We start from the raw sequence: 57671 nt of genomic DNA on the forward strand, positions 1-57671 counted from the left end.
CTTCACCCCGCTGCCGCTCCGCACGGCAGCCTAACCCCGGCAGAGCCTCCACTTATCGATGCGGAGATGCTGTTCAGACAACCGGGACCAGCTCACTTCGCGAGATCATGATAAGACCGCGACCTTAAAACTAGGAACAGAGGTTACATTGGCAAAGAAAAAGGCAAGTGCGGCTCGCAGGGAATATACAGCTGCTGATACGAAGCTGCTCACGGCGCACTCCAAAGCGAAAACGCCCGTCGCGAAGATTGCAAAGGAGATGAAGCGAACAGAAGGATCGCTGAGGCAAAAAGCCCGAACCCTGGGGATCGCACTCGGTCATCGGCGCTAAGACAAAAGCCCGGGGTATCACCCGGGCTTTTCCAATAACGGCGGCCTCGCCATTGATCATGAATGCGGCCACGCGCCGCCCACGGACGATTCAGTACGACGCAACATGCCAGGCCCGACCTTGACGCGTTCCAAGTACGTCGCTGGACGAGAGCGGAGTGGGACGCTTGAGCCGGGCATGCGGCGCGCACCCTCTTCGAGCGCGCCAAGCATCGCTGCCTTTGCTACCAGCACACGTTTACGGGCGCGAGGCGCCAACCCCAGCCGGTCCAAACCCGGCGCCAACGGGTGCAGCCGCCATAGCTGGCGTAGCTCCATCCGGGTCCACCCCAGCCCGGAGCGCCCCAGCCCCAACCAGGTCCCCATGCTGCGGCGCTAGCTAATCCCAAGCCGACGCCGAGGCCGATCGCAGGACCGCGCCAGCCCCAGCCTCCGCCGCCCCATCCCGGCCCGCGCCAACCGCCACCACGCCATCCGCCACCGGCCCAGCCACCGCCGTGCCAACTACCGCCGTGGAACCGTTGTGCAGATGCGACGGTCGGGGCCGTCGCGAGAGCGATAGTCAAACCGAGTCCAATGAGTGCTTTCTTGAACATGGAACAACTCCGAAGTTTAGCGAGGGTCATGCTACTTGAACGCCCCTAGCACGGGGCATCAGCAACAGCCCTGATCGGAAGCGATAGGATCCTAAGGTCTAACGCTCGCATCGCCATTCTTTCGATCGCGCCCGCCTTCTGCCATTAAGCTTTTATCGAATTGGGTGCGCACCGGCGCAAAGCGCTGGCTCTTTGTTCGCGCGACATGACCACCCGGCCGCGATCGTCCGGCTCGCGCCGCTACGCAGCCCGTGTCCGCGCCCATGGTGGTTGCGGCCCATCGAGCGCAGGCCGATGCTCTGGAGATCGAAGCACTCGCCAAGCGCGCCTCGCGGACGAATACGACGGGGCGCAGAATAGAGGGGAAGTGGCGACCCGCCAGAACAATCCGGGTTCGGCTAGGCATGTTCCGAGCAAGAACATGCCCGTAACTGCCGCCGACATGGGACTAACCCGGCGCGGGCGTCTACCGTTCCGCCACCGTGCAAATGGAGCTTCCGGCAGGCGGTCGATCCTAGTAGCGAACGCCAGGTCTCAGGCCTCGACGAGCACTCAAAGATATGTCGAGAAACAAAAAGGTCCGGTCAAATAGCCTGGGCCAGTAGAGGCAAAACCGGAATCTGATCCTAGTCGGCAGCATCACCTTCGGGCCAATAAGTTTCCGTCGTGGGCGTAAATTGTCGCCGCCAATATTCCTTCAGTTCCTCGTCTTTCGGTAAATCCTCTCTCGGATCTACCAACTCACCATCTGGCAATACATACGAGTAAGTCGGTGCGGGTATGATACAGGGACATGGAATAGACTCACCGACAGTCGGATACGGCGTCGGTGTAATCGCCTCAACGGCGCTTGGCGGCGGCACGATTCGCGGGTCCGCATAGACAAAGTCGGCACTTGAAGTCGGCACACCACTGCCGCTCCCATAGACAGGACGGGTTGTGCCGATTCCTACTCCCGCAGGAGGCGAGTAGGGCGTACCGCGATAGTTCGACGGCGAACGACTGAAGTTTCCTTCCCGCATCGCAGTCGAGCCCGCGAAAGCCGGCAAGCCCATCGAGATAAGAAAAGCAACTGCAAGCAATTGGGTGTGCCTGATGCGCATGGTTTTCCTCGACGTTTTGTCTACGCAGCAACCATGCGCCGAACCGGCTTCTACCGTATTTCGCTAAGCCCGGAAAATGGCTTCGTGGCGGATACAGCCCGTTTCGTCGGCTGTCCGGGAAAGAAATAAAGCCGGACTGGCCCTTTATCCCGCCAGCGACGACATGTCCGTCAATAACTCCCCTCTCTCACGTGCCTCTGCGGCAGTAGCTCAGCATTGAGCATGTTAACCAGCCGCGCCAGGTCTCATCCTGCAAGTCAAAAAGATCGGCGTGCGGTTTGTAAAGCCGATCGGCCCATAGGTGTTGGCGGTTTCAGCATCGACAGGTTGCACATTCACCCTAAACCGCTTGCCGCTGCGTTGAACTGAACCTTCGAGCACGTTGCGCACATTCAACCCGCGCCCGATCTTTTTGATGTCGAGCGCCATGCCTTGTAGGTGAATGCGGTTTGGCGGCCAATCACGAACGAACCCCCGATGCGCGGCAAGTCTGCGGTCAAGCTCTCTGTGACACCATTCACGAAGTAGTCTTTCTCGGCGTTACCACTTAGGTTAGCGAAGGGCAGCACAACAATGGAACGAGGGGAGTGGTAGGATCGCGAGGTATCCGGACGAGGCCTGTTCGGAAGCGTGGCATAGACCCGGACAACCGCAAACGACTCGACTGTTGCTACGGCCGTTCAAAACGGATGGGTTCACCAGGAAAAGAGAGCCTCACGCCCATGTTCATGCCACGTTTCGAGCTGATGCTTGAGGTACGGGCAGAATACGAACCAATAAGCAAAAGCGTCGGAGGAAACCGTCATGACCTCGAAATTGGCAAGTGCCGTCTGTGTTCTCTCGGTCGTATTCTGTGGCTCTGCAGCAACCGTTCATACCGCATCGGCGCAAGCGCAGTCCATCCCCGCGCCTCCGCTCGCGGGTCCTCCATCGCCGGAGCAAGTGCAGCCGTGGGGCTTGCCGCCGCCGCCGCCGGGCATCGGACCGGTCACTTTGTTTGCGGATATCCATGATCAACCGCAGGGCAAGTTTCTTGAGGGTGGGGCCTTCGACAAAGCAGGCAACTTCTGGTTTGTCGCCATTGGCAGTGGTTGGGTGTCCTACCTCACTCCAGACGCCAAGCTAGTTCCCGTATTCAACTGCAACCCGAAAGGAGACCTCGGTCCCGCTTGCGAGCCGCAGGGCACGCGCTGGCATGACGGCAAGCTTTACGTCACGACGCGCCACCTCGGCGTCCTAATCTATGATCCTGAGACGAAGAAACTAAGCTCGCTCGTTTCGACGTTCCACAACGAACTCTTCAAGGGTCCAAATGATCTCGACTTCGACGCCGAGGGCAATCTGTATTTCACCGATCCTTGGGGAACAGGACCCGGACCCGACGCGGCGGATAGGACCGGCGCGGTCTATCAATATTCCAAAGACGGGATTCTCCGGCGCATCATCACCACCGGCAGCTTTCCCAACGGCATAGCCGTTTCGCCGGATGACGGCACGCTGGCTGTTGCCGATTATGCGAGCAATCGGATGCTGTACTATTCGTTCCTGCGAGGGCCGAATCCCGCCTGCGCCGACTGCGCTAACGATCCGTCGCACACGACATTCTTCTTCGCCACAGCCGGGAGCTACAATCCCGGCAACGGCGGACCTGACGGCATCCACTATGACGTGCATGGGAATCTCTGGGCGGCGTGCGGCATCGGTGGAGTCATCGAGTACGATCCGCGTGGCTTCATTATCGGCTACGTACCGTTGCCAAATGGTGATTCCTCGGCCACGAACTTTGCCTTTGGCGGTGAGAACAACCAGTATATTTACATGGAAGGTGCCGTCAGCGGAACCGTCTACAAGTTCAAGGCACCCTACGCTGGGCTGATTGGGCCAGATGGCGTGCGGTTGGCAGCGCAACCCTGACTTCGCCGTGAGGAGGTGCGCGCACCTTTTCGGAGATGCCGCTGATCGACTTCGGATCGAACGGCAGCGGTTTGGTTTCGTAGGGCATTAGGCGACTCCTTCGCTCAATCTGTGGCTCAACTCTTCGTACTGGCCGTCTTGTCCAGCGCTGCGCGCAGACCCTCGGCGAGCTTCACGGCGTCGTCGTTCGCCCAGAAGTGCATGAAGAACAGGCGCGGCTGCTCGTCGAGCATATGGCTGTGCAGTGCGGTCACCTCGATGCCGTGTGCCCGCAACGCTAGGATGACCGGGTTGACCTCGTCGCCGGTCAGCACGAAATCGCCCGTGATGGCGGCTTTCCCGCCTCCGGTCGGCTGGAAATTGATCCCGATCGCGACGCCCATCGGTCCGACGGGCGTTAACGGCATGCCATCCTGCGTGATCGGGTCTCGCCGCCTGACGTTGAACTGGTAGACGCCGCCGTTGGCTTGGCCCTTCACGCCGATGATCTGGTCGAGCTTCGCGGTGTCGAGATCGACGGCCGGCGGCAGGCTCGCCGGCGCGGCGACCGTCAGCGGCGTCTTGCTCTCGGCCAGTGCATCGTGGATAGCCGAAGCCAGCTTGATGGCATCGCCGTGGCCGGCGACGTGCATGTAGAAGGTCGCCGGGCTTGCCCGCAGCAGGTGGTTGTGCACGGCGGTGATCTCGAGACCGCTCGCGATCATCTTCGCCATCACGGGGTTGATCTCGGTCTCGAGCAGCACGAGGTCGCCCATGACCATGGCGCCGCCGTGGCCTGGCTTGAACGCGACCCAGCCGCCGAGCGCCAGCGCCGGCTTGATCGCCACGCCGTCCAGCGTCACGGAAAGATCGGTGCGTGGGAAGCCGTAGCGGTGGACGTCGTCCGAGACGGCGGGCTTGCGCCCCAGCGTCTCGTCGACCTTCTGCCAGTCGACGCTCTGCGCATGTGCCGCCGAAACGAAGCAACCGGAAGCAGGTGCCAGGATGCATACGCCGAGCGCGAACAGCGCGTGAATTGTCCGTTTCATCGTACTGCTCCTCGAACTCAGTTGCGTTCTTTGATCTGGCCGCTGCTGTCGACGACAAGCGTCACCGGCTTACCGTCCTTCACCGCTTTGGCGGTGGTGCCTTCGGCCGTCGACTTGACGTCTCTCACCTGCGAGTAGCCGGCCGCCTGAATCTTGGCGACCAGCTCTTCCTGGGTCAGGGCGTGGGCGGGCGCCAAGCCAGCCGCCAGCGCTACGAAGAGCGCTGCCCGATAGATCGTCGATGTTCGCATTGCTGATCTCCTGGTTGTCCCTGCCCCAGAAGTCATCAGGCCTTCGGCCTCACTTGCCCTTGTTGGTCGGCCAGTTGTGCAACTCCTTGGTCGCATCGCGGCACCATCGGTAGAACGCGTCGTAGAGCTGGAGACCGGCGTTCAACTGCTCGAGGTCGTCGTCGAACATGCGCGACAGGCCGAGCGACGCCGCGAGCAGGCCGGGCGCCTCCGGAGACAGATCGAGGCGTCCCGTATCGGCGGCGCGGACCATCGTCGCCAACCGCTCCAAGGCAGGTGACGAGAGGCCGAACTCCTTGACCATGACGTCGAAGGTGCAGAGCTCGCCGCGATGGCTCCAAAACGTGTTCTCGATGTCGAATGGCGTGGCCTCGAAACGCTCGGCAACTTCCTCGACCTCAGACGGCGCGACGAACAGGAAGATCGCAGTGGTGTCGACGAAACGGCGGATCAGCCATGGGCAGACGATACGATCGATCTTGGGACGCGCTCGCGTGACCCACACCGTACGACCACCCCCATCGCGCTTGGGAATCTTGCCGTCCGGCACCGTCGGATGGTTGGCTTCCTTCCAGGCGACATGGCCACCTTCGAGGCTTTCGGCAGCGACGTTGCAACAACCGAGCCAGGCCGCGGTGCCTTCGCTGAGTTTCTTGCCCTTGTGGCAGACCACGACGACGGATTGGCCCGTCAGGCGGGAAGCCCAGTCCTGGACATCGAGATGCGAGCGCCGCACGGCGCCGGGGATCAGGCGAGGATCGGCCGAAAAATCCTCGTCGATGCGTACATCGATGAGCGTCGGCGCGGCCGCCGTGCCTACCAGTCGAGACAGTTTATCGGGGGAAATAGAGGTATACGATGCTGACATGCTGCGCCCTTGGTGATTAGGACGCGATTCTTGGGCATGACGCCTCGCGGGGAGATCGCACATCCCCGTAACGCAAATAAAAACCACGAGTGACTTGGTGTCAACCTGCGTCCTACCGCGCGACGTGGGAATATCGGGCGACCGTCACAAAGAATTCAAAACGAGATCGGAACCACGCGAGGCCTTTATGCAACTCGCTCGCCACCGAAGGTAGACCTGCCGGCCCGTGTCGTGATGCGGATGAGTGTGATACCAGACCAACATGTACAGCCAGTAGGCGCTGCCAAAGTCCCCCGCGGGCGCCGTGCGGCCGCGCTCGAGACGTGACGGCAGCGGGAAGTTCACCCGGGCGACCACCAGCGAGACCAGCGCCGCCGCGGCCGAGATCGTCAGAAAGGCGTAGCCAGTCCGGAAGTCTCCCTTCAGCAGGAGGACCAGTGCGATGATGAGGGGACCGATCGTCGCGCCGATCTCGTCCAGTGCGGTGTTCCGCGCGTAGACCCAACCCTTGCCCAGCTCGCCCGTCGTACAGGAGAGCATCACCTCGACAGTTGGCTTGCGCAGCGCCCGCCCGATCCGCTCGGCGAGAACAAGCGCGGCGGCGACCTGCCAGCTTCCGGCGAGCGCCATGGCCGGCACCGCGAAGAGATTGATGACGTAGCCGACGAAGGTGATCAGCCAGTAGCGTCCTGTCCGTTCGGCCGCGTAGCCGGCCGGCAGACGCAGTGCATAGCCAAGAAACTGGCCAAGCCCGCCGTAACGCGACGATGGCAGCGGTCGCTCCGAGTGAGGCCATGAACGGGCCGTTGATGCTGCCGCCGCCTTCGTAGGTGATGTCGCCGAACAGGTTGACGATTCCGGTCGTCATCACGAAGAGAAACGCATCGTCATCACGAAGAGAAACGCAGGCGATGTGACCGAGGCCTATCGAGCCATGGAACGAACTCCCTGCGCCGGCGTCGGCCCCGTGGCGATCGGCCGGTTTTGATGTATCGTCAGCAACCTTGCAGGACCGAGCCGGTTCCTGCTTTTACGGAACCCGATAAAGGCGCTGCAATGAAATTCAAGGATCTGCTGAACGGTTTCATCCGGCTGCACATCCTGCATCATGCCGCCGAGCACGAAATCTATGGCCAGTGGATCATCGAAGAGCTGGCGCGGCACGGTTACAAGCTCAGTCCTGGCACGCTCTATCCGCTGCTGAGCGCGATGGAACAGCGCGGCTACCTCAAATCCCGCAAGCAGCGCGAGGGCCGCACCGCCCGAAAGCTATATCGTGCCACGCCTTTGGGCAAAAAAGGGCTCGCGCTGGCCAAGGTCCGCCTCAAGGAATTCACCGGCGAGGCCATGAAGGGATAGGAACCGCCCTCCACCCGGGAAGTTGCTTGCCTTCATCGGAATATCGGTTATCGATATCGGAACCCGATAAAGCCGCCGCGGGCTGGGGCGCAGCCTGGTGGAAGGATTCCGACATGACAATAGATCGCCGCTCCCTGCTCGCCGGCGGGGCGCTCCTCCCGCTCGTCGGGCTGCAGACCCGAATGTCGCCCGCCCTCGCACAAGGCGACCAGGAGAAGGCCGACTACTCCTTGCGGATCGCGACCGGCCTTGCCGAATTGGCGCCCGACCACATTGCTTCGACGACGCTCTACAACGGTCAGTTTCCGGGCCGCTGCTGCGCTTCGAGGAAGACCAACGTGCCGTCGTCGACGTTTACAACGACACCGACGTGCCGGAGCTCGTCCACTGGCACGGCCAGATGATACCGAGCGACGTCGACGGGGCGGCCGAGGAAGGCACGCCCTTCGTCCCGCCGCATGGGATGCGGCGCATCTCTTTCGTACCGAAACCCTCCGGCTTCCGCTTCTACCACACCCACGTCGTGGCCGGCGCCGACCTCAACCGCGGCACCTATACCGGCCAGGTTGGACCGGTCTATATCGCGCCCAAAAATGAGCCCGGCACCTACGATCGCGAGGTTTTCCTGACGCTCAAGGAGTTCGCGCCCTCGTTCAGTCGCGGCGGCGACATGGCGATGGATTTCCTAGCCGGCGAGGAGGTCAAGGATCTGAAGGACCTCGGCAAGAAGTCCGACGACGAGGCCCAGGAAAAGACGAAGGGGTTCGAGGTGGGTTACGACCTGTTCTCGATCAACGGCAAGATGTTGGGGCATGGCGATCCTGTCCGGGTCAAGCAAGGCGAGCGCGTGCTGTTCCACGTGCTGAACGGCAGCGCCGGCGAGATCCGGAGCCTCGCGCTGCCAGGGCACTCGTTCAGGGTCGTCGCGCTGGACGGCAACCCCGTGCCTGCGCTGAAGGACGTGCCGGTCCTCTGGCTCGGGACGGCCGAGCGCGTCTCGGCTATCGTCGAGATGAATCACCCGGGCGTCTGGGTCATGGGCGACCTTGCCGACGACGATCGCAAGCGGGGAATGGGGATTGTCGTCGAGTATGCCGGTGCCAGAGGCAAGCCGCAGTGGACGAAACCGAAGCCCTACAAGTGGGATTACACGCTGTTCGGCAAGGCTGGGGCGTCCCCGACAAAGCCGGACGAGACGATGGAATTCACGATCCTCAAACGCAACGGAGCGCTGAACGGCTTCAACCAGTGGACCATGAACGGCGAAGCGTTCTCGATGGACACGATGAAGCCGATGTACAAAGTTCAGCAGGGTCGGCGCTATCGTCTGAAATTCCGCAACGGCAGCGACGACATCCACCCTCTGCACCTCCACCGCCACAGCTTCGAACTTGTGCGGGTCGGCGGCAAGCAGACATCCGGCGTCCTCAAGGACGTCGTGATGCTCGGCGGTTTCCAGGAGATCGAGTTCGACTTCGTCGCCGACAATCCGGGAACGACGCTCTTCCACTGCTATCAGCAACTGCACATGGACTTCGGGTTCATGGCCCTGTTCGAGTACGCGTGAAACATGGACACCACCGCAGAAGCAACGACCATCTCCGCACGACGCGGCTCGCCGCTGGAGGTGCTGCGCATCTTCCTCAAGCTCGGCCTGACTTGCTTCGGCGGTCCCATCGCGCACATCGGCTACTTCCGCGACGAGTTCGTCGTGCGGCGAAAGTGGATCGACGAACATGCCTACGCCGACCTGGTGGGGCTTTGCCAATTCCTGCCAGGCCCCGCCAGCAGCCAGGTCGGCTTCTCGATCGGACTGATGCGGGCCGGCTACCTAGGCGCGCTTGCCGCCTGGACCGGATTCACCCTTCCGTCGGCCGCGATCCTCGTCCTCTTCGCCTACGGAGCCGGCGCGCTGAGCGGACCGGTCGGCGCCGGCCTGCTGCACGGACTGAAGCTGACGGCTGTCGCCATTGTGGCGCAGGCGGTCTGGGGAATGGCGCGCAATCTCTGTCCCGACCGCGAGCGCGCATCGATAGCGGTCGTGGCGGCGCTGATCATCCTCTTCAGCACTGCTTCGATCGCCCAGATCGGCTCGATCGTTCTCGGCGGCCTCGCCGGCCTGTGGCTGTGCCGCAGCGACGCGCCGGCACCATCCGGACACGTCGAGATTCCAGTGTCGCGGACCGTGGGCTCGATCACCCTCGGGATGTTCTTCGTCCTGCTGGCGGGGCTGCCCGCGCTGCGCGGCGCGACGGGATCCGCCGGCGTCGCCCTGTTCGACGCCTTCTACCGCTCCGGCGCGCTCGTCTTCGGTGGCGGCCACGTCGTGCTGCCGCTCCTCCGCGAGGCCTTCGTGGCGCCCGGCTGGCTGAGCGACGACGCCTTCCTCGCCGGTTACGGCGCCGCCCAGGCGGTACCGGGCCCCCTTTTCACGTTCGCGGCCTACCTCGGCACGGTGGTCTCTCCAGAGCCGCATGGGCTCGCCGGAGCGGCGCTCGGCCTCATCGGCATCTTCCTGCCCGGGATCCTGATCCTGCTCGGCGCCCTGCCGTTCTGGGACTCGTTCCGGAAGCGCGCCGGCGCCCAGGCGATGATGCGGGGCGTCAACGCCGCGGTGGTCGGCGTGCTCGGCGCTGCGCTGTACGACCCGGTCTGGACCACGACCGTCCACTCAGGCAAGGATTTCGGCATTGCTCTGGTAGGCTTCGTCTTACTGGTCGCCTGGCGAGCCCCACCGCTCGTCGTCGTGGCGTTCAGCGCCGCGGCCGGCGCCGCGATGGCTCTGATCTGAGATTTGGAAAAGGCGGTCGGTTTCACTGGCCGAATTAAGCCAATCTTCAACGAAATTGCTGAGAATGCCCGGTCTATCTGGAGATCGCACGTGGACCAGATCCGGACCGAGTCCTCGCGGGTGCCCGCCCTCGACCTGCTGCGCCTCATCGCCGTCGGCGCCGTGATCCTATACCACTACGGCTTCTGGGGTCCGGCCTCACACGGCGAGACCCAGGTGGCGCTCCCAGCGTTGGGTCCGTTCGCCCAGTACGGCTTCCTCGGCGTCCCGGTTTTCTTCGCCATCAGCGGCTTCGTGATCGCCTACTCCGCGGAGGGGCGCACGCCGATCGGCTTCGCCATCGCCCGCTTCAGCCGCATTTACCCGACGTTCGTCCTCTGCATGACCCTGACCTTCGCGGCGACGGCACTTTTCGGCGCCGGCCATTTTGAGGTGACGACCAGGCAATGGCTCGCCAACCTGTTCATCGCGGCGCCGATGCTGGGTCAGCCCTACGTCGACACGTCCTACTGGTCGCTAGTAATCGAGGTCGTGTTCTATGCTTGGGTCGCCCTCTTCATGGCGCTTGGACTGTTTCCGCGTCGGATCGACGCGATCATCGTCGCATGGCTCGCGATCACCTTCGCCAACGAATTGACGATCGACGCGCCGATCTTCGAGAAGCTCTTCATGGCTGACGACAGCGGCTTCTTCGCGGTCGGCCTTCTGATCTACCAGCACTACCGCGGTCGCCGCGACCTTCGCTGGTGGGTGCTGTCAGCGCTGTCGCTCGGGACCGCCGTCTTCCAGTCCATCCACAAGCTGGAACGGCTCGGCGTACACCCTCACGCCAGCTACGATCCGTGGGTGGTCGCCGCGATCTCCGTCGTGGGACTGGGACTTGTGTTTCTCGCGACGAGGATCAAACGCCTGCCGCTGCCGGCAAAAGTCGTGCTGGCCGCCGGCGGCGTCACTTACCCGCTCTACCTGCTGCACATGCAGCTCGGCTACGTGATCTTCACCGCGGTGGCACCGCAAGCGCACGTCGTGGCCATCACCTGTGCCATCGTGGTCGGCGCATTCGTCCTCGCCTACGGCGTCTGGCGTTTTTTCGAGAGCTGGGCTCATCCGCTGGTCAAATTTGCGCTGTCCAGTACCGCCGACAGGCTAGGACGTCTTTTCTCCGGGACCAGCTTCGAGGCTCGGTAGCCCGCGTGAAATCAAGCCGCATCGTCTCGACATTCTGACGACAATCCGCCGGCTACCTCGGCCTCGAACGAGACCTCGGTGGTGCAGTGGGGCTCCTTTGGCGAAAAGCGCGTGCTGCTGACCGCCGACGTCGGGCCAGAAGGTCTGGCCGAGGCGGCCGACTACGCTGGGCTGATCAGCCCAGTGATCCAGCCGACGTTGGTGCAGATTCCGCATCACGGTAGACGCCGCAACGTTACCTCCACGGTGCTCAACCGCTGGCTGGGCAAATACCCCGCAGTGGGCAACGGCAGCGCCATCGCATCGGTCGGCAAAAACGAAGACATCTATCCGCGCACAAGGGTCGCCAACGCATTCACGCGACGCGGCTACAACGTCTACGCCACCCATACTGGCTGGGTCAGTTTCCGTCACGAGTACGATAGGCGCGAAGGCGCGGTTGCCGTCGACATCATCCCGTTCAACCCGGATGTCGACGATGATTTAGCTGCTCCCGAAGTTCGACAAGTACACCCTGTATGCCCGATTGTTCCCGGCCATCATCGCGGGAGCGCCAGCCATCGCGCTGGCCTGGACGGTCATTGGGAGCAAGGAGCTGAGATTGGTGCAGGCCATCGCGGGCACCGCCCTGGCCGTGCTGCTGATGGTGTTCGGCGACGTCGCCAGAAGGCGGGGCAAGGCTATAGAGCCGTGCCTGGCCGAGCAGATGGGCGGCCTGCCAAGCATCACGATGCTACGGCACCGCGACACGACGTTTGACGCAGCGACAAAAGCCAGGATGCATGCGTTCCTAGCCGAAAAGCTGGCCGAGCCGGCACCGACAGCAGAACAGGAAGCCACTGCGCCAGAAACCGCGGACGGTTTCTACGCGCGAGCCGGCAACTGGCTACGTGAGAATACGCGCAGCAAGAAGAAGTTCGACATCCTGTTCAACGAAAACGTCACTTATGGCTATCGGCGCAATCTATTTGCCCTCAAGTGGCCGGCCTTGACCTTAAACATCCTGATCGTCATCGGCAGTGCCGCATATTTGTGGATACAGCAAGGCTCGCTTGATCTGCTGCCGGTTTCTGTCATCGCCTTCCTGCACGCAGCCTATCTGGCGATCTTCTCAACCCGATCGGCCGTCGAAGAAGCGTCCCGCATTTATGCACGCCAGCTACTGCTCAGCTCGGAATCGGCAGAACTTCGGAAGCCGCCGCCAGCAACCGCCAAACCGCGCCCTCCGAAGAAGAAAGCTGAAGAGCCCGGCGCTCTCGCGACCTAAATCGTGAACCAACCAACTATCGCGCCTGAAATCAAGCATGGGCCAGCAATCTCTCTGGGATCGTAGCAATTCCGCTGGAGCGGCCACCGAGCCAGCTTGCTAACGATGTCTTATGTCCCAGTTCGTCACGCCCGCAATGATCGTTGATGCCCTAAAGGCGCTGTCCGATAATCCTTCCAAGACGCGCGCAAGCTTTTTCCGAGGGCAGTGTGTTCGCGGTGCCTATATCCCTTCAGATCAGGCGAGCGAAATTACGAAATCGATGAGTTTCACAAAGCCATCCCGCGTGCTCGGACGATTTTCTGTGGAAGACGACAATAGCGGAATAATCCATGCCGACCGAGCTGCCTTGCGCGGTTTTAGTTTCCGGCTTGGCAGAAACGGCCATCGCTCAGATCTTCTCACGCAGAGCGCTCCGGTTCATTATGCAAAAACGCTTGACCAAATGCTGGCCTTCCTTAAGGCGCATACTCCGGGACAGGACGGTAAGCGAGACGCGGAAAGGATCCGGAGTTTCTTCGCGGCCAATCCCGAAAGCTTGCATCAAGCAGAATATCTTACGGCGCTTCCGCTGCTCACGAACTTTGCAAGCACGACCTACTGGGGCGTGCACTCCTTTTCCGCAACCAACTCGAAAGGCGAGACACGGTATATAAAGATCAAGATCGCACCAGTTAGCGGTGCCATGCCGCCGAGCGATGACGAGCCCAAGTTGCCGTCCAACGAGTTTCTGAGCAACGAACTCAGGACTCGGATCGCGAAAGGTGACGTACGATTTAGCGTCCTGGCGCTGCTCGACCGTCCAAATGATCCTATCCAAGACGTGACTGTGCGATGGCCGGACGAGGATTGTCGAGAGTCGGTGCGCCTCGGAACGCTTGTTGTTACCTGTGTCGACCCCAACGACATATGCGACTCGTCGATCTTCGATCCAGCCAATCTAGCCGAAGGTGTCGGGTATCCGCCGGATGAGATCTTTCAGGCACGGCGCGTGGTCTACAAACTGTCGCTTGCTCGGCGCCGCTAACTGATGCCCGGAATCTTCTTGATTCAAGCCTCACCTTCATGGACACCCAACATTTCGCGGCGCCAAACGGCGGGACTAACGCCGACTGCAGCAGAAAATACTCTCGTAAAATGGCTCTGATGGGCAAACCCGGCTGAGATGGCGATCTCGGCGAGCGGCAGGTCGCGTAGGGTCATCAACTGCTTGGCCGCCTTCAAACGCTGACGAAGGAGCCATTGGTGCGGCGGAAAGCCCGTAGAGACACGAAACGCGCGAGAAAAATGGTCAACCGAGAGGTCAAATTCAGCCGCGATCTGATCCAGTGAAAGTTTGCCGCCAAGGTCAGATTCAAGTCTCTCGCAGGCGCGCTTTACTTGCCACGGGGCCAGACCACCGCGAGTTAGTTTCGTAAGTCGCTCGACGCCGCCATAGGCTTGAGCAATGTGCGCTGAGAAGGCAAGCATCATGTGATCGATGAAAAGCCGACTGGCCTCCTCAGGCCGACGCAGCCCATCCAATAGTGCCCCGCCGATATGACGCATCACCGAATCATCGTAGCCAGAACCAAACCCGAAGGCGAGATCGTTGATGCGGGTGCGAGATTCTGCAGAGATACCGTCGAGCACCAAACGCGGAAGGTAGAATTGAATGGAATGGAATGGCTTATCGACAATATAGCGCGGGTCTTGCCTGAGGTCGTACAACCATGTTGTACCCGCTTTGACGTCCGCCTTCGCTACGCTTTTGCCGTCTTTCCAGAGCTCGCAGGCTGGGTAATCCTGGAGCTTCAAGCTGACGAGATAGGCCTCGTCGGCCAATGAACCGGAGAGGCCCGGCGCCGGGTTGTCATCATGCGTTTCGGTGACCGCGAGTTCCGAACCGCGCAGCGAACGTATGACAAGCGAGGGCGGCGCGTCCCTCATGTGCATGTACTGCCCAACCCTATGTCCGAAGGTGCTTGCCTGCGCCATAGCTTATCCGTTGGGTTGAACCGGCAGGATCAAACGTTTCCGAGGAGTTCATGCTGACTAACTGGAATCAGAACAACCGTCCAGACAACTCTCGGAAAGAGGCAGCTTTGGGTAACGGTTCCGTCAGCACCCGGCAGAACGATTTTCAGCGTGATTTCAACGGGGTTGGACCGCTTCGTACGATTGATGAAAAGACAGCGCCGATCATCGATCGGTTAGATCGTGCATTTTGGAAAGCCCGGCTGGCCCTTCGAGCGGATTTAGGCAAATCTCGTCGGTTTTGGGAAAGAGCCCGTAGTCCTACGCGCCTAGAACTCCCATCGAAAGCTCGCGACGTTGAGACGGATCGAAGCGGAAACGGCAGAGCGCTCGTATGAGTGCCGACCCGCAGATGACGCCTCGTGGCACGAGCTCAGGCCCCAAACCAGCAAGCCGCCATGAGCGAACCAAACAACACCTCGACATATCCATCTGCGGCGTCAGGCGTATCCCGGAATGACCGGCGGACGGCCGATGAGGAGATGGCCCGTGTCCTTGGCACCGAACCATTCCGCATGGCTTTGGATGCTTCCGGGGCTGGGATCGCCCACTGGAAACATGATCCGCTGCACGACGTCGTCGAGCCGATGACTCACCACGTTGTGATGGCCTATAATGGTTCGACACAGCGCATGGAGCGCCGCTCAGGAAAGTCGTTTGAGACCGGCACATTTCGCCGCGGCGTCGTGATAATTATCCCAGAGGGATCAAGCTCCAGGTGGGACATTCCGAAACCTGTTGATGTCGTTCAGCTCTATCTTCCTCACGTAACGTTAAAGCGCGTTGCCGACGAAGCCGAGACCGCCGCACCAACCGACCTTTTGGAGCGAACGGCGCATCCAGACCCCATAACATCCCGATTGCTTTTGAGCACAGTTGGCGTCCTGGAAGGCAATAGGACTCTAGATACGCTGTTCCGGACTCAGCTGACAGATCTCCTGGCCACACGCCTTCTGGCTGCTCACAGCAGCTCGCCAACTACGTTTCAGTCCATCACGGGTGGCCTGTCACCCAAGGTTCTGCTCCGTGCCATCGAACGATTGTGCTCTGACAGCGACGCCGATGTCTCCCTCGACGCTCTGGCTTCAGATGCTGGCCTTTCGCGCTTTCACTTCTGCCGTGCCTTCAAGGAGAGCACTGGGCTTTCACCTCATGCTTGGCTGCGTCGACATCAGCTCGAGCGAGCCATGAGCATGTTGCGGGATACCGAGGCATCAATCGCCTTGGTTGCAGCGGAGCTTGGCTACGCATCACAAACGGCCTTCGCCGCGGCTTTCAGACGATCGGCCGGCGAAACCCCGAGCGATTGGCGGCGGCGGGCGCGTTAGCGACCAGCGCACCGTGACTGAACGAAGACCTTCCGAACGCGAGGACCGCCCCATGAACAACCCGATCGAGCACGATCCCTTGAGGGCTCTGCTAGTCTCAACCGGTGCGCCTCACACCGACGCCCATGCCACCGAACGGCGCGATGCCGATGCGGAGATGGCGCGCGTCCTTAAGACCGCACCGCTCCAGATGGCCAAAGATCCTTCTAATGGCACCATAGCTCATTGGAAGCATGGGGCTCTGCACGACGTGGTGGAGCCTATGACCGACCACGTCATTATGACTTACCCTACCGGCGTTCAGCGCTTGGAACGACGCACCGGCAAATCGGTGTCAGTTGGCGCGGCACGCTCCGGCGTGGTGACGATTATTCCGGCAGGTTCAAGCGCAAGGTGGGATATTCCTGGCTTGGTCGACGTCATTCAACTCTATCTGCCGCAAACAACACTCGAACGCGTTAGCCGCGAAGCCGGTGCCTCCGATCCAGGCCAGCTTATCGAACGAACGGGGCATTCGGATCCCGTCACATCCGCATTGCTTATGACCGCCGCGGAGGCGTTAGAGGGCAATGCGATCCTCGACAACCTTTTCAGGCAGCAACTGACGGATCTCTTGGCTACGCGCATCCTGGCTGAGCATACGGGCGCGCCAACCCCGTTTGAACCGATCACCGGAGGGTTGTCGCCCCATGCTTTGCGACGAGCGATCGAACGCCTGCGCTCAGCCAGCAATACTGACTTATCACTAACTACGCTCGCATCGGACGCCGGTCTGTCGCGCTTCCATTTCTGTCGTGCCTTCAAAGAAAGCACAGGGCTTTCGCCCCATGCCTGGCTGCGTCAGCAGCAACTGGAGAAAGCTATGAACATGTTGCGCGATACCAATGTGTCGATCTTGTCGGTGGCCAAAGTTCTTGGCTATGCCTCGCCAACAGCTTTCGCCGCCGCATTCAAGCGAATGACAGGTGAAACGCCAAGCGATTGGCGACGACGCATGCGGTAGCCGCAATTGCTCTGTAGGTGGAGCAATCGCTCTTGCGCAATGGCAGACCCGACCCGCTAAATCATCACGGTGCCCACGATACAAGCCGACGGAGATTACAATGATCTGGAAGAACTTCGTCAATCTCCCTGCAATCGCACCGCGACGCAGAGTCGTTGCAACCACAATTTTGTACGGACTCTCTTTGGCCGTTCGCTTCACCTCCGCAACGGGCGAGGAAGTAGAGCTCCCCGTGCAATCCGCGCAACGAATTAATCCGGTGATGTCCATCATGGTCATGGATAAGATCCGGCTTCCCTATGCCGACTGGGATCCGAACCCGGTTCAACCGATTTTCGTTCGTCAACGCTGGCCGCTGCGGTTGTCAACGGCATCGAGTTGCAGCCCCCCTTAAGAGCCAGCCTTCGCTTCCATTTCTTCGCGTCGTTCTCAATCACAAGGCTTTCCGGCAACGGGAGGCCAAGCGGTAGCGCGTGGAATTTTGAGAAACACAAACCACTGGAGCAGATCATGCGACTAGTCATCATTGGCGCCGGTTTTGCCGGCATGTACGCTGCACTTTCCGCTGCCCGCCTGCGCGATATCCAAGACATTTCGCCCAAGGAGCTCGAAATCACGCTGGTGGCGCCCGAGCCAACGCTTGTGGTCCGCCCGCGGCTCTATGAGCCAAATCCGGAGACCCTGACTGCATCTCTGCTCGATGTTCTCAACGCCATCGACGTTGTGTACGTGCAAGGCAGCGCGGAGACGGTCGACACTAAGTCCCGTACAGTGTCGATCGCGACAGGGAAAGGCACGCAAAAGAGCCTATCCTATGATCGTGTGGTGCTGGCAACCGGCAGCAAGCTTTTCCGTCCGAGTATTCCGGGTCTCGCCGATCACGGCTTCAGCGTCGACTCGCTCGACGATGCGGTCGCCCTTGACAAGCATCTACATGCCCTCGCCGAGCGACCGGCCACAAACGGACGCGACACGGTCGTTGTGGCCGGCGGTGGATTTACCGGCATCGAAGCTGCGACCGAAATGCCCGCGCGACTGCGCAAAATTCTAGGCAAGGGTTCAAAGCCACGCGTCATCATAGTCGAACGGAACAATTCGGTCGCGCCCGCCATGGGCGAAGGCCCCCGGCCCCCCATTGAGAACGCTTTGCGAGAGCTCAAAGTAGAAACCCGGCTCGCTGTCAGCATAACCTCGCTAGACGAAGTCGGCATCACGCTATCGAGCGGTGAGCACATCGAAGCGGAGACCGTGATCTGGGCCGCAGGTATTCGCGCGGCGCCGTTGACCCAGCAGATTCCTGCCGAGCGCGACAATTCGGGACGTCTGCTAGTGGATCGCGATCTGCGCGTGTCGGGAGTAGACGGCGTCTTCGCAACCGGCGATGCCGCCCGCGCCGCCTGCGACGATGATGGCAACTACGCGCTCATGTCGTGCCAACACGCGGTACGGATGGGGGCGTTTGCCGGCAACAATGCAGTCGCCGAGCTGCTCGGCGTTACGACCAAGCCTTATCACCAAAAGCGATACGTTACTTGCCTCGACCTTGGCGAAGCCGGCGCGCTGTTCACGCGCGGCTGGGAGCGCGAGGTGACGATGGTCGGCGATGTCGCCAAGAAAACCAAGCGCGAGATCAACACTGTCTGGATATATCCGCCCCAGGCCAATCGTGCAGCCGCGCTCGCCTCTGCTGATCCAGAACGTGTGGGCGACGTAAGTGGTTTCTTCTAGGCGCTTACGCGAAACGGCCGCATCCACGCTGGTCGCGCGGCGCGCCCAAATAAGACCAAGCATCAGCCAACCATGAAACAGGAGAGAAACATGAATCTGCATAGCCCCTCGTACATAAAAGTTTCCGACGAGTTCGTTCCGTCACGCTATGCGTTGCGCATCGGCGAGATTGACGTGATGGTGGTCAGCGACGGCGTGTTGACGCTGCCAGGCGCGATGTTGGCCCACAATGCTGAGTCGGCCGTTCGCGAGGCCTGGCTAAAGGATAATTTCCTGCCACCGGACGCTTTCGATTGGGCGCTGAACGCGGTCGTGGTGCGTAGCGGCGGCCGGACCATACTCATCGACGCTGGGATGGGCGCGGAGTTCCCTTTACCGAGGGCTGGGCAACTCATTCATCGACTGGAAGCCGCCGGCATCGATCTCGCATCAGTGACCGATGTAGTGCTCACTCACATGCACATGGATCACGTTGGCGGGCTGCTTGTTGACGGAGTGAAGGACCAACTTCGTCCGGACCTGCAGATCCATGTGGCAGCCGCCGAGGTCAAATTCTGGGAGTCTCCTGATTTCTCCCGCGTCTCTATGCCACCCGGCTTCCCGGATGCGCTTCGGGAGACAGCCAAACGGTTTGCGAAGGAATATCGTAACCAGCTACGACTGTTCGAAGAAGAGCACGAGGTGGCACCAGGTGTGGTCGTCCATCGCACCGGCGGCCACACCCCTGGGCACAGCGTGGTCCGCCTGACCTCCGGTGGCGACCGGCTGACATTCGCCGGTGATCTCGTATTCACCGTCGGGTTCGAACACCCTGACTGGCACAACGGCTTTGAGCACGACCCGGAGGAAGCGGCTCTGGTTCGTATCCGTCTGTTGCAGGAGCTGGTTGAGACCGGAGGGTTGCTGGTCGCCACTCATATGCCATTCCCGTCCGTCGGTCATGTCGCCGCAGATGGGAACGTCTTTCGTTGGGTGCCGACACTCTGGGACTACTGAGGGCTTTCTGAGCCTTCTGATTTCGACCAGCGCACACCAGGCGCTTCATCCGACACGGGCCGCGTTTCCGGCGCTGAAACGCGTCCCCCCACCCAAATCTAGTTGGAGCTTGACTTCGATGAATCATGAGACCGTGCGGACGAAGGCGTTCGCCATGCCGGTGACCAACCCGGCTTTTCCACCGGGCCCCTACCGCTTCGTCAACCGCGAATACTTTATCATCCAGTACCGCACGGATCCCGAGGCCCTGCGCCGGATTGTCCCGGCGCCACTCGAACTGACCGAACCGGTGGTGAATTACGAATTCATCCGCATGCCTGACTCAACAGGGTTCGGCGACTACACCGAAAGCGGCCAGGTCATCCCGGTGTCGTATCAGGGGCAGCTTGGCAGCTTTACCCATCAGATGTTCCTTAATGATCATCCGCCCATCGCTGGCGGGCGAGAGTTGTGGGGTTTTCCAAAGAAGCTGGCGCAACCAAAGCTCGCGGTCGAGATCGATACGCTGGTCGGCACCTTGAATTACGGCTCGGTTCGCATCGCAACCGGCACCATGGGTTATAAGCACCGCGCCCTGGACATCGAAGCCGAAGCCAGGAAGCTCACCGCACCCAATTTCCTGCTCAAGATCATCCCGCATGTCGACGGCTCGGCCCGCATCTGCGAGCTTGTCCGTTACCACCTCGAAGACATCACGGTGAAAGGTGCATGGACCGGACCGGCGGCGCTGGACCTGTATTCGCATGCTCTTGCGCCAGTCGCTGAACTTCCGGTCTTGCAAGTGCTGTCGGCCAAACACCTTGTGGCTGACTTGACGCTCGGTCTCGGCACTGTGGTCCACGACTATTTGTCGCCCGAAGCGACCTCACGGCAATCCAGATCCAGATCCGAATTCCTCATTGAGGCAAACGCCGGCTGATCAGATCAGCTGCAACGTCGGGAGATTCTCAATGCTTAAGGTCATGCGCGAGCAAAATAGTCCTGCATCACAACAATCCAGGCCGCTGCCATATGACGTGGTTGCTCTGGTCCTACAGGGTGGCGGAGCTCTCGGCGCCTATCAAGCCGGGGTCTACGAAGGCCTGCACGAGGCCGGTATCCGGCCAAACTGGTTGGCGGGCATTTCGATCGGGGCTCTCAACGCTGCAATCATTGCTGGCTCGCCCGAAGGTGAGCGTGTGCAGCGGCTGCGCGAGTTCTGGGAGACCATCTGCGCCTTTTCGATTGAATGGCCGGCAGGCGAAGGACTTGCTAATGCTTTGCCCTTTGCGTTCGACATCACCTCGGTCCGCAACGCATTGGCGGCAGCGAGAGCATTGGTCCAGGGCCAGCCCGGCTTCTTCAAGCCGCGCTTTCCCTCGCCACTCTGGTCACCGTTCTCGGGCAATGCGGCGACAAGCTTCTACGATACGGCCCCCCTGCACCAGACGCTGGAGCGGTTCGTCGATTTCGACCGGCTGAACTCGGGCGATGTGCGTGTCAGCGTCGGCGCGGTCAACGTCCGTACTGGCAATTTGGTCTATTTCGACACCGCCGAACGCCGGCTTGGACCGAAGCATTTCATGGCGTCGGGCGCGCTGCCGCCAGGATTCCCCGCCGTCGAAATCGAAGGCGAGCACTATTGGGATGGCGGCGTGGTGTCGAACACGCCGCTCTCCCGCGTCCTGTCGGGCGAGCCTCGTGACACGCTGACGTTCCAGATCGACCTCTGGTCGGCCAGGGGCCGCGTTCCCTACGACATGATGGAGGTTTCAAGCCGGCAGAAGGACATCCAGTATTCGAGCCGCACCCGCGCCGTGACGGATCAGGTGCTGCGCATGCAGAAGATGCGCCGCGCCTTGCAGCGGACCATCGAGAAGCTGCCGGAAGCCGCAAGGCGGGATCCGGAGATCCGCGACATCGCTGAGATGGCGCGCGAGCGCTCCTACAACATCGTTCACCTGATTTATCAGACCAAGATCCACGAAGGCCATTCGCGGGATTACGAGTTCGGGCTGAGCGCGATGCGCGCGCATTGGCAGAGCGGGCTCGACGACATCCGCCGCACGCTGGCTGATCCGCGCCGCCTCGACCCGCCGTCTCCCGAGCTAGGCATCGTCACCCATGACGTCCATCGCCGTGATTGAGATTCAGCGTCCCCCGCAGCTTCCGGAGAGAGCCATGTCGATCCTTTCTTACGCTTCCGAACAGAAAGCCAAAACGCTCCATGCTCCATCGCGTCAGGCGATCCGGCGCGCAGCCCTCGCGTTCGCCGCCGCGCTCGGCGTCGCCGGGGCCACGACCTACGGCCACTATTATGTCACGGCCGGCCGTTACCTGGAGACGACCGACGACGCCTATGTGAAGGCGGACTCCACGATCATCGCGCCAAAAGTCCCCGGCTACATTACGGAGGTTCTCGTCGCCGACAACGAGGCCGTGCAATCCGGGCAAGTGTTGGCGCGGGTCGACGACCGCGATTTCGAGACCGCGTTGAAGCAAGCCCAGGCGGATGTCGCAGCATCCGAGGCTGCGGTCAAAAATCTGAATGTCCAGATCGAGTTACAAGAGCCGCTCATTCAACAACAGGCAGCCGAGGTCGATGCGACCGAGGCCAACCTGAAATTCGCCCAGCAGGAGCGCGCCCGCTACGACGAACTCATGAAGTCGGGTGCAGGCACCATTCAACGGGCCCAGCAAACCGACGCGGCGTTGCGCTCGCAAATCGCACAATTGCAGCAGGGTAAGGCGGGATTGATCGCCGCCAACAAGAAAATCGAGATACTGTCGACGCAACGTGCCCAAGCTCTCGCGCAGCTCGATCATGCTCGCGCGCTGGAGCAGCAGGCGGCCCTGAACCTCTCCTATACGCAGATCACCGCGCCGGTCGGCGGCACCGTCGGCGCGCGCACATTGCGGGTCGGCCAATATGTCCAGGCGGGTACGCAGCTCATGGCCGTGGTTCCGCTCAATTCGGTCTATGTGGTCGCAAATTTCAAGGAGACCCAACTCACTCACGTGCGCGATGGACAGCCGGTCGAGCTGCGTGTCGACAGCTTCCATTCGACGAAGCTGAAGGGCCACGTCGACAGCCTGTCGCCGGCGAGCGGCCTGGAGTTCGCCCTGCTGCCGCCCGACAACGCAACAGGCAACTTCACCAAGATCGTGCAGCGCGTGCCGGTGAAGATCGTGCTCGACGACCAGCGCCTGAACGGCCTCCTGCGGCCGGGAATGTCGGCGGAGCCCACTGTCAATACCAAGTCGGCAGTTATCGCCGAGCGCGCCGCCGACAAGCAGCTCGCCTCACGTGGCAACAAGCCCCGCGGCTGACGAAACCGTCCTCCCTCACACGTGAGCAGATCGCCATGACGACACTGCAAACCACGGTCGGCCCCGGAACCGGCAGCGAAAGTCAGTTACCGGCGGCGGCTCCCACCGTCTCGGCAAAGACCTGGCTCGCCGTTAGCGGAGCGACGCTGGGCGCCTTCATGGCGGTGCTCAACATCCAGATCGTCAACGCGTCCCTTGCCAACATTCAGGGGGGGATCGGCGCGGGCATTGACGACGGCGGCTGGATCTCGACCTCGTATCTGATCGCCGAAATCGTCGTGATCCCGCTCAGCGGCTGGCTCGCCCAGGTGTTCTCGGTCCGCCTCTATCTGCTCACCAATGCCTTCCTGTTCCTGGTATTCTCCGCCGCCTGCGCGCTGGCGCAGAACCTGCCGCAGATGATCGTGCTGCGCGCAGTGCAAGGATTTACCGGTGGCGTGCTGATCCCGATGGCCTTCACGCTGATCATCACGCTGTTGCCGAAGGCGAGGCAACCGATCGGGCTCGCGATGTTTGCGATCTCAGCGACATTCGCACCGGCGATCGGTCCGACCATCGGAGGCTATCTTACCGAGAATCTCGGCTGGGAATACGTCTTCTACGTCAACATCGTGCCGGGTTCGATCATGATTACCATGCTCTATGTCTCGCTGGAGGCGGAGCCCATGAAGCTCTCGCTGCTGCGCGAAGGCGATTGGGCCGGCATCGCCACCATGGCGATCGGGCTCGCAGCACTCCAGACCGTGCTTGAAGAGGGCAACAAGGACGACTGGTTCGGGTCGCCCTTCATCGTCCGGCTGAGCGTGGTCGCTGCCGTCGCGTTGACGCTGTTTCTCGCGATCGAACTGACCGTGACAAAGCCACTGCTGAACCTGCGCATCCTGTTCCGGCGCAATTTCGGCTTCGGCGTTCTGGCGAATTTCCTGCTGGGCGTCTCGCTGTACGGCTCTGTCTACATCCTGCCCGTCTACCTGTCCCGCATCCAGGGCTATAACTCCGAGCAAATTGGCATGGTGTTGGCGTGGACCGGCCTGCCGCAACTCGTGCTTATCCCACTGGTACCTCGCCTGATGCAGCGGCTCGATCCGCGTCTCGTGATCGGCGTCGGCTTTGTGCTGTTTGGCGGATCCAATTTCCTGAACATCTGCATGACCAACGACTATGCGGCCGATCAGCTTTTTTGGCCGAACGTGATCCGCGCGCTTGGCCAGGCCCTCGTCTTTGCGCCGCTCTCGGCCGTCGCGACGGCCGGCATCGAGGCGGAGAATGCCGGATCCGCGTCCGCGTTGTTCAACATGATGCGTAACCTCGGCGGCGCGATCGGTATTGCCGCGCTCCAGACCTTGCTGACCAAACGCGAGCAGTATCATTCCAACGTGCTTTCGCAGCAGGTGACGATGTTCGAGCAGGCGACCCGCACCCGGCTCGATCAGCTCACCCAGTATTTCATGAGCCATGGCGTGATCGACCGTGTTGATGCGATCCACCATGCCTATGTCGCGATCGGCAAGATCATCCAGAAGCAGGCCTTCATTCTCGGCTTCAGCGACACCTTCTATCTGCTCGGCGTCTCGCAGATCGTCGCGCTCCTCGCTGCGCTCATGCTGACAAGGCCCGGACGTATCGAAGCCGGCGGCGGGCATTGATTTAACTCGTCCGCAACGACACCACAAAGAACGAAAGGAACTCCCATGTTGAAAAGTAAGGTAGCTATCGTCACCGGTTCGACCAGCGGCATAGGGCTCGGCATCGCCAGGGAGTTGGCCAGGCTCCGCGCCACCATCGTCTTGAACGGCTTCGGCGATCCCGGCGAGATCGAAACCATCCGCAGCGGGCTCGAACGTGAGCACGACGTGCGGGTCGTATACGACGACGCCGATATGTCGAAGGGCGATGCCGTACGCCGACTGATCGCGACCACGGTCGAGACGTTCGGGCGCCTCGACATCCTCGTGAACAATGCCGGCATCCAGTTCACAGCGCCGGTCGACGAATTTCCACCCGCGAAGTGGCACGCGATCCTGGACATCAATCTGTCGGCCGCATTCCACGGCATTGCCGCCGCGGTGCCGGAGATGAAGAAACAACGCTGGGGCCGAATCGTCAACATCGCCTCTACCCACGGCCTAGTTGGGTCGACGCACAAGGCCGCCTACGTAGCGGCCAAGCACGGCTTGATCGGCCTGACCAAGGTGGTCGGCCTGGAGATGGCCGGCAGCGGCGTGACCTGCAACGCGATCTGTCCCGGCTGGGTGCGGACACCTCTGGTCGAAAAGCAGATCAGCGACTTGGCCGCGCAAGAGAGCATCAGCCAACAGAACGCTGCCAAGGCGCTGCTGGGTGAAAAGCAGCCGTCCTCCGAATTCGTCTCTCCGGAACAGCTTGGAGGCACCGTGGCCTTCCTGTGTTCGCCTGCGGCAGACCAGGTCACGGGCACTGCGATTGCCGTCGACGGCGGATGGACCGCACAATAGCAAAAACAACCAGTGGAATCGCTCGACGAGCGACAATGGAGATTCCCATGAACGAAGAACGTAAAGTTGCGATCATCACCGGTGCTTCGCGAGGCATCGGCGAAGCCTTGGTGAAAGCGTATCGCGGCAGAAACTACCGCGTGATCGCGAACGCCCGCTCGATCGAACCGTCATCCGATCCGGACATTCTTGCCGTCGCCGGCGACATCGGCAACCCATGCACGGCAGAAAAAATCGTTCTGCAGGCGCTCGACAAATTTGGTCGCGTCGACACGCTTGTCAACAACGCCGGCATCTTTATCGGCAAGCCGTTCATCGAATATACGGACGATGACTATGCCAGGATGCTGGCGATCAATCTCAACGGTTTTTTCCACATCACGCAACGCGCGACCGTGGAGATGCTGAAACGCGGTTCCGGGCACATCTTGCAGATTACGAGCAGCCTTGACGAGAACGTCAGCAGCCAAGCGCCATCAGCGTTGGCAGCTCTGACCAAGGGTGGCCTGAATGCAGCGACGAAGTCGCTTGCCGTCGAACTCGCAAGCCGAGGAATCCGCGTCAATGCGGTCGCGCCAGGAGCGACCAAGACGTCAATGCACAGGCCTGAAATGTACGACAGTCTCGGGAAGCAGCACCCGATTGGTCGGATGGGTGAAGTCCACGAGATCGTCGAGGCCGTGCTCTTCCTTGAAGGTGCTGGCTTCGTCACCGGCGAAATTCTGCATGTCGATGGCGGACAAAGCGCCGGCTCCTAAGGGAGAGCCATCGCCAGGCCGATATTCGCGACCGATCAGAGCTTGCAACCGGAGCCGCTAGATATGTCTCTGCTTACTCCAGGCGGTCCTGTATCTCAGAGGGGGCTGGATTCCGCAAATGCGGCAGTGGAACTGTCGCGCCTCGAGGCGCGGCTACCACCATTGCTCGGCGTCATCGCCGGAATGGTCGACTCCACCGGCTTCGTTACCCTTGGTCACGTCTTCACGGCGCACGTGACCGGCAACATCGTGCTGGCCACCGTCGTTGCCATTGATGGTGGCTCGTTTCACTGGGCACAATTATCGGCGATCCCCGTCTTCATGATTGCCCTGGCGGCAGTTTGGCTGATCGTCCAGGCTTCTGGTCGGCACGGCTCGGGTCTGGCGCGGCGGTTGCTTCAGGTTCAATTCCTGCTACTTCTCATCCTGTTGATCTTCAGCGTCGTCACCAAGCCATCGGCCGATCCCTCTGGACTGAACGCCAATGCTGCCGCGATGACGGCTGTGTCGGCCATGGCCTGCCAATACGCGCTCCTTCGCCTGGCGCTCCCCGGCGCGATATCGACTGCGGTGATGACCGGCAATTTGACCAATGCAGTCTTGTCCGCGATGGACCTCCTCGCCGCACGCAATCCCCTGCTGCCGCGCGATTCCACGCCACTCAATCATTCCCTGCATCGCCTGCTCAGCTTTGTCCTGGGATGCGTCGTTGCAGCAGGAGCCGTCTCGCTGATAGGAGATTGGACATGGTCGCTTCCGGCAGCACCGGCCGCTATAGCAGCAGCAATAGATTAAATGCCCAGCGGAAGTGAGTCTCGCCGATGCCCCTACTTTTGTGGCATACGGAAGCGAGCGGAGATGGCAGTTTGGCGGCTCGCAAATGCTTAGCGCGAAGCGTCAAAACCACAATTTCGAGGAACCGCGGCTACTTGTTAGCACTCACCCGTCTTTATGCACATGCCGCACAGCTGCTGGCTACGATGAGGTTTTTACAGCGGAAGTCGTGCCGGCCGTCCGGGTACGGTGGTCTCTGGCCACTGATAAGCTTTCTGCTATTTCCTTATCAGTCGTCAACTGACTCCGTTTTGTTAGAAACCTTATCAGTTGAGGAACTGATTCCGCTTGCGACCAAACTCCTTTTCCTGTGAAACCGATTGTTCAATTCACCCGAACAAGAAAGAAACTGCGTTCTACTCTTCAAGACGGTTTACCGTCTGGAGGACCCGCCCGTAGAGGCCGCGCGATGCATGCGCAAGCGTCAGTCATTCTGATGCGGCCGGCTCTCTTGCTCAAGGCCGACGATATGAAAGCAGCTTGGCGGCGAACTCCTGAAGGTCAGAAGGAATGACGCTTGATTCCTCCTGCCCAGTGCTAAGTGGTACGCTAAGGGTCCAGTTGGTTTGAAAGCGAAACGCACCATATTCCTTGTCGAGGATGCTCTCGACCTTGAAGGTTTGAGAAGCGTCTTCTGGGCGAGGATCGAGCGGTGGGCCCATAGCGACTTCTCCTTGCAGACCCTGAAAGGTTGCCGCGTCGAAGCAAAAGTCGAGGTGAGAATACACGAAGACGCCATTCGTCGTCAGGGAGATGAACGGATGATCGAGCATTTGGCGCACCAGCCTCAGGTGCCGAAAGCGTGGAGTGCTCGCTCTTCCCGGCAACCCCGTTTCTGATAGATCGGTGCTTATCTCCCCGAGATCGCAATTCAGCTGAAAGGATCCCCGCGCCGAAGCAACGCGGGCAAGTCGCTTGTTGTAGCCATAGAGGTTGACGCCGATCAAAACAGGGGCAAGCTCATCAAGAAAAAGATGGGGCATATAGTTGAACGGACCACCGCCTGGGCCATCAGCGTCGTTTCTCTTTACGAACGGAATGAGTTGGATGATCTCTTGATATCTCAGGCCGCCAAGAGGGACGAAGCCGGGCCGAACGTTACTCTGTCGACAGAACAGAAAGACAATCGGATGCTTGTCTCCCTTTTTTTCGTCCGTGGCAGCGAGGCCGTGCGGTGGATCGAGCGAAAGGGTCGGCGGTAACAATTTTTGGACTTCCTTGGAAGCGCGCCAGATCGTAATGCAGTAACCTTCCATCGTCCCAACGCCGCCGGCGGCACCGATCTTGAGCTGCTTGAGCAAATTGACGACGGGCAACAAGGTGATGGGAACGGGAATCTTGCGATAGTTGCCGTAGCCTGGAATATTCATGTTCGCTCCTGTTATCGCTCTCGCCGTCGCACGTCCGGACATGACCGCCGCTTCAATACATCCAGCATCCAGTCCGGTTCGCACCCAATCTCCCGCTAGAAATAAGTTTGAAATGCCAGATCCGTCCGGCCAAAGGCGCCACTGAAGGGTGCCTGGCGTTGACAGCACATAGCGTTCCCACGGATTTATGTTCGGACGAACGTATTGGGTGTCGAGGCGGTCCGGGTCCAGCGTCTGGACCGGCGACGGAGGGACAAGTAGGCCCCAGTCAAACTTAGTGGTCCAGGGATCGCGGGCCTTTGGCCAAATCTCCAACAGATCTCTGTTCATCCAGTCGACGATCATGCGCTTTGCTCGCGCGAGCTCGTGATCCGGATAGTTCGGATCACATGATGGCCCGGCGTCTGGAAAGACGCCGACAAAGTAATTCAGCGATCGCGGCACCTTTGCGCCCATCCCGGTTTCAGTGGTGAGCAGCTGCGAGTTGTCTTGCCACGAATTCAGAGGCGCACGATCGGGTCTATCGGACTCGCGTCCAAATCCGACCATGACGGTCCGCGGATCTGGCCAGCCAAGTTGCGACGTTTCCTTGGTCAGCCAAAGTTGCAGAGCTAATGTCGGGGTCGTTTGGATATTTGCCAGGTATTGGCCCCAGGTGTCTGGATGACGAGTTGAGAGATCGCAAGCGATCGACTTCAGGCCTCCAAAGCCGGTGGCGAGGATCGCAATGTCGAACGTTTGGTCGATCGGGGTGTCGGCGGCTGGCCGTCGTTTCAGCGTGAGGCAACCCGCATCTTTCCACGTGGTCCAGAACGATTCCAGATCGTATCCGTCCAGCGCCGCTCCGTTTTCGATCTTGTCGTAGAGAGGATGAGAAGGCCAACTCTCAAGGCCATTGTCCGCATTCTTGATCAGTGGATGGTATTCGCCATTTGGATCTCGAAGATTGACCTGGCGACCGAGCACGACGCTTTGTATCGCACTTCCGTCCGCGGAGAGGACTAGCTTGTCCAACCTGTGAAAGAACTTGAACTTTACGTCCTTGCCGTGAAGATAGTCGTAAAGCGGCGCAAACAGAAAGTCGCCCATCGGCTCGCGTAGCGTGTAGAAAATTGATCCCTTGTAGGTGAGCAGCAGCCTGAGTAACCCAAGCGTTCCGACACCAGCCCCGACCTCGCGGACGCCCTTCACATAGCCAAACACATAGTCGTAACATCCCCGCACCACGCCGGAATCCAGACTTTCAGGCTTGCACCCGTTTTCCTTCATCATCCACTTCGACCATTCCCGATGGTCGATGGCGTCCAATCCGCCTAGCAGCACCTCGTCCGATAGCAGCCCTTGCACCAATCCCGCCGCCAGGTCGAAAAGGATCTCCAAGCGACGGGTCTCGTCATTGTCGGATTTACCGAAGTGCGCGTAGCTGGCCAGCGCGGCAGAGCGGGCTTTCGCGACTTGCGCCCGGAATGCGGCGACAAGTCGTTTCACATCTGAACTGAATGTGCCGGTGACCGTAGCCGATCTATCCAGCAGCGCCGCGATCGCGGAAAGCGGTGTTGGAAATACCTCGGGCGCTCCCATGACGTCCGCTATTGCCAGCTGAGTGCTTAAACGTGCTTCAGGTTCCTCGAAATTCGCGAGTACTGAATTGAAGAACTCTTGCTCCGCCCACGACAGCAGATTCTTCACGAGGACGGCGGGACCAAGGGTTGCCAAATCGATCCCCGGATCAAGCGGGTTCGGGCGCACCTGCAGCTGCCAGGGCTTCCATGAATGATCCACATACTCCATCACGGTGAAATGGTTCAAACCCTCGAACTTGCTGCGCCATTGTTCCGGGGGACGTGCCAGACGAGCATAGAGGCGCTGCACCAGGTCGAATGCATTGTCGTAAAACCCGGCCCACACATGAAGGCCGTGTTCGAGTCCACGCCAGTTTCGGCCCTTGTCCCGGCCAATCATGGCCTTGCCGCCCAGCCGCCAGCCGAGCGTATAGATGGTGATGTCAAAGCGCTTTTCAGGATCCTGCTCGATCAGCTCGAAAGCCGCTGTAAGTGCCCCGATGCCGCCGCCGAATATTGCAATTCGTGTTTTTTCCGTCATCGGCGTCCCGTGCGTCGTTCACGTGACCGCCCACGCCACAGATCAGCATCGACGTCGCGGTGGTCGTCTACAGCGTCGAGTATGGCTTCCAACAGCAACGCTGCTCTTTCGGCAGCGAGAGCAAACAGTGAGGGCAACGCGTCCCCAAACTGCAGAAAGTCCTCCCCCGTAATTGCAAAGCTTGCACCCGAGACGGCGCGGGCGGCCTGCCTCCCTGACATGACCGCGGCCTCAATGCACTCGGTGTTGAAGCCGGTGTCTATCCACGCTCCCGCGAGATACAGATTGTCGAAGCCGGAGGCGTCAGTCGTGAGGCGCCACTGCGTCGAGCCGGCAGCCGACGCGACGCAACAACTCGATGGGTCGACATTTGCCCGATACACTTGGCTGTCGATGCGACAGGGACCTCCGGCGCAAGTGGGGTCGAACAGAACATTCCAATTGAATTGCCCGCACGGACTCGCTCCGGGCCAAACATGACGCGACTTGGAGCTGAGCCACTCAATCGCCAGCTCGCGCGCGCGTTTCTTGGCTTCGGCCGGCACCTGATGCTGATCAGGCGCCCTGCGGAACAGATCCGTCTCGAGTACTCCGCAAAGATACTGGAGCGACACCGGACGTTCGGCGCAGAGGTGCCGGCGCTCGTACTTCAAGACCTGCGACATGTCGGCCCATATGTCGAGTGGCTGCGGGCCGGTCGACATCACGGTTTTTTCCGGAGAACATGCCGGTACGGCCTCGGTTGGCGGGTATCCGAGTCCGGCCGTCGGTACAGCGCCCCACAACTGAACCGAAATGCTTGGAACCAGGCTCGCCGCCTCCGCCATCGCGCGAAATCTGCTGTTGGCTTTGATGAGTTCTTCGCAGGGTCCCGGCGCCGCGTTCAACTCCTTGAAAGCTCCAATTGGAATAGCGAGAACGATGGTGTGGAATTGGCTTCCCTGCTGAAGCGTCTCCTGACCAGCACTCTGACTGCACCAGTACGATTCGAGGTCAACTCCCTTTCTGCAGAGCAGATCGCCATCGCAAATCTGGTCCCACAACGGCATTTCCGGCCAGCATTCCAGATTCCCGTTGCATGGCTTTGGCGCGATCGTTGGACAATATTCTCCGCTCCTGAGATCTACTTGCCGATCAAATACGATCCGGGCGATAGAGCCCTTTTGCGGATCCAGCTCGAGTCTCTTGAGCTTCCAGAAAAATTTGAACTTCACCCCGCGTTGCTTCAAGACCCGGTAGATCGGCACTACGACGACTTCACCCATCCCGGATTGCATTTCAAACGCGAAGGAATCCCGGTAGGTTCCGTAAAGTCGAACGACAGCCTGGGCGGCTGTCCCGGCCGCGTAGCTCGGACGCCGACGATCTCCGTCGCAATATTGAAGCATGGAATCATACAGCGCCTGGACAATTGGCGAGCCATAGGTCGAGTCGGGCGCGGCTCCGCAGGCTGCGAGCCATTCACGAAAATCCATCAGATCAAGCTCGCGAACAGTCAGTCCGCCAAGCATCATGTCCATGACGATGCCCTTGATGGTCGCTGTTCCTACGTCGATGAGTTGCGCCATGAATGTTCCGGCGCGATCGTGCACGAACGTCGGCGACAATACGGCCCTTGCAAAATTTCTGATAAAATTGACAAAGGAGCGCAGTTGAACTTCATCCGGACCGGCAACCATGCTCGCGAGTTGGCCTGACCATTCGCTCGCAAGTGCCGCGCAAAGCCCAACATCCACATCAAACCTTGCGTCGACGCCGGACACTGCCGAGCGAGGTTTGGGCTTTGCATATTTTTTGTAGTCGACCCCCGCAGACGTCAACAACGCGATGGTATTATCGTCCAGGTCAACGCTGGTCGGAATATCCGGGGGTGACCGAATAAGCTGAGTATAGAAGCATTGCACCACGAATAGCATCTGCGAGAAAGCGGCGAGCGGCGAAAGGTCGGCCTTCCCGTCTCCGGGAACGCCACACATGTTAGGCCAGTTCAGGCAAACTACCTCCGGGCAATCCCCGGCGCCGATCGCAGAATCACACTGAGGTTTCAGGGCGGCGTCGCACGACCGTATTTCCTGGCCATTTTGGGGCATCCACTCTCGGTAGGCCGCCCTTAACATGCTGAATGCGTTTTCGTAGCAACCAAACCAGATATGGAGACCGTGCTCGACGACGCGGCCATCATCATCGCGCCCCGAGGCACCTTTTCCTCCCAGGCGCCAGCCCATTTGATAGATCGTAATCTCGAAACGATCTCGTAGGTCCTGGCGTTGCGTCAGTTCGAATGCCGTTGCCAGCGCAGCCATTCCTCCGCCCAAGATCGCGATCTTCTGCCTCGTCATGCGCGAACTTCCCGAGTTCTATCCTTCAGATGGACAACGCCTTGCGGACGGCTACGAGATCTGGTTCGGCTCCTACGCCCAACAAAATATCCTGCGCTCGAATGAGATTTGATGATCTTTGCGGATCACCAAGAGGTCTTGTTTGTGCAATCTGGTAGAGTGCGAGTCCGATCTCACGAGGCATCTGCAACTGGGTGGCTGCCCCCGCGGCTGCCTCCCAGAGGCGCTGCGCCTTGGCCGGCCGATGAGATAAAAGCGCCGCTTGGCCTTGCAGCAATAGTGCCTGTGGCCGGCAGACGGGTGACATTCGAGTGGCCCGGGCTGCATGTTTGCATGCAAGCAGCGCCCGCGACATGGCATAGGAACCGGCATCCGCACGGTCTTTCTCTTCGGCCCACTTTGCCAGGAAGACTTCCGCTACCCCAACAACCCCGTAGACGTAGCTGCCCCAAACCACGTCGACCTCCTGAAGAACGGCAAGGCCACGTTCAGCGACTTCCAAGGCTGCTCCGGCCTCCTCTCGCTGCAAAAAGGCAGAGGACAGAATTCCAAGGCAAAGCAGCCGGTCCGCCCGGGTCAACCGCTTTTCAGTGAGCTCGTTTAGGCGACGCAACTGATTTAGATCGGTCCTGTTGCGCATCAAATTGGACAGCACCACTGCAGCCGCAAGCCATGCCTCTGCCTGGTGCGTCGAATCGGACGAAACCATCGTCTCCAAATCTGACAACAGCGTTTCGGCTGTGGCCAGATCTCCGCGCAGAATTGCGGAGAAAGCCAGAATTGTCACCGGCGCATGCCAGCGAGAGCGATCACCAAGCTGTCGATAGAGCTCAAGCGCATGTCGTGCGCAACGCTCCGTCAACTCCCATTCGCCTGTGCCGTAACCAAAAACGGCGGCAAGAAGATGCGCGCGAGCCGTGGCAGGTAAACTACCCACCTCGTCCGCAACCCGCAGCGCGCGCGAGCGATAGTAGCGGCCAACCCCGCGCAGACCTGACATTCCGAGACCTAATCCCAGGGCACTGTAGCCGCTGATCGCCTCGGCAGCAGCGCCGCAGCGCTCCGCCAAGTTGAGCGCAGACAACGTTTCGTCGAGCACAGCCAGCGACTCGTTCAGGAAAAAATGTCGTTCCGCCAACCGCTCTCGAATATGCGCGGTCCGCTGGAATTTACTCCTGTCCCCCGCCGAGTACTTTTCCGGTGGCGACGCCCATAGCCGCAATCGAATTTGCTGCAGCACGTTCGTCAACACGCGCGCCACCCGACCTGCACTCCCCCCCGGGGAAGTCTGCTTCAGGAGCGCCATCGCCCGATCGAAATGAATGAACGCTTCCTCGTAGTCGGCGAGCTCGTTGTTCGCGTCTCCGAGAATTTCCTCCCATTCGGACCGTAGGACGTCGTTGCTCGCGACCGAAGCCGCTTCGATCAATTCAAGCGCTCTCTGAACATAGCGTATGGCGTCGCGATTTGCGTAGCTTCTCAGCGCCTGCTTGGCAGAGAGCTCAAGATAACGTATCGCACGGTCGCTTTCGTTGGCGCGCTCCCAATGTTGTGCAAGCCGCGAGTAATACGGCTCCAGCCATTCGGAATGCTGGCGCTCGATGACGTCCGCGATCGTCCTGTGCAGCGCGTTCCTTTGCGCGAAAGACAAAAGCCTGTAAGTCACCTCCTGGCTGATAGCATGACGAAACGCATAGTTCGCAGCTGTTCCTCTATCCTCGACGACGAGAAAGTCCTGGGCCGCCAGCTCATCGAGCATCCCGCTGACATCAACCAATGCCGTCTGCCCGGGATAGACTGCCTGAGCCATCTCCGCAGTGAAGTCATCGCCGATTGCGCTTGCGACCTTCAGCAGAAGCTGTGTTTCGACTCGAAGCTCATCGATGCGACTGACGATCACACCCTCCAGATTTGCCGGTAGCGACCTCTTGGCCGGGTCATGCAGATCGGCCAATACCTCGCAAACGCCCCGGCTTACAGTCACCGCTCCTGTATCGCGAAGCGCCAGCGCCAGCTCTTCGCAATGGAACGGGTTTCCTTCACCCTGTTGGTAGACGAAATTCACCAGATCTTCGGGAAGTTTATTTGCACGGAGCCTTCTGCAAACGAGCTGTTCAATCGTCTGCTTGGTCATCGCGGAAAGATTGATCTCGGTGGCGAACTCAATCACCGCCGGGCGTGCCCGCCCAACCGGCGGTGGACGGCAACTTGCGACCAACAAGAGGTTGGGCAACTGCCGCGCAACGGCCGTTAAGAGGTGAATTGACGCACTGTCAAACCAATGAAGATCCTCAAAGATCAAGGCGCGCGGACTGCGTTCGCTGTCGGAAAGCAGCGCTACGACAAGAGCTTCGATGCATGCGGCGCGGGCCGACCCGACGATCTGCTGCGTGAGGGTGGTTTCTGAAAGGTTGATGTTGACGATGTCACGCAGCAGAGGCAACCATGACAGAAGGGTTTCGTCATGGCTAAGCTTATCAAGGGCAGCGCGGCCGATCTGTTCCGGCGAGTCGCCTCCCAGCAAGCCATGAATGAGGTCGCGCCAGGCAAAGTACGGCGTGAGCCTTTCGATCGAAGTCGCGTAGCCCCGCAAGACCCGGACGCCTTGCGACCGGGCAAACGCTGCCAGGTCGTCGAGCAGAACTGACTTACCGATGCCAGGTTCGCCCCGGATAACAATCTCTCCGCCCGACCGACTTTGAAGCGCATTTTGCAATTGGCGACGTTCACTCGTTCGACCGACAATTTCATCGTCACGACGGCTACGATGCGAGCGCGAGACGGTTATTGGACGAAACGCAGTCACCAGGGCGTCACTGCCCTTGATGTGTTGCGGAGGCAGAACCGAGAAGCTGACGTTTTCTCCAACCGCTTCCGCAGTTTTGGCATCGCAGAGAATCCGCCCGGCCGCCAGTTGCATCAGGCGTGATGCCATGTTGATTGCGGGTCCCATAAGGCAATACTCACGACGCTCGCGGCCGCCATAGTCCCCGCAAAATAGTTTGCCGGACGCTATGCCGATCGATGTCCGCACGCCTGCGGACTCAAGCTCGTTGGATATTGCAAGAGCTGCCTCGATTCCCCGCTGCGGGTCGTCTTCATGCGCCTGACGGGGAAGACCAAAGGCAAGCGAGACGCTAAATCCTTTGTCATCCATGATGACCTTGTGAATTTCACTATCAAATCTGCCAGCAGTACGCTGAACCTGCCTAGTTGCAGTTTGAAGCGTTTCAGCGAAAGCATGCTCAAACGAGAGGTCCATCAGGCTGACGTAAACAACGGTAATGTTCCGGAATTCTGCTAACCATCTTTGTTGACCGAACCGAAGGTGATCAACGACGACATACGGGACGAGCGATTCGAGTTGCAAACAAGGCGCCTCGCTCCGAAGCCGTTGTTTCGACGGATCACCACCGCTTCGAACAACGTCGAGTGTAAATAGCTCGTCCGCGAGTGTTCCCTCGCAATGACCCTGTATGGAGCGATATAGCTCTTGGCACAAAACGACGTCGCCGACTTGTGCTTGTCGATACGCCTCTCCCAGGCGCTCGAGCACAGGTCCGACGATCACGAAATGCCAACGATCGTAAAGGCCACCGAGTTTGCAGCAGTGAATCTTGCCGACGTCAATTGAAATGCGTGGGCGCAGCTGATATTGCCCCGCCTGCACTTGCCTGTTCATTTCGGCCTTCAGCGCCAGGCCGCAACGTGCTGCGTGAAGAGACGCCTCCTCGGGTGACGCCGTGTCTTTCCACATGGCCAGGATTCCATCGCCGACGAAAGCGATGACGTCTCCCCCGTGTGCCCCGATGATCTCGGTAAGGGGTCCAAAGCACAAGCTGAGAAGATTCGAGATGTCCTCCGCGCCGCTTGGTCCCCGGCGGGCCAGCTGGTTCGTTGTCTCGACAAAACCGGCAATATCCAACAACAGGATGGCCGCGGATCCGGATTCGAGGATCGATTTGTCCAGGCTGAGGCGTCTCTCGGCGAGAACGCTCCTAACCCATGTGGGAACGTATGCGCTGACGTCCACGCTGAGTCGGTCCATCGACGTGACCTCAGGTGATCAATAGCGACAACCTACCGACGGAGAGGCCCTATCGTTTGACCCATCCTCGGCATTTCGCCCTTGGATGTACCAGTTCCATTAAATAGACTTTCGTTGAAGGCTTCAACTATATTGCGTCCGTAAAAGCCCAACGAAATAGCATAGCTTGCCTTATGCAACCTGGCTTGGCCTGACCCAGCTGGAACATCGAAATGCCCTATATCGTCGCAGAAGCCAAGCCGTCTGCCTGCGTCGGGACTGTCTCCTTGGCGGTGTGCTGCCGATACCCGTCGCAGCAGCCGATTTAGCAGCCGGTGTCACGGCCCAAAAACCGGAGCTGCACCCTGTCCGCGACTGATAAGCTTTGCGACCAAACCTTATCAGTCGGGTTGACTGACTCCATCTGTGTAACTTCCAGTTCGCTTACGGACGAAGGCCTAATGTCTCGAAATCATTTCCGTACGTTGACGTTGATCTTGATTATGCGGGAGGGTCGGGAGGCAAATGCGAGTTATCCGGATTGCAGGGTGATCGTCTGCGCCAGTAATCTTCCCAAATCTGGCCGATCTTGGTGATGCCGTATTCTCCTATTTCTAGCCATACGAACGCCTTTGCGTCCTCAATGGTCGACCGAATGCCGGCCTCAGGATGCGCTTTGCTGCGCAAGAGATACTCGACTATTGAAACAACGTATTTGACGTCTTTCTGAGCTGATTCAAACTTCCCCACAAGCTCATGGCTCGGCAGCGCGTTCGCGATGGCGGCAAGCCCGCCGATTTTCGAGATGCGCTTTAACAGCTTTTGACATGGGACGCTGCCTGGGTCCTGTTTCCGGGCCTCATCGTGGAAGTGCGCGAGAGCAACCAGACGAGCGCGCCTTGCGAATTGCGTTCGTACGTAGCCCTTTGCGAGGGCTAGACTAGCCTACCGAGAACCCACGTGGGTCGAAGGATTGTGTCGAGGCTTATTGATCCTCAAAGCTGCCGCTCCTTCGAAACCAAGGATGACTCGGCTCCGCCGGATGTAGGCCGGCTGCTGGCCACTACACCATGACGGACGCTCTTGACGAAGCTGCTAATGACATACGTCCGAGACTGCTGAGCCGGTCTCAAGCGGCATGCTATTGTGGTGTCTCAACGAGCACCTTCTCGAACTGGGTTAGATCACGAAAGCTGCCGCCGCCACTTCCGGGTACAACAAGGTGGGACGTGAAGGCCATCAATCTTGCGCTGGACGCGATGAGCGGCCTCCAGCCGCAGCAGGAAACGTCTGCCTTAGACGAATGGAGAGCTAAACGTGCGCGTCGTTCTGAAAGGAGTTCATAAGGTCAACGCCCGCCTCGCTACGGGCGAAATCAAAACCTACTACTATGCTTGGCGTGGCGGACCGCAAATCAAGGCCAAGCCCGGCACGCCGGATTTTGTTCGGGAATACAACGAAGCGCATGTCAGCGTTCGACAGCCGCGTGCCGGCACGTTCATGACGATCATCGCGCAATACAAAGCCGCGCCGGACTTTACGGCGCTCGCTCAATCGACAAAGCGTGCGTATCTCGCCTACATCAAACTCGTCGAGGACGAATTCGGTGACTTGCCAATCGCCGCACTCACCGACCGTAGAGTTCGCGGCGAGTTTAAGGGCTGGCGAGACAAGTTCGCCAACACGCCACGCAAGGCCGACTACGCCTGGACGACACTGGCGCGGCTCATGTCGTTCGCAAAAGACCGCGGCATCATTGCTACCAACCCGTGCGAGCGAGGCGGTCGCCTCTATGCGGCCGACCGCAAAGACAAGATTTGGTCGGAGCAGGACATCGCTGCGGTCCTGTCCGTCGCCTCGGCGGAGATCCAACTCGCCTTAATACTGGCATTGTGGAGCGGCCAACGGCAGGGCGACCTGTTGCGCCTGCCCTGGTCTGCGTACGAGAGCCCGTACATTCGGCTGCGTCAATCGAAAGGCGGCCGGCGCGTCGCGATGCCGGCCGGCACGCCGTTGAGAGCCCTGCTCGACGTCACCGACCGTCGGGGGCCGCTCATCCTGACGAACACACTGGGCCGGCCCTGGACGTCCGACGGCTTTCGCACGTCGTGGTCAAAGGCCTGCGAGCGCGCCGGCATCAGCGGTCTCACCTTTCACGACCTGCGCGGCACCGCCGTGGTTCGGTTGGCGATTGCTGGTGCCAGCGTGCCGCAGATCGCTGCGGTCACGGGCCACTCGTTGAAGGACGTCGAAGCCATTCTCGACGCGCATTACTTGGGTCGCGATATTCAGCTCGCCGAAGCTGCGGTGCTGAAGCTCGAAGCGAGAACAAAACTGTAAAACGACCTGTAAAATGAAGTCATCTCATCGCGCCACACTTACTGCTAAGTGTTTGATTTGCTTGGTGGGCGCACCAGGGCTCGAACCTGGGACCCGCTGATTAAGAGTTCAAAATCAGCGTTTCGCTACGATTTCCGAATCTGCTCTGCAGTACGACGATCCTTCGGAAGCCCTTTATTTTATAGGGGTTTGTCGCATAGATTCGCGGTACGTCGAACCCAAACATCCAAACATGCCGGTTCGCCAAAACCGTTTGAAAACCGTTTTAGTTCACGGCGTCCGCTCCAATGAATGACATTCGCATTCCTCTGACCGACAAAAGCATTGTTCAGTTGGCTACCCCAAAGGAGGGGTGGTATCTAGCCCGCGACACTGAGTTGAAGGGCTTCTTCGTCGTCGTGGGGAAGAGGAAAAGAACCTTCACTGTCCAAGGCGATCTTCGGCAGGGAGGCAGGCGAGCCTCCTCCATCAGAGTATCGATCGGCGACACGCGCGAGTTGACCACCCGAGCAGCGCGCGCGATCGCAAAGGAATATCTGGCTCAGATCAGCAGGGGACAGCGCCCGAAAACGGCAAAGCAAGACGGTGAAGCCGGCCTTGGTCAGGTTGGGAACGAGGTGAATACCGAGGTTGCGGCTGTTACCCTCAGGCATGCATGGCAGCGATATCTGGAAGCCCACCTGGTCCGAAAGGGTCGCAGTGAAAAGACCATAAGTGGTTATCGCGACCACGTAGAACGTATCTTTGCGGAGTGGCTTGATACTTCATTGGGCGGCCTCGCGGAGGATCCTGCTCGCGTTGCCGAGAAGCACGACGAGATTACGAAGGACAACGGTCCTTATATCGCGAATGGTTGTATGCGAACGCTACGCGCAATTTACAATCATGCTCGTAAGACTAACAGATCACTGCCGCGCGACAATCCAGCAGATGCCGTCGACTGGAATGAGGAGAAACGCCGAGATACCGGCATGGGCATCAGCGACTTGACCGAGTGGTTCCGGGAGTTGGCTGTCCTTGAAAATCCGATCCGCCGTGAATTCCACCTGCTCACGCTGCTCTGTGGTTCTCGAACTACCGCCTTACAGCAAGTGAAGCCAAGTCACATCGACTTTCACAGCCGAACTCTGCATATCGAAAAGCCGAAGGGCGGCAGGAAGCGAGCTTTCGATATCCCGCTCTCCCGCGAAATGATCCTGTGTCTCATCCGGGCAATCCGCGTTGGCCGGCAGATGTATCCGTTGCAGTCGCAGAAATGGGTCTTTCCCGGCGACAGCGAGTCAGGGCACCTTGCTGAAACTAAGGAGGATCGAGATACCCTCTCGAAGTGGGGTAACGATCTTCGCCAAACATTCCGGACCATTGCAACAGCTGCTGGAGTCTCGGAATTTGATGCTAAGCTGCTAATGAACCATTCAATTCCAGGCGTGAACGCCGGCTACGTTACTCGCCACAAGCTGCTTGAGGATCACCTTCGCAGCCAGCAACAAGCGATCAGCACCGCAGTGTTCTCGGCCCTCGGTAAGTTCCTGACGGAAGACGCCGCTTTGCGAGGCTGGCTCGGCCATGGGGCAAGCCGTCGTGCAACCAGCGAGCTTGGAGTGGAGCCAGGCGCTCAGGGCGAAGAGCAGGACAAAATGCGGCGTGCAGCTTGATGCATGCACAAGCCCGGGAGCCTAACCGCACCGCCGGACACGGTCGGTCAGCTGAACTCGCCCGTTCCGGCAATTGCCGAGTGACGCAGGGCGATCGCAAAAGCAGAGTGAAGCAGATTTAAATCCCGGAGGCCTAACCACCGATACCGACGTTCGGTTCAAGTCCCTCTGAGCGCAGGCGCCCCTGGGTCCCGAACGCAGTGAGCAACTTCTAAGTTATTGATTCTCTTGTGATGGCGAGCACTCCAGTACCGCTTTTTCATGCTCGTTTCACCTAATTTGTTGCGATTTCGTTGCGGGGCCCTGAAGAAAAGCGGCACTCAGGGGGCCGAACTTTTAGGGGGGCGTTGATCGCCTGCCTTGGGCGCAAGCGACGCGAATACTTCTTCCTGCCAGCTTCCGTCGCGTACCAGGATGACGAAGATGACGTCATAAATGAATTTGGCCACCAAATAGCGAAACCGAATGAACAATCCGGGCGCTTCATACCTCCTCGAAGGCTGGACTGTCATTGCTGTTCGTTAGCCTCTTCCTTCGTTGAAACAAGAGCATTCGGATGCAGTTTCGCTGCACTAGAACCCATGGAGCTGTGGCTGCACAATTTGATTCCATCTTCTGACTCGCTTCGCGTTTCCCAATTCGTTCGCGGCAGCTATGCTCACCACCGCAGCAGCCTCGGACCGAGCTTCGCCCCGATGGCAGCGCATATGCCGATCGGAAGGCCATACCAAAGCGCGATGGACGAAAGAGACTGTTCTATACAGGGGAAGGCGCACGCCAAAGCTCCGAGGCCGCCAGCAGTAAGACCGACGACGGCGCCTGCGTGTACTCGATCGGTCGGCGCTCCTGCGCGCACGGCCCAAATGAGAGCGCCGAACGGCAAGATCGCGAGGAGCGGAATTGAAGGAAGGCACGTCAGTGAGTCCTGTTCGACAATCATGCGGGGCCAAGCGGACGCAGGAACCCACGCAAGCTCGGCCGTCGCGGCTACCGCGATCAAGGCGAATGGTACGAGAGCGAAAACGGAATTGCCGCGCATTGGCGCTCCAGGACGGGCGAGCTGAGGCAAGAGAACAGCCGCGGTCGCCACGATACCTGAAGCGAAGAGCAGTTTGATCGACAGGAACTCCAGATTATTTTCATCAAGCAATTCGGGCGGGAAAACAAAGATCAACATCGTGGCACCAAGGGCTGCCGCCAAACCAGTGGCTAATGCGATAATCACCGCGTGTACGACACGTCTCGGATTGACCGGCTTGAGGTCTGCAACAAGTAGGGCAACCAGTTGATCGGTCGTCATGTGCCTTCTCCGTCCAGCCGAGGCATATCGGTTCTGCAAGGTTGAGATCAGAAGTCCGCTGAATTGACCGTCTGGATGAGAGCACCGTCCAACTGCAGGGAAAGTGCGACCACCGCATCCGCGAACATCCAGGAGGCGATCGCCTGGTTGCCCACAAATTTTGCAACGTGACCATCCTCATCACTCGCATACATCGATGCGGTGTGAATGCCGACGATGGCATAACCTGACCCTTCCCGCAGCAGCAGCGGCGCTCCGGAGGAGCCCGGTTGTGCCCTGCATGTGTGCACGAGGGCATCCCAAACGAGATGGCTAACAGTGCAGGCCGGATCGACGCTGAGAACTTCAGCGTTGACGATATCGTTTGAGTAGGCCGGCAGGACAATCTGCTGCCCAAGCAACTCTGAGGCCTCCAACGAGTGATGGTCCAGCAGAAGCGGGCGGACGCCTGCAGGCGCGCGATCAAGGACGAGTATCGCCCAATCTCTCGATGCCTCGCGGACAGATTCGTGCGTGAAGCTTTGCTTCGATCCGATAGCCCAGACCGTCGCTTGATAGCGCCCAAGATCGTTTCCAAGTTGATAGCCGGCTTGGAACGATAGATTGGACCGTCGAATCGTGCCGTCTCCTTCCGTGATGCAATGACCCGCCGTAACGATGATTCTTGGATTGAGCACAACCGCTGCTGTACAAGTCATTGTTCCTTTGAATCGTCCAATCGCCGAATACGGCGAACGGCGTGCATCGACGATTTGACGAGGATCGAATTCGGTGACGATATGCGATCGTTCATTGCCACGAACCACCGATTGTTCGGTGAGACGGGAGGGCAAATCGGTCAAAGCAACGGGAAGCAAGACTACAAGGCCTCCTAGCAAGGCCAAACCTTGTGAAGCAAACATTTCGTCCTCCCAGCATTTTCGTCAACGCAATGCCGACGAACAGGATGTCAGGCTCGGCTGTTAACCGCCGATTTCTCGAAGCTGTGCATTGGGATCATCGTTCGGCAGAAATCGATGCGATTGACGGCCGAAGGAATCGTTCGCGGGCGCTTTCAGGTGCCTGACATACGACCTGATGCGCGCAACTCGGCACGGCCGCAAGCGCGGCCAACTCAACCGATAGCGATAGCTCTCGGGGGATGCGGATCCGGCGAGATGCCATGATCGCGGGCGGCTTTGGAGGGGGTTGGTTGTGTTTCAGCGCTGACGACCGGCGTCGAAACCACAACGAGTGGAGCGAGAGCACTCGCTGAGCCACAAGACGCGCCGCAAGCGATTGCAGACGCACTGCAAGCTTTCCCAAAGCAGCGATAGCACCGCATCGCCATTCGCTTTGAGTGACCGGGAGTCGCGGATTGTACGAAAGCGGTTAGGGCCGCAATCGGGACTTCTGCACGCGCGTCGGCCCGTGCAACCGTAGGCAACATCATTGCCACGGCTAACAACAGCAAGGATAACGAATGGGCCATGACTCGCATGCCGCTATAATAGCAGGGAAATCCGGTCGCGTGCCACTGAAATGATACCGACCAGGACGAGGCCAGGGCGATTGGCAAACGCGAGTGCACCGCACACGTTCGCTCCATTGAGCACTTCTGGGTGTCGATCGTCGACGCGTCGGATTCGATCCTAATCGATGCACCGCTCAAGGAGAATATTTCGGCATCACCCGACGGTCCGTTCCGCCGGCCTGTTCATCATCCGCAACATCTCGGGCCCACCGGTCTTTGCAAAGCGCACGACGAGCAGTGCGGCAAGCGCGATGAATGCGATGTTGAGCCAGGCCGTGTAATTCCAGGTGATGGAAGCCTCGACGACGCGCGCATTCCGCTGGGCAGGAACGAGCCCAGAAGCGCCGAATATCAGTTCGACAATCAGAGCGGCGCCCGCCATCGCAGCATAGAACGTCGCAAACAGAAACGCAGCCATCTTTAGCCCGTAGTACTTGCGGTAGATGTTCAGGACCGGAAGCACGATCAAATCGGCAAAAATGAACGCGATCACGCCGCCGAAGCTGATGCCGCCATTCCAAAGTACGGCGGCCAGCGGAATATTTCCGACCGAACACACGAACGCGATAACCGCCACCAGGGGACCGATAATGGGCCCCCATATCTTTGCAAGCACTGGGTGATCCACCAGGAAGAACGACTGCCAAAACTCGGGCGGCACCCACGCGGCAAGCGCGCCGGCAATCAGCAGACCCCCAACGATGTCCATCCAGACCGAGGCCCAATCCATCACGAAATAATGGCTGATCGCGGTAAGACCCTGCTCAGACGTGATGCGTTGCCAAAGGCTGCCGTCTTCGCTGACCGACATGTCCATCTCGGCATGGCCTTCCATCCGGCCGGCGATGCCTCTGTCCGCCTGCTTCATGGCCTCATCGAGAAGAGTCCGATTGAGAAACATCCGGAAGAGGATGACGAGGAGCGCGACCATGATCGGAGCGCCGACGAACTCCGCCAGGGTGAACTGCCAACCCAGGAATACGAGCATGATGATGCTGAGTTCAAGCACCAGATTCGTCGATGCCATTTCGAACGCCATTGCCGCCGTGAAGTTGGCGCCCTTCCGAAACACCGAGCGCGCCAGTGCTACTGCGGCATAGGAGCACGACGACGAGGCCGCGCCGAGGGCAAGCGCGATCAGGATCGAGCGCGGCCGATCATCCGGCAGCAATCGGCTCATCTGCTTGTGGGAGACGACGGCTTGCACCATGGCCGAGAGCGCAAAGCCGAGAATAAGCGGCCACAGGATTTCCCATCCCATGGCGAAAGCCATGCTCAGCGCGCGTAAGATGGATTGCATCATGGGCCGCTCCCGTACGTGAAGCACATGACAGAACGTCCGCCGGGTCCCGTTGGTTCGATCATCAGCAAAGGCGAAAGACTTGGGGTCCGCTCAGCATCGCTCCTCGATCATTTTACTGATCTCCACGGGCGCGGCAAAAATCACGTCCGCCCGGTCGCCCATCATGCCCGCGGGTACGAGGGCCGGTGCACCACTTTGCGGGCCTTCCTGGCTGGAATCTGTTTTCAGGCGCAGATTGCGCTCCCAAAAATGCCGTGTCTTTCCATCGGCCGTGGCAACGCGATAGCTGTCGTGGCAATAGGTGATCGCCTTCACCTGCATGTTCGGCTCCAGGCTTTTCAAATTTGGTTCGCGGCCGCCGCCTCCCATCATCCCGCCCATTCCTCCCATCGGCGCCTGTGCAGTCCGCTGCGGCGCGGCGTCCGGCTTGGTTGCTTCTTTCAGAAAGGCGAGCAGTTCCGCGCGGTCGCGCGCATCCTTGATGCCGTTGAAGGGCATTTCATTGTCCGGCACCATGCGGTCGGGATCAGTCAACCATCCGTCGAGCGAGCGGTCGTCCCAGATGATCCCTGAGGATTTGAGAGCATCGGAGAAGCGTTCGAAGCTCGGCAGCGAGCCCGCCTTGCGTCCCCAGAGCCCAGCGAGGCTTGGTCCCGTCATGTTTCGGTCAGGTTCGAGCGAATGGCAGGCCGCGCAGGCGCCGAAGGCCCGCTGGCCTCGATTGAGATTGACATCGGCAGACAACGCCGGTGCGCCGGAAATCGATATGCCGCCAACGATCGCAATCACCAATGTCAAGCGCTCGCGCATCATGCCCTCCGTCTCCTCTGTTCTCACTCGCTAGCACATGCACGCGGGAGGGTCAGTTCTCATATGTTATTGCTCCTGTATGCCGATCGACTTTCAATCGTTGTACGAGCGAATTGTCGACGGTGACGATGTCGGCGGTGATCGCCCCATCCCCACTGTTGATGTCTCCAACCTTCAGTCGCTTGTTATTGAGGCGCTCGAGTTGCGAGGCGAGGTAGCCGCGCACATCATCGACCGACAGATTCATCACTGGCGTGACCCGCGATCCGAACAAAGGGCTCATTCCGCCGTGCATCATCCCGGAGCCCATCATGTCAGAGCCCATCATGCCGCCTTGCATCATGCCGGATCGCATCATCGGGCACATCATGTCTGAGCCCATCCCCCCATGCATCATTCCTTGATCCTTCGGCTGCTGGCCCATGCCGCCCTGCATCATGCCAGGTTCCATTTTGCCTTGCATACCTTGTGCAGTAGCCGGCTCGATCGCAATCACCGCGGCGGTGGCGGCAACAACAGAAGCTAAGAGAAGCGCTCTGGTCTTCATGTCATTTCTCCTCATGATTGGCTCCACTTGGACTATTCGGGCATCGATCTTGATCAAATCCTTTTAGCGCCCTCGGTTCCCATCCTCGCCCGATCGCTGCGGCTCCGAAGCCGCAATCGTTACGTTTTGCAAACGGCGGCAGCGGCGTCGATCGCCGACACGTGGAGCGTGCTGATGTCATCCTCGCTGCTCAATGAGATCGCCGAGTTCCTCCGGAGTCGCAACAAACATTGTCGCGCGGTCGCCCATCATGCCACCGGGCAGGATTATCGGCCGGCCAGCAGGCGGACCTTGCTCGCTCGAATCAATCTTGAACCGCAGATTGATCTCGCAGACGACCGCCACTCGTCCATCTGCGGTCGTTATCTCAAAAGTGCTGCCGACGTGTCGCACGGTCGTCACCTGACCCTCCGGCCCCACCGTTTTCAAGTCTCGCAGAGGCGACGCCGATGCCGCCCGCGATTTCACCATCTCATCGCCTTCGGCTCGCGCCGGGCGAGGTCGATCGGCGATGCCGACGGCGCCGCCAAGCGCAAGCATGAATGTCCCGCGACGCGTTATCGTGATGTTCGTCATCGTGAAGTCCTTTCTCGCCTGTTTGCTGGTTTTGAGAGCCTCTGCGTCGTACAGATCACTCACTTGACGCTCTGCTGAGCCTCCCGTCCCTTGCTGATCAGAGCCTGGAGACCATTGAAATCTGTCGCGCCGGTCCGCACTTCGTCGCCCGCAACAAAACCCGGCGTGCCGGTGATGCGAAGCGCTTGCGCCAGCTTGTTGTTCTTGTCCAGCATGCCCTCGATTGCGGCATCCTGCATGTCGGCTTTCATCCGCGCGACGTCGAGGCCTACGGTGCCCGCGACTTCGAGCACCTTGCGCTCGTCGACCTGTCCGCGATTCTGATAGAGGGCACGGTGAAAGGCGACGTACTTGCCCTGCTTGTTCGCGGCGAGCGCTGCCTTGGCTGCAAATACCGAGCCCGGGCTGAGAATCGGAAATTCCTTGTAGACGATGCGTAGCTGCGGGTCGGCTGCCTCGGCTTTCTCCATCAAAGGTGCCATGGTGCGGCAATAAGGACAGTTGTAGTCGAAGAACTCGACTACCGTCACGTTGCCGTTTGGATTTCCTCCGACCGGACTATCCGGGTCGAGAAAGACATCGGCGATATGAGCCTTCAATACCGATTTCGCTGTGGCCGCGTCTTGCTCGTCTTGCTTTGCCTGCAGGCGGTTGAGCGCCTCAGCGATCACTTCTGGATGGGAAAGCAGATAGCTCCGTATACGTTGCTCGAATTCATCCTGCGGCACATCGGTGGCTGCCCGGGCAGCATCCGCGAAATGCAGTTCGGATGGCTTTGCGATCCAGAGCCCAGCAATGCCGAGTGCCAGTACAGCCAACGCCAATAAGCGTGACGCTGACGATCGATATGCCATGTGAACCTCCCTTATTCCTTCCGCTGCTGACCAGACGGCCCCTGTGCCACCGTCTTACGTTCCGATGAACCGGATGACTTGCCGCTCGCGGCTTCCAAATAGGCAATGATGTCCCTTCTGGCCGAAGCATCAAGCACGCGAATGGGCATTTTGGTGCCAGCTATGAACTTGCGGGGATCGCTGAGCCAGTTATCGAGCGTAATAGCGGACCAGGTTAGCGCACTGCTGCGAAGCACGGCGGAATAGCTGTATCCCGCCTCTGAGCCAGCCCTTCGTCCGACCACATTGCCAAGCATGGGGCCGGCCTTGTTGGCCTCTAGTGAATGACAGGCTGCGCATCGCTCTACGAAGAGCTGACGGCCGCGGCCCGCATCGGGTGCTGATGTTGCAAGAAAGCGCGAAAGATCCTTCGCATTCTCGGACGTCGCCGAGCGATAGAACGTATAGGAGAGGGTGATCGCATCGACGCTGGCCGTTTCCGGATCATTCGCCATCGCCGGATCGACAAAGAAGACGACTGGCATATCGACCTTCTCATGAGGTTCGAGCCGCTCATCGTCGAAGCAAAAGCACTGGATCTTGTTGAAATAGATTCCGGTCGTGCCAGGCGAGACATTGAACGCCGCGTGCCCGACAATCGACTGATCGCTGAGGTTCTCGGCACTGAAGAATACAAGCTTCTGTTCCCCGAGCCGAACGTTAACTTCGCGTTGTTCCGGCTCGAATCGCCATTGCAAATCTGGCGCGACATTGGTGTCGAACAATACCGTGACGGTGCGATCAGATAGCGTTTCTAGGCCGGCAGCAGCCCTTTGCGTTGTCCCGCCATATCCCGTTGCTCCGCAGAACAGGCGATACAGCGTCGGCGAGTAGGCTACGAGACCGATCATGATGCCAATAGTAAGCAGGCAGGGCACCACCACACGTAGGTTTTTGCGTGTTTGGAGTTTCATGACCGGCTCATTTCTTCTTCGTCGCACAATCGCCTCACGTATCGCATCTCGGAGTTTCTCATTTATCGACACGAGCCATTTCCTTGCGCAACCAGGCAGCGATATCGTCGCCTGCTGCATCGCTTTGGATCACGTTCACGAAGGCTGCTCGCGGGTCCATCAGGTAGATGTACGAACTGTGCGACACGAGATAGTCCTTTCCGCCAGCATCCGGCTTCTCGCGTGAGACGTACAGGCGGTACTCCTTGATTACACCGTCGATCTGATCCTCGGTCCCGGTCAGGCCAACTATTCGCGAGTCGAACGACGTGAGGTAGTTGGCCACTACGTCACGCGTGTCGCGCTGTGGATCGACCGTGACAAAAAGCGGTTGAAACTCGCCGGCGCGCGGGCCGAGTTTTTCCAGAGCGATGCTCATGCTGTTGAGCGCGGTCGGGCAAGCGTCAGGACAGGAGGTGTAACCGAAGTAGATCAGAAGCCATTTGCCCCGGTAGGTCCGATCGGTGACCATCTGGCCGTCGGTTGCAACCAGCGCAAACGGTCCGCCGATGGAGGCCTTTCCTGTGGTGACCGTTCCCGATTCGCTGACAATCGGTTCTGGATAAAACAAGAACGATAACCCGGCCGCAACGCAGAATGCTCCGAGGAGCAGCGCCGAAAAGCCGGCAATTGCCCAATAAAATCTATCGTTCATTGGACGCACCTGCTGGTTGATAGTCGGCCGATCTCTCATCTGTCCCGATCGGGGGTTGATCGTTCGTCGCGCCACTGGTCGTTCGGACGGTTGCTGTGAGAGCCGCCTTGCATCATGGCGTTACAGCCATCCACCATGCGGCTCATTCGTGACATCATGCCGCCTGCTCCCATCATTGAGCGGCCCATCACCCCTCCTCCCATCATGGAGCCCGACGAGTATTCGGAGGCGGCATAAACTGTGGCTGAGAACGCCAGGCCAGCCAAGAAAGCTATACCCAGCGCTGCGAGAGCGAACTTACGCATCGTTCTTCTCCTTCGGTTGGATGGAAGCATCTTTTGGCGGAACTATCACAGGATCAGAGTGACGCGCTTCGGAGCAATAGCTCAGATCGCCACTAGCTAAACTGCCGGAAGCTACCGAAGCCGGATCCGCCGACCCATCAGTCGCCGCCGATTTGGTTGTCGTTGCGCCTGCACCGCCGCTCAATTTGTGCATGCATAACCCCAGCCCGCACATGACAAGACATGGCAGCACACTGAAGAGGACGGAGGCTATTCCGGTGGCTACCAGCCAGCTCCAGTTGGCGGCCGCGGCAATTGCCACGCCGGCGGCAACCAGAATCGCGACGGCCGCGAGGGCACGGCGTCTTCCCAGCCGTCGTCGGACAACGTCGAGCGCCCTCCATCGCTGGAAGACATTTGCTGTCTTGGTCGTTTCGGTTGCCGTCATAAGTCTCTCCGTTCACTTGCCGAAGAACGATTTCAACCACCCGACCCCTCGTTGCCAGACACCGGGCGCATCACCGTTTGCCTCCGCGAGCTTGTCCGCCTGAGCGCTGGCCTGGATGCTGGCAGATCCGCTGATGATGGGCCGGAGGAACTGCGCAATCTCAGGTGAATCCCATTCGGCCGGCCCGACGATCCGGGCAACTTCCTGTCCGCTGCGATCTACAATGAGCGTCGTCGGCAAGCCGATTGCACCGAGTTCGCGTAAGACCCGACCGGACTTGTCAATGTACATCCCAAGGTTTTGGACCGCGATCTCCCCGTAAAACTTGCGGATTGATTCGATGCCTCCGCGATCGATCGAGACTGGAACGACTTGAAATCGTGGACCACCCAGAGCGGCCTGCAGCCGGTCGAGGGTTGGCATTTCCTTGCGGCACGGCACGCACCAGGTTGCCCAGATGTTGAGAAGGACGACCTTGTCCTTGAAATCCGCCAGGCTTCGAAGCTGTCCGCCTTCATCCTCGAATTGAGCGTTCGCGAGCGGCCGCGGCGAATCGTGAACGACGAAATTGTTCGGCAGGCCTTGGGCGGCACCGATCTCCATGTTCGTCAGCGCAAAGAGCAACGCCGCTGCACACGCAGCGGTACGCCTCGACGACGATCGCAGGCTACCTTTCATTGCAACCGAAACCTCCTGGGTCCTTTCTCGGCGACGACTGGTCCCTTCAGGACGCGCGCGATCAAGGCGCTTGTCATACCTTGGCGTAGACCGTCGGCGCTTTGCCGTCTTTCGTGACCGCATAAATCACGAAGGCCTGCGATTTCTTGCCGAACATGCCGGGCGAACCTGTTGGCATGCCTGGCAGCGTAATCCCGGCAATCGGCGGTCGCTCGGACAAGAGCTTGCGCACCACCTCTACCGGCACGTGACCGTCGACCACATAGCCATCGACGAACATCGTGTGGCAGCCCTGATATTTCTCCGGCACGCCTGCCTTTTCGCTGATCTGGTTGAGATCGTTGGTGGGCTTGACGTCGACCTCGAATCCAGTGCTGCGCAGATAGGCCGCGTAACCCTCGCAGCATGTGCACTGCGGGTTCTTGTAAAGGGTGGCGCGGATTGGCTCGGCCGACATGGCAGGCAAGGCCGGGCCGATTGCGGCGAACAGGCAGCCGATGCAGAAGGTACGTCGTTTCATTTGAAGTTCTCCCTTTCAAAATCTTGGCGTTCAAGCGATGCGAAGGATCACCATCATTCCCGACACCTGATGATCGGTCACGTGACAGTGCAGCATCCAGTCACCGGGGTTGTCGGCCACGAAGGCAATTTCGACTTCTTCCTTCGGTGGAACGAGCACAGTGTCCGCCCATTGCCGGTACGGCACCGGCTGGCCGTTGCGGCTGAGCACGCGGAAGCTGTGGCCGTGTAGATGCATCGGATGCCACCACGCCGTGTCGTTGCGAAGCGTCAACACGTAACTGCGTCCGAGTTGCAGCGTCAGCAACGGCGCCATACCCGCCTGGCCATCACCGGTCATCGAACTGCCGTTGATCGCCCAAACTGCATGCGACGTACCGGACATGCCACCCATTCCCATCATCGCGCCGCCGCCCATCATGCCGCCTTCGAGGTGCAATTCGTGCCGTTGCGCCGTCGCCAAGTCCGGCTCGGGCACCGGGTTGCGCGGCAATGTGAGCGGAGGATCGAGGGAGTGCGCGCGAAGAGGCGGCTTGTCGTCATAGGCGAGCTTTGTCAGCCAGTATACGAGGCCTTCATAGAAATCATCGACGACCCGGTAGCGCCGCCCGGGCTCGCCCAACATGTCGAGCGCGATGTCGGCGCGCATCGCAGGGCCAAGAAGCAGCCGGCCGCCGGCCGGCTCATGGGGATCGCAGGGCTGGCCGTCGATCGCAACGATCAGCGGCCGGTGACCCTCGAAGCGAAGCGCCATGATCCGCGCCAGCGAGCTGTTGACAAGACGCAAGCGGATACGCTCGCCAGCCCGCACCGGCTCCTCGTCAGAGACGACACCGTTCACTGTCACGGTGTTGCCGACGCGGCCCGACATAGCCGCGTCCATGCCGTTGCCAAAGCCTGAGGCGATCTGCGCGTCTTCCGTGAGCCGCCAGTCCGTCAGCACCCAGAGGACGTCACGATCGACGGCTACGGGCTCTGGCTCCTCGACGATGAGCGCGCCGGCCATGCCGCGCCCAAGTTGCTGCAAGCTGTCCGCGTGCGGGTGATACCAGAACGTTCCGGCATCAGGCGGGGTAAATTCGTAGGTAAAGCGTTGGCTCGGTGCGATCGGCGGCTGCGAAATACCTGTAACGCCGTCCATCGCAATGGGAAGCCTGATACCATGCCAGTGAACCGTGGTGCCCTCGCCTAATCTGTTTTCGACAACGATACGGATTGGCTCGCCCTGTCGCGCCCGGATGAGCGGGCCAGGGATGCCGCCGTCGTAGCACCAGACGTCTGTTGCAGGATGCGCGTTGCCGACAAGTGGCGCTCGGCCTTTCGCCGCAGTCAATGTGAATTGCCTGGCCGGCTTCGAATCGTTCGCAGAGGCCGTCGACAGGATTCCTGTCGTGAAGAGGCCAGCGCCGATGAGGAATGAGCGGCGGCTTGTCGCCGCACGAACAGTAGCCAACATTTCTCGCCATCCTAAGTCGCAGGTCCCACGCGCATGGCGTCACGCACATGGCCTAATGACAGCGGGCGCAGCGCGATATCGAAATCGCGCGCGCGCACCGAAGCGACATCGCCAAAACAGCGATGCGCCTTAACTCAGGATGGTCGTTCTGGGAGGATAAGGATCCGGAGGACGGGTCCAGCCAATCGCGTCTGGTCCCGCTGTCGGCGTCAATGTCTCAGCAGGAACCGCGAACAGGCCGACGTCCGTTGCAGGTAATGCGGCCACGGCGCTGCAGAAGGCGGAGCACGCCGCGGGCGCCACCCCTTTTTCGTCGCCCGCGCACCCATTGCATTTGCCCTGCATGGGTTCACCGCCCGACGAGGACATGTCGCTCGCCAGAGTCATGGTCGAGCTGAGCATCACACCAGGACCGCCGAAGCCATGCGTCACCAAGCCGATGACCAGAACCAGGGTCATCAACAAAGCCGATATCTGCCGAAGGGACCGGGGCGACATTGGGGCATGGTAGTCCCGGGCCGATGCTATGACTAGGGCGGTCAACTGCCTGGCAGCGCCGAACGTCAGGATCCGCCCGTTCATTTCGTCACAAGCGCGTGAAAGGAGTAGCGCTTGATCGCCCACTCTACTCACGTCGCGCACGCTGCCAACGTCGTACACGCCAAGGGCTGGATCTTGGTAGAACTGAGCACGGGCGTCCAACGAACCGCAGCGACCTGGCTTTGCGGGACCATCGCCGCCCATGTGGCCCACCTGAGCGTCGGCGATCGCCCAAAGAACTCGACTCCGGTCTCCTCCGGTGATTAGTTGGCGGCGGGGTGGATTCCGTGATGCGGTCGCGACTACAAAAATTTCTTCCGGTCGTTCTGATTGCGCTGGCGGTGCTGGTGCTGGCGCCGATCGCCGCGTGCTGGGCGACTGCGATCGCCATGTCCGATCCGCTGGTGGGAAGCGAACTCTGTCACAGCACGCCGGCTTCGTTGCCCGGTCAAAGCGATCAAAGCAGTGGGCTTCACGCCCACGGCGCCTGCGCGTTTTGCTCCTTGGTGCACGCGATCACGGCGCTTGATCCGCCCCGGATGAACATCGTTACGACGCCCTATAGGCAGGCTCAGTCCGTCGTCTGGCACGAGGCCGCGTTGGAGTTCGCGGCCTCTCGCACCGGGTCCAATTCGCAAGCGCGCGCTCCGCCGCTGCCGATGTGAGCTGGTGGCCGTTCGGCCGCCGAACCCATCGTGATCAGGCAGTTGCGGAGGTTGCCAATGTCCTTCCGTCATTTGCGCGCGAGTCTTCTCGGATTTGGCGTCGCATTCGTTTCTTTAAGTCAAAGTGCAGCCCACGAAATCGTCGGCAATCGCTTCTTCCCGGCCACGCTTTCGGTCGACGATCCCGGCGTCAATGATGAGCTGGCGCTTCCGACCGTCGACGGCTTCAATACCGGCGACATTCCACCGGTCCGGCAGCGTGACATCTCGAGCGAGTTCTCCAAACGCATCACCGAGGATTTTGCGATATCGTTTGGCACGACCTACACCTTTCTCGGTCCGATCGATCCGACGGCGCCCGGAGCGAACGGATTCCAGAATTTCGAGACCACGTTCAAATACCGGGTCTTCAAAAGCCCCGAACACGAGTTCGTGTTCTCGGTCGGGCTCAGCGTCGAGTGGGGTGGCACCGGCTCAGCAAACGTCGGCGCCGAACCGTTCAACACCTACACGCCCACGATCTACTTCGGAAAAGGGCTTGGCGATCTGCCGGACACCCTCTCATGGGTGAGGCCGGTCGCGATCACCGGCGTGGTCGGCTATGCAATCCCCGGGCAAAGTTCCACGACCACCTTCGGCATCGACCCTGACACCGGCGCTCAGACCCTCGACACCGAGTTCCACCCGCAAGTGCTGAACTGGGGCGGGAGCATTCAATACAGCATGCCCTACCTGAAATCCGCGGTGATGGATCTCGGCTTGCCGGATTTCATCAATCACCTGATCCCGCTGGTCGAAGCAAACCTGCAGACACCGGTGGCAAACACGCTGACCTCGGGAAGGCTGACCACCGGCACCATCAATCCTGGCGTGATCTGGGTCGGCAGCTATTTCCAGGTTGGCATCGAGGCGTTGATCCCGATCAACCGGCAGAGCGGCAGCAATGTCGGCGTGATCGCACAACTGCATTACTACCTTGATGACATCGATCCGCACGGGATCGGCAGGCCGCTGTTCGGCGGCCCCGTCCAGCCCGCAAGTCCCTTCGCAAGGTAACTGAACATGCGACACTCATCTCTGATCGGAATAATCCCGCTGCTGTTTGTGTTCGCGGCCGGCGACGCTTCCGCGCACTCGTTTCTCGACCATGCCGAACCGCGTGTCGGCAACAAGGTCGCGAGCCCTCCGCGCGAGGTGACACTGTGGTTCACGCAAAAGCTCGAGCCAGCGTTCAGCACCGTCACCGTGACCAATGCCGCCGGCCAACGGGTCGATAGTGGAAAGGCCCGCGTCAGCGGCGACCAGATGTCGGTCTCGCTGCGTCCGGGAGGAACGGGCACCTATCACGTGAACTGGCGCGTGCTGTCAGTGGACACGCACACCAGCAACGGCAACTTTACCTTCCAGGTCGGACAGTAGGGCTTGCGGGATAAACCGATGATCTGGTTCGGGGCCGAGATCGACGGCCCGATAGTCGTCACGCGCACAGTCCACTTCGCCGCCTCGGCGATGGTAGTTGGCGCACTGATTTTCCGTGGCTTCATCGCGGAACCGGCTTTGCGCGCGGCGCCGCCGGCGTGCGCGCTGATCAACAGGCAGGTCCGCGGCATCGCATGGATCAATCTCCCGATCGCGGTGGTCAGCGGACTGGCCTGGGTGCTGTTGCTGACGATGTCGTTGAGCGGCGAGAATCTCGGCGAGGCCGTGATGTCGGGGGCGCTGCGCGACGTCCTCAATTTGACTCAGTTCGGACGGGTGTCGGAGATTCGTTTCGCGCTCGCGATCGTGCTGGCGATTTGTCTGGTCTTTGACCGCTCAGTGTTGTGGCGCTGGCTCGGGTTGGCGATGGCTTTCTGCTTGATGGTATCGGTGGCCTGGACCGGACATGCCGCGTCCACGGCGCACGCATTGGGATACCTGCACCTCGGCAGCGATGTCCTACATCTTACCGCCGCGTCGGCCTGGATCGGCGGCCTGGTGCCGCTTGCGCTCCTGCTCGGCGCTGTCAGGTGCCATAAGGGTTTGGCTTCGCTGGAACTCGACGCTGTTCAGCGGTTTTCAACGCTCGGCATCGCCAGCGTCGCGACACTGATCCTGTCTGGGGTCATCAACGCCTGGATCCTGGTCGGTTCGTTCCGCGGACTGGTTGTGACTGGTTATGGGCAGCTCCTGATGCTCAAGCTCGCCGCCTTTGCGGTGATGCTTGTTTTCGCTGCACTGAACAGGTTTGCCCTGACGCCGCAGCTCGCCTCGCCTTCCGACGATAGGCGGCAAGGTGCGCTTCGCGCTCTCTCGCGCAATACAATGATCGAGATTGCGTTGGGGCTCTCGATCTTTGCCATGGTCGGCGTGCTCGGCACGCTCCATCCCGCCGCTCATCTCGTGAAATAAAATGGAATAGAAGGAGCCAACAATGCAAATGAGGACTCTCACAGTTGCAGCGACCGCCTGCGCTGTCTTGCTTGCGTCTTTGATGGCCGCGCCTTCCGCGCGCGCCGAGGACGTCAAAGCCGGCGATCTTGTCATCTCGCAGCCGTGGGCACGCGCCACGCCGGGCGGGGCCAAGATCGGCGGGGGCTACATGACCATCGAGAACAAGGGCGCTAGCCCCGATCGGTTGATTGGCGGATCGGCCGATATCGCAGACAAAGTTCAGCTCCACGAGATGACGACCGTCAACGGTGTCATGAAAATGCGGCCGCTCGAGGAAGGGGTCACGATCGAGCCCGGCAAGACAATCAAGCTGGCGCCGGGCGGCATTCACCTGATGCTGTTCGACCTGAAGGGGACGCTCAAGCAGGGCGACCAGGTGCCGGTGACGCTTCAATTCGAAAAGGCGGGCAAGGCTAACGTCACGCTCGATGTGCAGGGCGTCGGCGCGCAAGGCCCGGCTGGCGCCGGCAACATGGATATGAAGATGCACGACCACTCCGGCATGAAGACGTAAGGAATGATCCGGCAGCCGGTTTCGCGGTGACACGCCACACCTAGGCAGCCAAGCGGCGCTCCTCTTCGCCCTCTTCTGAATCGGCGCCCGAAGCCCTCTTCAGGAAGCGGGCCAGGGCGGCTTTGCGTGAGTCGCGGTCCAACGCGTAGGCGGTCTGCTTGAACTCGATGCCGTCAAGCAGCCCCTGAATGTAGCCGGAGAAGGGTCAACGCCGTTGAAGCCATTGGACGGTCAATTCCTGATGTTGCTTGCCATCCTCCCAGCTCAGGGTCACCCAATTCGTTGATGTTGGATACGAGATCAGGATTCGGCTGGGTCGATATCTGGCACCGGCCAAGGACGGATACTTGCTCAGATCAGGCGCTTCGAGCAGCAACTCGAAGCGAAAGCCCATGATGTTAATCGCCAACGCTTTAATATCATCCTGCTCGTCGGTCAGCGGCTGGAACTGAAAGCGCGGCATGTTTTCCATGATGTTGCCGCTGTTCATGGTGCAGTACAGCCCCGCCCCTGCGGGCCAATGCCGGGGGTCGTCAAGCATGTCGAGAATTGCCTCATCCCGCGAGAACGCGCCCGACAGTCGTTGTCTTCCGCGTGCCATGTTCCGGG

53 protein-coding genes and 2 pseudogenes (1 of these 55 running past the window's edge) are annotated in these 57671 nt (G+C 59.9%); 29 read left to right on the forward strand and 26 right to left on the reverse strand.

The window, feature by feature from the left end:
* The first annotated feature begins 148 nt into the window (after nucleotides 1–148).
* Nucleotides 149–331 carry a hypothetical protein gene (locus ABIA96_RS31225; RefSeq protein ID WP_354140768.1) on the forward strand — a complete coding sequence of 61 codons (183 nt, stop codon included), beginning with the start codon at nucleotides 149–151 and terminating at the stop codon, nucleotides 329–331.
* A gap of 1221 nt (nucleotides 332–1552) precedes the next feature.
* Here ABIA96_RS31225 and ABIA96_RS31230 read toward each other — a convergent pair.
* Nucleotides 1553–2029: a hypothetical protein gene (locus tag ABIA96_RS31230; protein ID WP_354140769.1), complete on the reverse strand. Its 477-nt coding sequence runs from the start codon at nucleotides 2027–2029 to the stop codon at nucleotides 1553–1555.
* 203 nt (nucleotides 2030–2232) lie between these two features.
* Nucleotides 2233–2616 (reverse strand): annotated as a pseudogene (locus tag ABIA96_RS31235) (hypothetical protein); the annotation flags it as partial.
* Between the two features lie 217 nt (nucleotides 2617–2833).
* Between ABIA96_RS31235 and ABIA96_RS31240 the strand changes: the two are divergent.
* Nucleotides 2834–3943 (forward strand): SMP-30/gluconolactonase/LRE family protein, encoded by a 1110-nt coding sequence (locus tag ABIA96_RS31240; RefSeq protein ID WP_354140770.1) that lies wholly within the window; start codon nucleotides 2834–2836, stop codon nucleotides 3941–3943.
* A 116-nt stretch (nucleotides 3944–4059) separates the two neighbouring features.
* Here the strand turns inward: ABIA96_RS31240 and ABIA96_RS31245 are convergent, their stop codons facing one another.
* The 4 genes from ABIA96_RS31245 to ABIA96_RS31260 form a co-directional block, all read right to left on the reverse strand.
* Nucleotides 4060–4971: a DUF1259 domain-containing protein gene (locus ABIA96_RS31245; RefSeq protein ID WP_354140771.1), complete on the reverse strand. Its 912-nt coding sequence runs from the start codon at nucleotides 4969–4971 to the stop codon at nucleotides 4060–4062.
* A gap of 17 nt (nucleotides 4972–4988) precedes the next feature.
* Nucleotides 4989–5222, reverse strand: a complete 234-nt coding sequence (locus ABIA96_RS31250) for a PepSY domain-containing protein (RefSeq protein WP_354140772.1) — start codon at nucleotides 5220–5222, stop codon at nucleotides 4989–4991.
* Nucleotides 5223–5271: 49 nt separating this feature from the next.
* Complete coding sequence (locus ABIA96_RS31255; RefSeq protein ID WP_354140773.1) at nucleotides 5272–6090, reverse strand: chromate resistance protein ChrB domain-containing protein; 819 nt, start codon at nucleotides 6088–6090, stop codon at nucleotides 5272–5274.
* 144 nt (nucleotides 6091–6234) lie between these two features.
* A complete protein-coding gene (locus ABIA96_RS31260; protein ID WP_354140774.1) occupies nucleotides 6235–6720 on the reverse strand; it encodes an MFS transporter in 486 nt (161 codons plus the stop codon).
* Nucleotides 6721–7077: 357 nt separating this feature from the next.
* Between ABIA96_RS31260 and ABIA96_RS31265 the strand changes: the two genes are divergently transcribed.
* The 7 genes from ABIA96_RS31265 (at nucleotide 7078) to ABIA96_RS31295 (ending at nucleotide 13722) form a co-directional block, all read left to right on the forward strand.
* The gene (locus ABIA96_RS31265) at nucleotides 7078–7449 is read left to right on the forward strand and encodes a PadR family transcriptional regulator (protein WP_502918860.1); all 372 of its coding nucleotides are present in this window, start codon (nucleotides 7078–7080) and stop codon (nucleotides 7447–7449) included.
* 113 nt (nucleotides 7450–7562) lie between these two features.
* Nucleotides 7563–7853: a cupredoxin domain-containing protein gene (locus ABIA96_RS31270; protein WP_354140880.1), complete on the forward strand. Its 291-nt coding sequence runs from the start codon at nucleotides 7563–7565 to the stop codon at nucleotides 7851–7853.
* Nucleotides 7766–9016 carry a multicopper oxidase family protein gene (locus tag ABIA96_RS31275; RefSeq protein ID WP_354140875.1) on the forward strand — a complete coding sequence of 417 codons (1251 nt, stop codon included), beginning with the start codon at nucleotides 7766–7768 and terminating at the stop codon, nucleotides 9014–9016. The genes ABIA96_RS31270 and ABIA96_RS31275 overlap by 88 nt, the downstream gene beginning before the upstream one ends.
* Nucleotides 9017–9019: 3 nt before the next feature.
* A complete protein-coding gene (gene chrA, locus ABIA96_RS31280) occupies nucleotides 9020–10240 on the forward strand; it encodes a chromate efflux transporter (protein ID WP_354140775.1) in 1221 nt (406 codons plus the stop codon).
* 90 nt (nucleotides 10241–10330) lie between these two features.
* Nucleotides 10331–11428, forward strand: coding sequence for an acyltransferase family protein (locus ABIA96_RS31285; RefSeq protein WP_354140876.1), 1098 nt, complete (start codon nucleotides 10331–10333; stop codon nucleotides 11426–11428).
* Nucleotides 11429–12032: 604 nt separating this feature from the next.
* Entirely contained in the window at nucleotides 12033–12695 is a 663-nt protein-coding gene (locus ABIA96_RS31290) for a hypothetical protein (protein ID WP_354140877.1), read from the forward strand.
* Nucleotides 12696–12807: 112 nt separating this feature from the next.
* Nucleotides 12808–13722, forward strand: coding sequence for a catalase (locus tag ABIA96_RS31295; protein WP_354140776.1), 915 nt, complete (start codon nucleotides 12808–12810; stop codon nucleotides 13720–13722).
* 23 nt (nucleotides 13723–13745) lie between these two features.
* Here ABIA96_RS31295 and ABIA96_RS31300 read toward each other — a convergent pair whose 3' ends face one another.
* Nucleotides 13746–14672 (reverse strand): helix-turn-helix domain-containing protein, encoded by a 927-nt coding sequence (locus ABIA96_RS31300; RefSeq protein WP_354140777.1) that lies wholly within the window; start codon nucleotides 14670–14672, stop codon nucleotides 13746–13748.
* 437 nt (nucleotides 14673–15109) lie between these two features.
* Here ABIA96_RS31300 and ABIA96_RS31305 point away from each other — a divergent pair, with 437 nt between their 5' ends.
* The 12 genes from ABIA96_RS31305 (at nucleotide 15110) to ABIA96_RS31360 (ending at nucleotide 27102) form a co-directional block, all read left to right on the forward strand.
* On the forward strand, nucleotides 15110–16039 hold the full coding sequence (locus ABIA96_RS31305; RefSeq protein WP_354140778.1) for a helix-turn-helix domain-containing protein: 930 nt from the start codon (nucleotides 15110–15112) through the stop codon (nucleotides 16037–16039).
* A gap of 52 nt (nucleotides 16040–16091) precedes the next feature.
* Nucleotides 16092–17042, forward strand: a complete 951-nt coding sequence (locus ABIA96_RS31310) for a helix-turn-helix domain-containing protein (RefSeq protein WP_354140779.1) — start codon at nucleotides 16092–16094, stop codon at nucleotides 17040–17042.
* Nucleotides 17043–17142: 100 nt separating this feature from the next.
* Nucleotides 17143–17436, forward strand: a complete 294-nt coding sequence (locus tag ABIA96_RS31315; RefSeq protein ID WP_354140780.1) for a hypothetical protein — start codon at nucleotides 17143–17145, stop codon at nucleotides 17434–17436.
* 116 nt (nucleotides 17437–17552) lie between these two features.
* Nucleotides 17553–18770, forward strand: coding sequence for an NAD(P)/FAD-dependent oxidoreductase (locus ABIA96_RS31320; RefSeq protein ID WP_354140781.1), 1218 nt, complete (start codon nucleotides 17553–17555; stop codon nucleotides 18768–18770).
* Between the two features lie 90 nt (nucleotides 18771–18860).
* Complete coding sequence (locus ABIA96_RS31325) at nucleotides 18861–19766, forward strand: MBL fold metallo-hydrolase (RefSeq protein ID WP_354140782.1); 906 nt, start codon at nucleotides 18861–18863, stop codon at nucleotides 19764–19766.
* A 118-nt stretch (nucleotides 19767–19884) separates the two neighbouring features.
* A complete protein-coding gene (locus ABIA96_RS31330; RefSeq protein ID WP_354140783.1) occupies nucleotides 19885–20685 on the forward strand; it encodes an acetoacetate decarboxylase in 801 nt (266 codons plus the stop codon).
* A gap of 31 nt (nucleotides 20686–20716) precedes the next feature.
* Entirely contained in the window at nucleotides 20717–21892 is a 1176-nt protein-coding gene (locus ABIA96_RS31335) for a DUF3734 domain-containing protein (protein WP_354140784.1), read from the forward strand.
* Between the two features lie 34 nt (nucleotides 21893–21926).
* Nucleotides 21927–23075, forward strand: a complete 1149-nt coding sequence (locus tag ABIA96_RS31340; protein WP_354140785.1) for an HlyD family secretion protein — start codon at nucleotides 21927–21929, stop codon at nucleotides 23073–23075.
* Between the two features lie 35 nt (nucleotides 23076–23110).
* Nucleotides 23111–24721 carry an MDR family MFS transporter gene (locus ABIA96_RS31345; protein ID WP_354140786.1) on the forward strand — a complete coding sequence of 537 codons (1611 nt, stop codon included), beginning with the start codon at nucleotides 23111–23113 and terminating at the stop codon, nucleotides 24719–24721.
* Between the two features lie 45 nt (nucleotides 24722–24766).
* A complete protein-coding gene (locus tag ABIA96_RS31350; protein WP_354140787.1) occupies nucleotides 24767–25549 on the forward strand; it encodes a 3-hydroxybutyrate dehydrogenase in 783 nt (260 codons plus the stop codon).
* Nucleotides 25550–25596: 47 nt separating this feature from the next.
* Entirely contained in the window at nucleotides 25597–26307 is a 711-nt protein-coding gene (locus ABIA96_RS31355; protein WP_354140788.1) for an SDR family NAD(P)-dependent oxidoreductase, read from the forward strand.
* 126 nt (nucleotides 26308–26433) lie between these two features.
* Nucleotides 26434–27102, forward strand: a complete 669-nt coding sequence (locus tag ABIA96_RS31360; protein ID WP_354140789.1) for a YoaK family protein — start codon at nucleotides 26434–26436, stop codon at nucleotides 27100–27102.
* A gap of 494 nt (nucleotides 27103–27596) precedes the next feature.
* On the opposite strand, the gene ABIA96_RS31365 is transcribed toward ABIA96_RS31360, so the two are convergent.
* The 3 genes from ABIA96_RS31365 to ABIA96_RS31375 are packed head-to-tail and all read right to left on the reverse strand — an operon-like array spanning nucleotide 27597 to nucleotide 37001.
* Nucleotides 27597–30614: an FAD-dependent oxidoreductase gene (locus ABIA96_RS31365; RefSeq protein ID WP_354140790.1), complete on the reverse strand. Its 3018-nt coding sequence runs from the start codon at nucleotides 30612–30614 to the stop codon at nucleotides 27597–27599.
* Complete coding sequence (locus ABIA96_RS31370; RefSeq protein ID WP_354140791.1) at nucleotides 30611–32953, reverse strand: NAD(P)-binding protein; 2343 nt, start codon at nucleotides 32951–32953, stop codon at nucleotides 30611–30613. The genes ABIA96_RS31365 and ABIA96_RS31370 overlap by 4 nt, the downstream gene beginning before the upstream one ends.
* Nucleotides 32954–32978: 25 nt before the next feature.
* Complete coding sequence (locus tag ABIA96_RS31375; protein ID WP_354140792.1) at nucleotides 32979–37001, reverse strand: AAA family ATPase; 4023 nt, start codon at nucleotides 36999–37001, stop codon at nucleotides 32979–32981.
* A 1296-nt stretch (nucleotides 37002–38297) separates the two neighbouring features.
* On the opposite strand from ABIA96_RS31375, the gene ABIA96_RS31380 reads away from it, so the two are divergent.
* Both ABIA96_RS31380 and ABIA96_RS31385 read left to right on the forward strand, forming a co-directional pair.
* Nucleotides 38298–39320 (forward strand): tyrosine-type recombinase/integrase, encoded by a 1023-nt coding sequence (locus ABIA96_RS31380; protein ID WP_354140793.1) that lies wholly within the window; start codon nucleotides 38298–38300, stop codon nucleotides 39318–39320.
* Nucleotides 39321–39607: 287 nt separating this feature from the next.
* The gene (locus ABIA96_RS31385; protein WP_354140794.1) at nucleotides 39608–40975 is read left to right on the forward strand and encodes a tyrosine-type recombinase/integrase; all 1368 of its coding nucleotides are present in this window, start codon (nucleotides 39608–39610) and stop codon (nucleotides 40973–40975) included.
* Between the two features lie 658 nt (nucleotides 40976–41633).
* Here the strand turns inward: ABIA96_RS31385 and ABIA96_RS31390 are convergent.
* From ABIA96_RS31390 to ABIA96_RS31410, 5 genes are all read right to left on the reverse strand, one after another.
* Entirely contained in the window at nucleotides 41634–42275 is a 642-nt protein-coding gene (locus ABIA96_RS31390; RefSeq protein WP_354140795.1) for a DUF1109 domain-containing protein, read from the reverse strand.
* Between the two features lie 47 nt (nucleotides 42276–42322).
* Nucleotides 42323–43177 carry a trypsin-like serine peptidase gene (locus ABIA96_RS31395; RefSeq protein WP_354140796.1) on the reverse strand — a complete coding sequence of 285 codons (855 nt, stop codon included), beginning with the start codon at nucleotides 43175–43177 and terminating at the stop codon, nucleotides 42323–42325.
* Nucleotides 43178–43942: 765 nt separating this feature from the next.
* Nucleotides 43943–45091 (reverse strand): permease, encoded by a 1149-nt coding sequence (locus ABIA96_RS31400; RefSeq protein WP_354140797.1) that lies wholly within the window; start codon nucleotides 45089–45091, stop codon nucleotides 43943–43945.
* Between the two features lie 90 nt (nucleotides 45092–45181).
* Nucleotides 45182–45904 carry a c-type cytochrome gene (locus tag ABIA96_RS31405; protein ID WP_354140798.1) on the reverse strand — a complete coding sequence of 241 codons (723 nt, stop codon included), beginning with the start codon at nucleotides 45902–45904 and terminating at the stop codon, nucleotides 45182–45184.
* Between the two features lie 49 nt (nucleotides 45905–45953).
* Nucleotides 45954–46448, reverse strand: coding sequence for a hypothetical protein (locus tag ABIA96_RS31410; RefSeq protein ID WP_354140799.1), 495 nt, complete (start codon nucleotides 46446–46448; stop codon nucleotides 45954–45956).
* A gap of 27 nt (nucleotides 46449–46475) precedes the next feature.
* Between ABIA96_RS31410 and ABIA96_RS31415 the strand changes: the two genes are divergently transcribed.
* Entirely contained in the window at nucleotides 46476–47102 is a 627-nt protein-coding gene (locus ABIA96_RS31415) for a hypothetical protein (RefSeq protein WP_354140800.1), read from the forward strand.
* On the opposite strand, the gene ABIA96_RS31420 is transcribed toward ABIA96_RS31415, so the two are convergent.
* The 9 genes from ABIA96_RS31420 to ABIA96_RS31460 form a co-directional block, all read right to left on the reverse strand.
* Entirely contained in the window at nucleotides 47084–47878 is a 795-nt protein-coding gene (locus ABIA96_RS31420) for a DsbA family protein (RefSeq protein WP_354140801.1), read from the reverse strand. The genes ABIA96_RS31415 and ABIA96_RS31420 overlap by 19 nt on opposite strands.
* An 11-nt stretch (nucleotides 47879–47889) precedes the next feature.
* On the reverse strand, nucleotides 47890–48831 hold the full coding sequence (locus ABIA96_RS31425) for a cytochrome c oxidase assembly protein (protein WP_354140802.1): 942 nt from the start codon (nucleotides 48829–48831) through the stop codon (nucleotides 47890–47892).
* Between the two features lie 58 nt (nucleotides 48832–48889).
* Nucleotides 48890–49525 (reverse strand): SCO family protein, encoded by a 636-nt coding sequence (locus ABIA96_RS31430; protein ID WP_354140803.1) that lies wholly within the window; start codon nucleotides 49523–49525, stop codon nucleotides 48890–48892.
* A gap of 35 nt (nucleotides 49526–49560) precedes the next feature.
* Complete coding sequence (locus ABIA96_RS31435) at nucleotides 49561–49830, reverse strand: hypothetical protein (protein WP_354140804.1); 270 nt, start codon at nucleotides 49828–49830, stop codon at nucleotides 49561–49563.
* A complete protein-coding gene (locus ABIA96_RS31440; protein WP_354140805.1) occupies nucleotides 49823–50257 on the reverse strand; it encodes a hypothetical protein in 435 nt (144 codons plus the stop codon). Before ABIA96_RS31440 ends, ABIA96_RS31435 begins: the two co-directional genes overlap by 8 nt.
* 12 nt (nucleotides 50258–50269) lie before the next feature.
* Entirely contained in the window at nucleotides 50270–50935 is a 666-nt protein-coding gene (locus tag ABIA96_RS31445) for a TlpA family protein disulfide reductase (protein ID WP_354140806.1), read from the reverse strand.
* Nucleotides 50936–51008: 73 nt separating this feature from the next.
* The gene (locus ABIA96_RS31450; RefSeq protein ID WP_354140807.1) at nucleotides 51009–51455 is read right to left on the reverse strand and encodes a DUF411 domain-containing protein; all 447 of its coding nucleotides are present in this window, start codon (nucleotides 51453–51455) and stop codon (nucleotides 51009–51011) included.
* 30 nt (nucleotides 51456–51485) lie between these two features.
* Nucleotides 51486–52910: a multicopper oxidase family protein gene (locus ABIA96_RS31455; protein ID WP_354140808.1), complete on the reverse strand. Its 1425-nt coding sequence runs from the start codon at nucleotides 52908–52910 to the stop codon at nucleotides 51486–51488.
* Nucleotides 52911–53039: 129 nt separating this feature from the next.
* Nucleotides 53040–53369 (reverse strand): hypothetical protein, encoded by a 330-nt coding sequence (locus ABIA96_RS31460; protein WP_354140809.1) that lies wholly within the window; start codon nucleotides 53367–53369, stop codon nucleotides 53040–53042.
* Nucleotides 53370–53740: 371 nt separating this feature from the next.
* On the opposite strand from ABIA96_RS31460, the gene ABIA96_RS31465 reads away from it, so the two are divergent.
* The 5 genes from ABIA96_RS31465 to ABIA96_RS31485 are packed head-to-tail and all read left to right on the forward strand — an operon-like array spanning nucleotide 53741 to nucleotide 57062.
* Nucleotides 53741–54115: a DUF2946 family protein gene (locus ABIA96_RS31465; protein WP_354140810.1), complete on the forward strand. Its 375-nt coding sequence runs from the start codon at nucleotides 53741–53743 to the stop codon at nucleotides 54113–54115.
* Nucleotides 54116–54172: 57 nt separating this feature from the next.
* Nucleotides 54173–55171, forward strand: coding sequence for a hypothetical protein (locus tag ABIA96_RS31470; protein WP_354140811.1), 999 nt, complete (start codon nucleotides 54173–54175; stop codon nucleotides 55169–55171).
* Nucleotides 55172–55177: 6 nt separating this feature from the next.
* On the forward strand, nucleotides 55178–55534 hold the full coding sequence (locus ABIA96_RS31475; RefSeq protein WP_354140812.1) for a copper resistance CopC family protein: 357 nt from the start codon (nucleotides 55178–55180) through the stop codon (nucleotides 55532–55534).
* Nucleotides 55535–55552: 18 nt separating this feature from the next.
* On the forward strand, nucleotides 55553–56506 hold the full coding sequence (gene copD / locus ABIA96_RS31480) for a copper homeostasis membrane protein CopD (protein ID WP_354140813.1): 954 nt from the start codon (nucleotides 55553–55555) through the stop codon (nucleotides 56504–56506).
* 22 nt (nucleotides 56507–56528) lie between these two features.
* Nucleotides 56529–57062: a copper chaperone PCu(A)C gene (locus ABIA96_RS31485; protein ID WP_502918861.1), complete on the forward strand. Its 534-nt coding sequence runs from the start codon at nucleotides 56529–56531 to the stop codon at nucleotides 57060–57062.
* A gap of 40 nt (nucleotides 57063–57102) precedes the next feature.
* Here ABIA96_RS31485 and ABIA96_RS31490 read toward each other — a convergent pair.
* A pseudogene (locus tag ABIA96_RS31490) lies at nucleotides 57103–57261 on the reverse strand (integrase); the annotation flags it as partial.
* 6 nt (nucleotides 57262–57267) lie between these two features.
* Nucleotides 57268–57671 carry the 3' portion of a hypothetical protein gene (locus ABIA96_RS31495; RefSeq protein WP_354140815.1) on the reverse strand. The gene runs 331 nt beyond the window's last position, so only the last 404 of its 735 coding nucleotides appear in the window; its start codon lies beyond the right edge, outside the window; its stop codon occupies nucleotides 57268–57270.

Origin of the sequence: Bradyrhizobium sp. LB11.1, from assembly GCF_040549385.1 — a bacterium.
Lineage (GTDB): Bacteria > Pseudomonadota > Alphaproteobacteria > Rhizobiales > Xanthobacteraceae > Bradyrhizobium.

Bases quoted from the DNA above. Each gene is read 5' to 3' on its own strand.
- ABIA96_RS31440 (WP_354140805.1), bottom strand. From the start codon at position 50,257: ATGACGGCAACCGAAACGACCAAGACAGCAAATGTCTTCCAGCGATGG.
- ABIA96_RS31420 (WP_354140801.1), bottom strand. From the start codon at position 47,878: ATGGCATATCGATCGTCAGCGTCACGCTTATTGGCGTTGGCTGTACTG.
- ABIA96_RS31430 (WP_354140803.1), bottom strand. From the start codon at position 49,525: ATGAACGATAGATTTTATTGGGCAATTGCCGGCTTTTCGGCGCTGCTC.
- ABIA96_RS31355 (WP_354140788.1), top strand. From the start codon at position 25,597: ATGAACGAAGAACGTAAAGTTGCGATCATCACCGGTGCTTCGCGAGGC.
- ABIA96_RS31330 (WP_354140783.1), top strand. From the start codon at position 19,885: ATGAATCATGAGACCGTGCGGACGAAGGCGTTCGCCATGCCGGTGACC.
- ABIA96_RS31260 (WP_354140774.1), bottom strand. From the start codon at position 6,720: ATGGCGCTCGCCGGAAGCTGGCAGGTCGCCGCCGCGCTTGTTCTCGCC.
- ABIA96_RS31465 (WP_354140810.1), top strand. From the start codon at position 53,741: ATGCGGTCGCGACTACAAAAATTTCTTCCGGTCGTTCTGATTGCGCTG.
- ABIA96_RS31375 (WP_354140792.1), bottom strand. From the start codon at position 37,001: ATGGACCGACTCAGCGTGGACGTCAGCGCATACGTTCCCACATGGGTT.
- ABIA96_RS31310 (WP_354140779.1), top strand. From the start codon at position 16,092: ATGAACAACCCGATCGAGCACGATCCCTTGAGGGCTCTGCTAGTCTCA.
- ABIA96_RS31370 (WP_354140791.1), bottom strand. From the start codon at position 32,953: ATGACGAGGCAGAAGATCGCGATCTTGGGCGGAGGAATGGCTGCGCTG.
- ABIA96_RS31230 (WP_354140769.1), bottom strand. From the start codon at position 2,029: ATGCGCATCAGGCACACCCAATTGCTTGCAGTTGCTTTTCTTATCTCG.
- chrA (WP_354140775.1), top strand. From the start codon at position 9,020: ATGGACACCACCGCAGAAGCAACGACCATCTCCGCACGACGCGGCTCG.
- ABIA96_RS31405 (WP_354140798.1), bottom strand. From the start codon at position 45,904: ATGATGCGCGAGCGCTTGACATTGGTGATTGCGATCGTTGGCGGCATA.
- ABIA96_RS31395 (WP_354140796.1), bottom strand. From the start codon at position 43,177: ATGTTTGCTTCACAAGGTTTGGCCTTGCTAGGAGGCCTTGTAGTCTTG.
- ABIA96_RS31400 (WP_354140797.1), bottom strand. From the start codon at position 45,091: ATGATGCAATCCATCTTACGCGCGCTGAGCATGGCTTTCGCCATGGGA.
- ABIA96_RS31410 (WP_354140799.1), bottom strand. From the start codon at position 46,448: ATGAAGACCAGAGCGCTTCTCTTAGCTTCTGTTGTTGCCGCCACCGCC.
- ABIA96_RS31335 (WP_354140784.1), top strand. From the start codon at position 20,717: ATGCTTAAGGTCATGCGCGAGCAAAATAGTCCTGCATCACAACAATCC.
- ABIA96_RS31470 (WP_354140811.1), top strand. From the start codon at position 54,173: ATGTCCTTCCGTCATTTGCGCGCGAGTCTTCTCGGATTTGGCGTCGCA.
- copD (WP_354140813.1), top strand. From the start codon at position 55,553: ATGATCTGGTTCGGGGCCGAGATCGACGGCCCGATAGTCGTCACGCGC.
- ABIA96_RS31270 (WP_354140880.1), top strand. From the start codon at position 7,563: ATGACAATAGATCGCCGCTCCCTGCTCGCCGGCGGGGCGCTCCTCCCG.
- ABIA96_RS31385 (WP_354140794.1), top strand. From the start codon at position 39,608: ATGAATGACATTCGCATTCCTCTGACCGACAAAAGCATTGTTCAGTTG.
- ABIA96_RS31345 (WP_354140786.1), top strand. From the start codon at position 23,111: ATGACGACACTGCAAACCACGGTCGGCCCCGGAACCGGCAGCGAAAGT.
- ABIA96_RS31435 (WP_354140804.1), bottom strand. From the start codon at position 49,830: ATGCGTAAGTTCGCTCTCGCAGCGCTGGGTATAGCTTTCTTGGCTGGC.
- ABIA96_RS31455 (WP_354140808.1), bottom strand. From the start codon at position 52,910: ATGTTGGCTACTGTTCGTGCGGCGACAAGCCGCCGCTCATTCCTCATC.
- ABIA96_RS31325 (WP_354140782.1), top strand. From the start codon at position 18,861: ATGAATCTGCATAGCCCCTCGTACATAAAAGTTTCCGACGAGTTCGTT.
- ABIA96_RS31365 (WP_354140790.1), bottom strand. From the start codon at position 30,614: ATGACGGAAAAAACACGAATTGCAATATTCGGCGGCGGCATCGGGGCA.
- ABIA96_RS31390 (WP_354140795.1), bottom strand. From the start codon at position 42,275: ATGACGACCGATCAACTGGTTGCCCTACTTGTTGCAGACCTCAAGCCG.
- ABIA96_RS31315 (WP_354140780.1), top strand. From the start codon at position 17,143: ATGATCTGGAAGAACTTCGTCAATCTCCCTGCAATCGCACCGCGACGC.
- ABIA96_RS31485 (WP_502918861.1), top strand. From the start codon at position 56,529: ATGCAAATGAGGACTCTCACAGTTGCAGCGACCGCCTGCGCTGTCTTG.
- ABIA96_RS31295 (WP_354140776.1), top strand. From the start codon at position 12,808: ATGTCCCAGTTCGTCACGCCCGCAATGATCGTTGATGCCCTAAAGGCG.
- ABIA96_RS31445 (WP_354140806.1), bottom strand. From the start codon at position 50,935: ATGAAAGGTAGCCTGCGATCGTCGTCGAGGCGTACCGCTGCGTGTGCA.
- ABIA96_RS31300 (WP_354140777.1), bottom strand. From the start codon at position 14,672: ATGGCGCAGGCAAGCACCTTCGGACATAGGGTTGGGCAGTACATGCAC.
- ABIA96_RS31305 (WP_354140778.1), top strand. From the start codon at position 15,110: ATGAGCGAACCAAACAACACCTCGACATATCCATCTGCGGCGTCAGGC.
- ABIA96_RS31340 (WP_354140785.1), top strand. From the start codon at position 21,927: ATGTCGATCCTTTCTTACGCTTCCGAACAGAAAGCCAAAACGCTCCAT.
- ABIA96_RS31350 (WP_354140787.1), top strand. From the start codon at position 24,767: ATGTTGAAAAGTAAGGTAGCTATCGTCACCGGTTCGACCAGCGGCATA.
- ABIA96_RS31460 (WP_354140809.1), bottom strand. From the start codon at position 53,369: ATGACCCTGGTTCTGGTCATCGGCTTGGTGACGCATGGCTTCGGCGGT.
- ABIA96_RS31475 (WP_354140812.1), top strand. From the start codon at position 55,178: ATGCGACACTCATCTCTGATCGGAATAATCCCGCTGCTGTTTGTGTTC.
- ABIA96_RS31425 (WP_354140802.1), bottom strand. From the start codon at position 48,831: ATGAAACTCCAAACACGCAAAAACCTACGTGTGGTGGTGCCCTGCCTG.
- ABIA96_RS31450 (WP_354140807.1), bottom strand. From the start codon at position 51,455: ATGAAACGACGTACCTTCTGCATCGGCTGCCTGTTCGCCGCAATCGGC.
- ABIA96_RS31245 (WP_354140771.1), bottom strand. From the start codon at position 4,971: ATGAAACGGACAATTCACGCGCTGTTCGCGCTCGGCGTATGCATCCTG.
- ABIA96_RS31265 (WP_502918860.1), top strand. From the start codon at position 7,078: ATGTATCGTCAGCAACCTTGCAGGACCGAGCCGGTTCCTGCTTTTACG.
- ABIA96_RS31255 (WP_354140773.1), bottom strand. From the start codon at position 6,090: ATGTCAGCATCGTATACCTCTATTTCCCCCGATAAACTGTCTCGACTG.
- ABIA96_RS31250 (WP_354140772.1), bottom strand. From the start codon at position 5,222: ATGCGAACATCGACGATCTATCGGGCAGCGCTCTTCGTAGCGCTGGCG.
- ABIA96_RS31240 (WP_354140770.1), top strand. From the start codon at position 2,834: ATGACCTCGAAATTGGCAAGTGCCGTCTGTGTTCTCTCGGTCGTATTC.
- ABIA96_RS31320 (WP_354140781.1), top strand. From the start codon at position 17,553: ATGCGACTAGTCATCATTGGCGCCGGTTTTGCCGGCATGTACGCTGCA.